This is a genomic window from Lentibacillus halophilus (genome assembly GCF_055395055.1).
On sequence record NZ_AP043750.1, the window covers coordinates 1,266,950 to 1,324,620 of the forward strand.

Sequence of the window (57,671 nt, forward strand, 5' to 3'; positions counted from 1 at the left end):
ATTGATATCGTTTGGTATCCGAATGAATCTGCATCAGATTTGAAATCTTCTCGTAAGGCAATTGGTAAAATGATTGAGGAGGAAACAGGTAAGAAAGTTGAGCATCATTTAACGACGGACTATGCCATAGCGATTGAGACAATAACGAATGGAAATGCAGACATCGCCTATATGGGTGCCCAAGGTTATATTGAAGCTAAAAATAAAAATGATACCATCCAGCCGCTAGCTGTATCTACTGGACCATCTGGCACACTGGAAGATGCTGTATATCATAGCTGGTTAGCAGTAAATACGGATGACCAGGAAAAATACAAGAAAGACGGTGCTTATTCACTCGATACAATTGAAGGTAAAAAATTCTCGTTTGTATCCAACAGTTCAACATCAGGATTTAAAGTGCCTTCTGCCAGAATTATTGGTCACTTTAGCGAAAAAGAAAAATATACGGACTTGACCGAGGAAGACTTAATGCAAGGCGGATCTCTGTTTTCACAAGTGTTATTTGGCAATTCCCACCAAGGCTCAGCGGTTAACTTATTAACAGGAAATGCTAATGTTGCTGCCTTTTGTGATGTATGTGTAGAAAACTATGTTGAAGTTACAGAAGGAAAAGAAAATACAGTAGGAGCTGTTTACAAAGTAAGCGACGATGCGGCCGAACCTTTTAATAAAGTTGCTGGTAGCACGTTTACCTTAATGGATGTTACACCGGTATTAAACGCTCCAATTGCAGCTAATATGGATGCGTTAGGAAAAGCAGATTTTGATACGTTACAAAAGCTGTTCACATCTGACAAAATGGCAAACAACGAAGACATCTTCGTTCCTGAAGATTCCGGAAAATCTGGTTTATTCTTTAAGACAGACAAAGAAAGATTTGCAGAAGTAGACGACTCATGGTTTGATCCCATTCGCGAGCTTTCGAAGTAATCGTTTATTTAGAAAAGTAATGTAGTGTATGCATGTTTGTCCATGCATGCACTTATTCTTACAAATCCCAACAAAAAGGAGAATGTTTATGACATTGTTAGCTCTTGAAGGGTTGGCAAAAACATATGACTCGGAAACAAACGTACTAGAAGATATTAATTTTCAAGTAGAAGCGGGAGAATTTGTTTCGATTATTGGACCATCTGGTGCAGGAAAATCAACACTTTTACGCTGTATCAATCGAATGGTTGACATAAACGAGGGAATCGTACACTTCGAAAATACCAATATAGGCTTGCTGAAGAAAAAGGAATTGCGCAAACTGCGTACAAACATTGGCATGATTTTTCAGCATTACAATCTCGTGCCTCGGCTGCCGGTTATTGAAAATGTCCTTCATGGACGTTTTGGATATAAAACGATGATGCAAGGACTTCTTTCCCAATTTACCGAGAAGGAGAAAAGGCAGGCCTTCTTTCTATTAGAAAAGCTAGGCATTGCAGAACATGCGTATAAACGTTGTGATCAGTTGAGTGGCGGACAGCAGCAGCGAGTGGGGATTGCGCGTGCACTTATTCAAGATCCAAAACTCGTCCTTTGTGATGAACCGATAGCTTCACTTGATCCGAACGCTTCTCAAGTGATAATGGACCATCTTAAATCGATCACCTCTGAGTTGAATATTACGTGTTTAGTAAACTTGCATCAGGTAGAAGTTGCACAAAAATATTCAGATAGAATTATCGGTTTAAATGAAGGAAAAATCATCTTTGATGGACCAAACCACTTGGTTACAAAGGATCGTATAAACCATATATATGGTACAGAATCAAAAAAATTAATCACGGTGTAAGGAGTTATATAACGTGAATGAAAAATTAATGAATAGGCGTAAATGGAATAAAACCATTTTTCTTTTTATCATCATCGTCATTACGTATTTATCAGCAGACATCACGAATTTTAGCTTTATTCACGGAATTACTGCTTTTCCAGAAGCTATGGGATGGATTTTTTCCAACTTATTTATAACACAGGAATCACTTGAAAAGCTTCCAACCATTTTAGAAAAATTAAATGAGACGATTTTTATGTCGATTGCAGCTACGACAACGGCGGCTGTTTTTTCCTTGTTTTTAGGAATTATGGGATCGAAGGCAACGAAGGTTAATAGCTTTTTAAGTGTGTTATCCCGTTTTATTGCCTCTACTGCAAGAAATATTCCAGTGGTTGCCTGGGCATTGATTCTCCTGCTTTCATTTGGACAAAATTCCATCACAGGCTATTTAGCATTATTCGTGGGAACGGTCGGATTTTTAACAAGAGCATTTATTGAGGCTATTGATGAATCAAGCCAAAGTGCTGTTGAGGCATTAACGGCCACAGGTGCTACCTATGCCCATATAGTAAATAAAGCTGTTATTCCAGAGAGCTTGCCGCAAATAATCAGCTGGATTTTATTCATGATCGAAACGAATATCAGAAGCGCCACATTAGTGGGCATATTAACTGGGACAGGGATCGGCTATATCTTTGATTTATATTACAAAACGTTGGATTATAATGCAGTGGCACTTGTGACATTCAGTATTGTTATTTCCGTTATTATCATTGAGCTGATTTCAAACTATATACGGAAGGTGATCCTATAATGCAAGCCCTGTCAACAACAAGTCATATAAAAAGAACAAAACGCGGACGCATTACGATAAAATCCGGTAGTAAAGCGAAACGTGTAATCCAATGGACCATTTTGCTATTTATCGTTTCAACCGTTATGGCGTTTATGTTCTTTGATTATACTGGACTCGATATCATAAGCGCTATAACAGAAACGGCTTATAATCTAAAAGTTATGTTTCTTGAGCCTGCTTTAAGTCATTTCACATGGGCAGAAGCATTTTATCAGGTTGGCATTACCCTTGGATTAGCTGTTTTATCGACTGTTCTTGGAGCTGTTATTGCTTTTGTCTTGGCGTTAATGGCCGCAACGAACTTATCGAAGGAATGGGTATCAAAATCAGTACGAATAATAGTTGCCTTTATTCGTGCGGTTCCAACTGTTTTATGGGTGTTAATCTTTGCAATAGCAGCCGGCTTAGGAAGTGAGGCTGCAGTACTTGGGATGCTTTTTCATTCGGTTGCCTATTTAGTTAAAGCATTCTCAGAAGCTATCGAGGAAATAGATGCAGGCGTTTTAGAAGCACTGCGGGCAACTGGTTCCAGCTGGTGGCATATTGTCACGCATGCCGTTTTACCATCAACGTTTACATACTTATTATCATGGACATTTCTGCGATTCGAAATCAACTTTTCCGTAGCCGTAGCAATGGGAGCAGCAGCTGGTGCAGGCGGGATCGGTTTTGAATTGTTTATGGCGTCCGAATTCTATTTTGATCTGAGCGAAGTAGGTTTTATAACGTACGCTATTTTAATCATAGCGATCATGTTAGAGATATTATCGACTCGATTAAAAAATCGTTATTTGTAAGACCGACGGGTTACTTACTTGTAAATCGGCGTAAGCGAACACAATGTTGAAAAAAGTGTTTATATATCAGTAGGAACCAGGCGTTATGGCGCTGTGGACGGTACATAGGTGCGTGCAAATGCGTGCATTCATAGTGTTAGGAAATACAATAAAGAGAAAGAAGATAACAGGATTCATTTAGTCTAGACACGGATAAATGCATGCTTGAGCTGTATGTTTCTTAGGGGTAAGGAGATAACAAGCAATATCCTTACCTATCCGACAAAATCTATAAATAATTTCAAAGGCCTACCTAATGCTAAGCCTAATTTTTTACTTATAACATCAATAAATTAGGCTTTTTTTATTTGTTTTCTTAATGTTGTAAAAATGTATTTTTCTGGCGCTACCCCAAAAGAATTCCATGATTATGATCATAAAAAGTATAAGAGAACGAAACATGTTTTTGATAAAGAAAAAAATTGGTATAGCACAACTAGGGAAAGTGAAACAAGGTTTATATTGTTTTTATCATCAAATGGAAAGGTCTGGTATTAAAGAAATTATTAAAGCAATTAAAATCATTTAAAACCTAGTAATTTGAGACATTGAATAACTTTGTATTTGTCTATAACAATGGACTTACAGAATTAGAATTATTAAATAATCAAACCAAGCATAGTGCTTTTACTTCGCCATAAAATTTACAGTTTCTTTATATTGATTTTACAGGAAGTTAATAAATGATTGCTATAATGAAACCAAGAAAAAATCAAAAACACAAGGAGGGGTTTAAGTGAATATTTTGAGCAAAAAAAAATTCGCTTCTGTTATTATTTTAGGCACAAGTATTATCGGATTGTCTGCTTGTGGGGCCGAAGACACAACAAATGGTTCATCCATCGAGGACCCCAATTCTTTATCCTTAGAAGAAATTGAAGAAAAAGCAAAAGAAGAAGGGGCAGTTAATAGTGTTGGTATGCCAGATACGTGGGCTAACTGGGAAGAGACGTGGAAGGAGCTGTCAGAGGAATACGGATTAGAACATACAAATACCGATATGTCCAGTGCGGAGGAAATTTCTAAAATGGAAACAGAAGGAGAAAACGCGACAGCTGATATTGGGGACGTGGGCATTTCTTTTGGGCCGATTGCTGAAGAAAAAGCTATCACAGTGCCTTATAAAACCTCTTATTGGGATGAGATTCCAGATTGGGCCAAAGATGATGACGGCGATTGGATGGTTGGTTATCAAGGAACGATTGCTTTTGCCACAGATAAAGAACAGGTAGAAAACGTGCCGTCCTCATGGGAAGATTTACTTGAAGGAGATTATACCGTGAATATCGGAGATGTGCAGACGGGGACTCAGGATCAGATGGCGGTACTTGCCGCAGCACTCGCGTTCGGTGGAGATGAAACGAACTTGCAGCCAGGACTTGATTTCTTTGCGGAATTGGCGAAGCAAGGCAGGTTAAATACAGCTAATAATAACAATGTTTCCGGAATGGAAAAAGGTGAGATGGAAGTTGGGATTATGTGGGATTTTAATGCTTTAGGCTATGCGAATGAGATAAATGCGGAGCGATTTGAGGTTACGATTCCAGAGGAGGCTTCTGTGGTCAGTGGATATGCGACGATTATTAATAAATATGCCAACAATCCGCATGCAGCAATGTTAGCAAGAGAATACATTTTAAGTGATGAAGGGCAAATCAATCTTGCAAAAGGATATGCCCGTCCAATTCGTGATTCTGTTGAACTGCCAAAAGAAGTAGCAGAGAAAATGGTTCCAGAAGAGCAGTATGAAAATGCTGTGCCGGTAAGTGATAACGATGCCTGGGAAGAAACAGCAAAAGATTTACCAAGATTATGGAAAAGTGAGGTTCTTGTTCATGTCGAATAAACTAATTGTCGTGATGGTAGATGGTATGAGGAATGATTTGGCAAGTGAAAATCTTGGTTATATCGAGCATTTAGTGGATACAGGAAAAGCGACACGAAGTCAGATTAAATCAGAGTTGCCAAGTTTATCCCGTCCATTGTATGAAGTGTTATTGAGTGGAACGCCGAGTTCAGTCAATGGAATTAGTTCCAACGGTCCGGTGAGGTTGTCTGAACAGGAAAACCTCTTTCATTTGACGAAGAAACATGGACTAGTCAATGCAACGGCCTCTTATTACTGGGTCAGTGAACTATATAATCAGGCCCCATTTGATTTCTTTCATGATAGAGAACAAGTAAAGTCGGAAAACACGATACAATATGGGAAATTTTATTGGGAAGATGATTATCCGGACAGCCATCTATTCATGGATGGCGAAATATTAAGACAGCAAGTGCATCCTGACTTTTTATACATCCATTCTATGAATGTAGATGATACTGGGCATAAATTTGGAGGTGATTCAAAAGAGTACCGTGAAAAAATCTTGCGAGTGGATAATCATCTTTCTGAACTGATACCAGTTTGGCAAAACGATGGTTATCAGGTTGTCATTACAGCTGATCATGGGATGTCCAAATGGGGGCTGCATGGTGGAACAACTGATGAAGAACGAATGGTGCCGCTTTATATTATTAGTGACCAGGTAGAAAAAAATAGGTTCGAACCGGTTATACCGCAACTTCTTTTTGCGCCATTCATGTGCCGGTTATTGGGCATACCAACGTCAGAAGGAATGGAAAAGTTGCCAGAATCGGTAACAGCCATGCTAAAAGAGAAATAGAATGTCAGTTTCTTCGCTAGAAATGATAGGGAGGTATGATCATTGGCTCGCTTTAAACTATACCCATTACTCGGGCTACTACCGTTAGCCTTATTGGTGATTGGTTTTTTACTGACACCACTAGTGAATATGGTTTATCAAAGTTTCCAATCCAATGATGGCACCTTTGGCTTACAACAATATATCAGTATTTTTAGTGATCCCTTTTACCTTCAATCTATCAAAAACAGTTTGATGATTTCCTTTATTTCCGCATCGATAGCGATTGTTATTGCAGCTGTAGGTGGATATTCGATTTCAAGATTGGCCAGTCGGAAGAACAAGATTATGGTGATGATTACCAATATGACTTCATATTTTGAAGGGATTCCGTTAGCTTTCTCGTTTATTATTCTGTTGGGGAATAATGGATTATTCACGCTGCTTTTTTCACAGCTGGGATTGAATGTGTTCCAGGCATTTGATTTATATTCGTGGATTGGTTTGATTGTTGTTTATATATACTTTCAAATTCCATTTGCGATGATGCTTTTATTGCCGACTTATCAAGGACTGAAAGAGGATTGGCGATATGCTTCAAATTTGCTGGGAGGCAGTAACTTATCTTATTGGCTTCATATTGGTCTTCCAATTTTAATGCCGGGCATCATTGGGACGTATACAATTCTTTTTGCCAATTCGTTGGGAGCCTATGCGACGGCCTATGCTATGGTTGGTTCCACGTATAATCTATTGCCGCTGCAGATTGGTTCATTAATTGCGGGAGATGTATTTTTACAGCCGAATTTAGCCAGTGCACTCGGTGTAACATTGGCATTGATTATGCTCCTTGCCCTGTGGGTGAATGGACGCATTATGCGGAAAGTCAGGAGGGATTTAAAGTGACAGGAAGGTTGAAACACATCGCCATTGTTTCAGTATTAGCGGCCTACCTTTTACTTCCACTGATTGGGACATTACTTTACTCGCTGGCAGGTAAATGGAGCACTACCATTCTTCCGGAATCTTGGACGTTATCATGGTATGCGACTCTTTTTCAGGACACGCACTATTGGGAAGCATTATCTCGATCAGTTTTTGTCATTACATTCTCGGTTGTTTTAACTATAGTTGTGATGCTCCTTGCGATGTTCGTTGTCGTCATTTACTTCCCAAATAAGGAAAAGTATCTTAAACTGATCTCCATGATTCCATACGGTGTACCAGGAGTGGTGTCGGCCATCGGGTTACTGAACATTTATTCTTCTAGCAATATTTCCATTATAGGGACCCCGTGGATATTGATTGGGTCCTATGCAATTCTCATTATGCCGTTTGTTTATCAAGGCATTCGCAACAGTCTGTATACAGTCAATACCACAGAGCTGATCCAGGCAGCAGAGATACTGGGGGCAACCAAGACAAGGGCCGTGTTCTCTGTCGTGCTGCCTAACATCATGAAAGGGGTGCTTTCTGCGGTACTTCTTTCGATCGCGATGTTATTTGGGGAGTTTGCTTTGGCTAATTTATTGGTTGGAGGCCAGTATGAAACGCTGCAAATTTATTTGTACCAACAATTGAGTAAAAATGGCCATTTAACGAGTGCAATTGTTATTTCGTATTATGTCATAATTATGATTGTGACTGGGTTGCTTATCCAATTCCAACAGCCCGGGAGAAGGAAGAAAAAGCGCTCTCTTAAATAACATGTTTCTGCACGTCATAAATATATCGTTCAAAAACAGCAAATAGAAGGTGACATATGAGTTATGTAAATTTATCATCTGTAAAGAAACAGTATGGAGATAAGTCCGTTTTAAATAATATTTCATTCGCAATTAAAAAAGGTGAGTTTATTACGTTGCTAGGACAAAGCGGGTGCGGAAAAAGTACATTGCTACGTTCCATTGCTGGAATTGTTAACATCGATGACGGTGCAATTTCTGTGAGTGATAAAGATATTACAAATTTGCCATCGAGAAAAAGGGAAATTGGCATGGTGTTTCAATCATATGCATTATTTCCAAATATGACCGTTACTCAAAATATCGGCTTTGGAATGAAAATGAAACGGTTGAGAAATAGGAAACAGGAAATAGAGAAGATGATTAAATTAATAGGATTAGACGGGGTGGAAAATCATTATCCGCATGAGTTGTCAGGTGGACAGCAGCAGCGCGTGGCACTTGCCCGGGCATTAATTTTAAAGCCGAAAATCCTGTTGCTCGATGAACCATTAAGTGCCCTGGATGCAAAAATCCGAAAATCTCTGCAGACCGAAATCAAGCGGATCCAGCGAGAGATGAACATCACGACAATTTTTGTAACTCATGATCAAAAAGAAGCAATGGTATTAAGTGATCGAATTTATGTGATGAACAAAGGTGTTATCGAACAAGCTGGTACACCAGAAACAATTTATACACGACCCGAAAACAAATTTGTTGCCGGGTTTATTGGTTCCTATAATATTTTAACAAATTCGGAATTGAAACACTGTGTAAAAGAAGAATTTGATATCAATTCACCAGACATCGCCATTCGTCCGGAAAGTATAACGATGTACACGAAAAATTCAAAACCTGGCAGTCATAATGGGAGTTATACTTCAGAAGGGAAAATTCGCATGAAAACGATTAGCGGAAGTGTTGTTAGTTATCAAATACAAGTAAAAACAAAGCATATTCAAGTAGATCAATTGTTTCAGGGTGAGAATCATTTAAATGAAGGAGATGCAGTTGATTTGGTGATCCCGAAGCAGGATTGTATACCGCTTGAATAAAAGGTAAGAGACCATATTCTTTCTTGCTTCCCTTGGCGTACCATAGTCCTTTAAATCGACCTTTTTCGTATTTGAGGCTGTGCAAGGTTAGGCAAATATTTAATGATCCGCTCGAAGTTTATGGAGAGATTAAAAATCCGCCCAGTAATAAAGATGGTTATGTTCACAAGTATTATTTAACAGACGAAGCAAAGGGATTGATTGAAGTATTGACAGGATGAAAATAATGCTTTGTAAACACAATACGTGAGTAGTTGCAAATAAATAGAAAAAGGTTAATTACCTGTAAGAATTTACTCATATGCTCCAATAAGTCGGGAATATTTGATAGAATAGGGGTAGTGTAATAAGGCTTTTTCATGGGTGGTGGCTCACTTTCCCTTAAAAGGGGGTGATGCCTATGACATTATTTGAGACCATGATTCTAATGATCTCGTTCGGAACATTGATCGTTGGGATAATGTCAAACAAAAAATAACCACCCTTAGCCTGCGCAAACGTTTAGGGTAGTTATTTCATAACTCCTTACGTGAGCCGCCCCTTTGAAGGGCTATTACACGTTGGGCTGAATGGTGTTGGCGCACCGTTCAGTCTTTATTATTGTATGACTTTCTACTTACATTATACCTCATTTTTGTTATTTGTTAAACATTTTACTCAACATTAAGCGGTGAACCCGCACAACTACAGTTGCCGATACGAAATTATAAGTAACCAGTAACATTTAATCCCGATATTATGGCAGTTCGTATCTGGTCGTTTAATTTAATGAGAATGAGTTCTTTCTTGTTATTTATGAAAGAAGAAAAATCAAAGGTTATGCGTTAACCTCTCCACAAGGGGATCACGATATAATTGATTATAAAGAGACTTAATTAAAGACCCAAGTAAACAATGATTTTTCCGATTTGAGATGTTAATGGCATTACAATTGTGCCAATTCCCATCAAAACAAAAAATAACTACTGCAATGTAAGTGAAGAATAATCAAGAATTTGATGAACTCATTAAGAGGGCTCTTCCATCTTATATCCAAGTCCATGGATCGTTTTGATATAAACAGGGTGTTTCAGATCAGGTTCAATCTTATCTCTTAAATGACTGACATGAACATCGACAACTCTCGTATCTCCTACAAAGTCATCATCCCATACAGCAATCAACAATTGATCTCTCGACAAAACCTTGCCTTTATGTTTAGCTAAATAGAAAATTAATTCAAATTCTTTCCTTGTAAATTGTAAAGTTTTTCCATTAATCGTTACTTCATACTGTTCCGGAAAAATAGTTAAGTCAGCAATACGTATAGTCGTTTCGTTGACAACCTCTTTTTTATTAGTTCTCCGTAGGATTGCCTTTATTCGGGCAACCACTTCCTTTGGACTAAATGGCTTGGTCAAGTAATCATCTGCACCTAATTCCAGTCCCAGCACTTTGTCAAGCTCATCACCTTTAACTGTAAGCATAAGAATGGGTGTATCAATTTTTGTTTGTCTTAATTGTTTGCATACTTCTGTTCCATCTAATCCGGGAAGCATTATATCCAGAATGATTAAATCAAAAGAAATACTGGTTGCTTTTTCTAATCCACTTGTTCCTGTATACGCAACTTCGGTCTCAAACCCCGCTTGTTCAACATTGTACTTTAATAAAGTTACTATTGACTCTTCATCGTCCACTATCAGTACTTTTTGACGCATATTACACACCCTTTACAGTATGTATGTTCCACCGTATAATGAAAAAGTGACTTTGTGCATAATTAGTTTATAAACAATTGGCAAACGGTATAAATTAGCCTGTATTGATAAAGTACAATACAGGTTTTTTCATTTGTCAGGATTCAATAATTTAGTTTAGTTTATACGTTTTACCTTTCACGAGATATAAAATGTTTTCACCGATATTTGTGATATGGTCAGCGAATCGTTCAATGTAACGGGCACTGAAAGCCATTTGCATCACATATTGGATTTTCTCTTGGTTTGTGGCCGTTTCATTTAAAATGTCCTTAATAATTAACTCATATAATCGATCCACGTTATCATCCATTTTCGACAGCTTACCGGCTATCGAGATATCTTCATATTCGAATGCTTTCATTGCAATGGTGTTCATTTCAACTGCCATATCCCGAATTTCTTTTATTTTTGGATGAACCGTCAGGCGATGATCTTCCCCTAAATGAAGTGTTGATTTGGCTATATTTTTCGCATTATCAGCCATCCGTTCAACATCGGTTGTTATTTGCAATGCTATCACTAACCGCCGTAAATCCGTTGCAACCGGCTGCTGTTTTGCAATCAATAAAATCGTTTGATCATTTATGGCAAGTTGCTGTTTGTCGATCGCTTTATCGTCATCAATAAGATTTCTTGCTAATTCCAGATCCTGGTTATACAATGTATCAACTGCTTTATTCAAAGCTCTCACTGAGGTATTTGACAATGATATGATGTCTTCCTTTAATTTTTTTAAATCCGTCTCAAACTGCTCTCGGGTAACCATTAAAACTCCCCCTTTAAAATTTATCCGAAGCGGCCGGTAATATAGTCTTCAGTACGCTTGTCATCAGGATTTGAGAAAAGTGCATCTGTGTTGTTGTATTCGATGACCTCCCCATTCAAGAAAAACGCCGTTTTATCTGAAATTCTCGCAGCCTGTTGCATGTTATGCGTGACAATAGTGATACTGTAGTCCTTTTTAAGATTTTGCACCAGTTCTTCAATTTTGGTGGTAGATATAGGGTCTAATGCTGAGGTCGGTTCATCCATCAAAATGACATCAGGTTCAATGGCAAGACATCTGGCAATGCAAAGACGCTGTTGTTGACCGCCTGACAATCCGAACGCATTCTCATGCAGCCGATCCTTCACTTCATCCCATAAAGCTGCTTCTTTGAGGCTTTTTTCAGCAATCTCATCAAGGACCTTTTTTTTCTTAATACCATGCGTTTTTGGCCCGTAGACAACATTTTCGTAAATCGATTTTGGAAAAGGGTTTGGATTTTGAAATACCATACCGACACTTGTTCTTAAATCTTCCACTTTATATTTTGAACTAAAAATATCTTTATCATTATATTTAATGGTTCCGTTCATTTTAACAGACGGTACCAACTCAACCATTCGGTTTAAAGCTTTGATAAATGTCGACTTCCCACAACCGGATGGTCCAATAATCGCTGTCACTTTATTCATGGGGATAGCCATGTTCACTTCATAAAGCGCCTGATTGTCGCCATACCACAAATTAAAGTTGTCCACCTCGTAAATTGTTTTCGTTTCTTCCTTAATCGGTTCGTTCGTATTGATGATTGATACTTGTTTACGATTTGTTGCTGTATTCATGATAAAAACCTCCCAGTTAGTAGCGTTTTGAAAATTTACTTCGTATTAAAACAGCAATGGAATTCATAAGAAGCAATATAATTAGCAAAACAATGATGCCAGCTGATGCCACCAAATGGAATTCTTCCTGTGGTCTTCCGGTCCAGTTGAATATCTGTATTGGCAACACCGTAAAACCGGACCAAATGTTTTCAGGCAAGTAAGCAATGAACGATAACGCTCCTATCATCAATAATGGAGCCGTTTCTCCAATTGCCCGGGATAATGCCAAAATACCACCTGTTAATATACCGGGGATGGCCGCCGGCAGTACAATTCGGCGGATGGTTTGCCATTTTGTAGCTCCCATCGCATACGAAGCTTCATACTGATTTTTTGGGATGGCCCTTATTGCTTCCTGAGAAGAAACCACTATAATCGGAAGTATTAATAGACTCATTGTCAGGCCGCCAGCTATAATACTTCTGCCCATCTCCATTAATCGAACAAAGACAGTCAACCCCAGCAGACCAAACACAACCGATGGTACACCTGCAAGGTTTGAAATATTCATTCGAATAAACTGTGTAAATTTATTTTCTTTGGCATATTCTTCAAGATAGATAGCTGTTCCGACTCCAAGCACCAGCGATATTGGAGCAGTTACTGCCATCAACCAGACAGAGCCTGCAATTGCTGCTTTTATACCAGCTTCCTCAGGGAAACGCGAGGCAAAATTCGTAAGAAAACGCCAATCCAAATATGGCAGACCTTCCGAAAATATACGATATAACAATATGGCAAGGACAACGATGCCGAATGCTGAAGCCAAAAAGAACATCTGGCGCATAATCCGGTTGCTGATGATCCGTTTATTCATTTTATTTTGAACAACTTTTTTATCGACCAGATTCATGTTAGTAATCCTCCTTGAAACGACTGGAGATGTATTGTGACAGGAGATTCATAATCAGAGTGAAAACAAACAATGTCATACCCACCGCATATATGCTGTAATAGGTGGTGGACCCATATGAGGCATCACCCAGTGTTACCTGAACAATATAACCGGTCATTGTCTGTATCGATTCCGTGACATCGGTCGTAAGTTTTGGTGTTGAGCCGGCAGCTACAGAAACAATCATTGTCTCACCAATGGCGCGGGATGTCCCCAGCAAAAATGAGGCTATGATACCAGACAATGCTGCTGGAACAACTACTTTTAGAGCCACTTCCAATCGTGTGGATCCCAACGCCAAAGCGCCTTCCCTCATGTGATTAGGTACGGAACTCATCGCATCTTCCGAGAGAGATGCAATCATCGGGATAATCATAATACCTACAACAATCCCAGGGCTGAGTGCGTTGAAAATAGGCAAGTCATCGATGGCGAGCTGTAGCATTGGTGTCACAAAGGTCAAGGCAAAGAAACCATAGACAATTGTCGGGATCCCGGCCAGGATTTCCAGAATAGGCTTAACAACTTTTCGCACTTTAGGTGGTGCAAATTCACTTAAGTAAATTGCTGAAGCCATACCAATCGGTAGCGCCACAATCATTGCAATAACTGTTATCAACAATGTGCCGGAGATTAACGGAAGAATCCCGTAGCTGGCATTTTCACCAAACGGCCACCATTCAGTTCCTGTAATAAATTCTGTAAATGATACACGGTTGAAAAACGTGATGGTTTCGACTAATAACGTAAGAATTATACCAATCGTTGTCAGAACAGATATAATCGCACACAGCAAAAAAAACGCTGGTACAAGCTTCTCCAAAATACGGAGAAAATGCTGGTTTGACTTCTTCTCATTCATTATTTCTTTAACATTGACCGCCATGACAATACTCCTCTTTTATATACTGGACAGCACCGTATGATAACCAGCGGGCTTATCAATGAGTATCTGCCCTCTATGTTTGCAGCTTGGATTCTCATTACATGTTACGAAAGAGTAAGCTGAGGAAAGTGAGGAAAGTCTGTCAGTTCTTCCCTCACCATGCATTAGTCAATTGGGACCCGGTAACATGCAGCTTATTTCCCTGCGATTTCATCAAGTTTATTTAGCGCTTCTTCATAAGCACTCTCAGGTTTTGCAACATACCCAACTGATTTCGCCATTGCCCCTGCATTTTCCAATGCATATTTTGCAAAGTTGTAAACTGACTCATTTTCCAGCGTTGAATGCTTGACATAAATGAATAATGGTCTTGCGAAAGGATTATATTCACCTGATTGAACAGTTTCCTGATTTGGTGTAACCGCTTTGCCACTATCATTTACAATTGGTACAGCTTTCAATTGGTCTTTGTTCTCAGCATAATAGGCATACCCGAAGTAGCTGATCCCATTTTTAGATCCTGTGACACCTTGTACAAGAACGTTATCATCTTCAGATAATGAAGCATCCTGACGAATACCGCCTTCTTCTCCAAAGACGACTTCACTGAAATAATCGAATGTACCTGAATCTGCTCCCGGGCTGTAAAATTGGATTTCTTCTTCCGGCCATCCTTCTCTGACATCAGCCCATGTCGTCACATCACTGTCTGCTGACCATAGTTTATTCAATTCCTCGACTGTCAGCTGATCAACCCAGTCGTTTTCTTTGTTGACGACGATGGTCAACCCATCAAGGGCTACTTCAAATTCAGTGTAGTCAATACCTGCTTCTTCAAGTGCCGCTTTTTCTTCATCTTTAATGGGACGAGACGCATTTGAAATGTGCGTTTCACCAGCAGCAAATTTTTCAAAGCCGCCCCCGCTGCCGGAAGTACCAATGTTAACGCGGGCATCCGGGTTTTCTTTTTGATATTCTTCAGCAATAGCTTCCATTATAGGAAATACAGTGGATGATCCATCGACTACAACTTCTGTAGTCTCACTTTCTGAAGCACTATTACCTTCTTCACTCGTGTTTTGTTCAGTGTTGCTACTTGCCTCTTCATCTCCACCTTCTTCACTGTTCTCTGTGTTATTGCATGCCGCTAAAACAACCAACAGCAGAGACATTGCAGCTAATAGCAATAATAATTTTGATTTCATGCTTTTTGCCCCCTAATGATTAGCGTTTGTCAGAAAAGATGCTATGTTACCTTCCCTGCAAATCCTATAATAACGAACGAATGTTAACCGCCTATTAATTCAATGTAAATATTATGTAAAGATTGATGTGGGAAAAGTATAGTGGCATATTCGTGGTGGTGATCGATCAGATCAGGAGAAAGGCTCTGATAAAGTAAAAGAACAATTCGTTATAGCCAAAGCGTATGAACTTCAATTTAGGGAAATGTCTTATACCTTTGAAACATGGTTGAATTTTGTCTTGAGGCAAACTGGTCCCTATTCTTAATCGTTTCCTAGGATAAACGTTTTTCAAGGAGGCTTCATTATGGTTATTGATGTCGCTTCCAAAAAAGTGACCAATACAATCGATGGTGTTGAAGGAGTACCGCATAATTTAAACATTACCCCTGATGGGAATACATTACTCGTTACCTTAACACAAAACAATGAGCTCGGAGTCGTTGACCTAGATAAAGGTAAGATGACCACAACCATTACTGTTGGTACTGGCCATCATGTAGTGGACATTACGCCGGATGGGAAATATGCATACGTAGGAAATATTGGCGCAGATTTTGTATCTGTTGTGGATATTGCCAAACGAAAGGAAATGAAACAAATTAACGTTGGAATGGGACCACATGGTACAACCATTTCTAAAGATGGGGAAACCGTTTATACAGCAGTTACTAGTAAAGATCAGGTTGCTGTTATCGATCGTAAAAAAAATGAAGTCGTTAAACGAGTCGATGTTGATTCATTTCCGTTTTTCATTAGTACCTTGGAAATCGCAAGTGAAACGAAAAAGAAAAAGGAATGAGATGAAAAGCCATTATTTGTTGGTGTCATTGCAAACCAATAGATAATGGTTTTTTCTGTTGTGGTTATCGTTGCAGTAGGAAATCTCCTGCTACAATTTAGTGCGTACATGCCAGCATAAAATGAAGATGTTAATAATATTTTTTATTTTTTATCAAACCGTTCCTGGATTCTCGTCGTTACCTTATATAAAAGCAAGTAAGTAGGAGGGAGTAACATGAAAAAATGGATATTTTCCATAACAATTGTTGCATGCATACTTATACTGAGTGCATGTGGAAGTGATTCAGACTCACCATCTAAAGATGAAAACAACAGCAAAGACGAATCAGATACTACCGAAGAAACAAATGATGAAGGAGAAAGCAGTGCAAAAAGCCTACAATTACTGGAGGATCCTGATGCAGGCAAATACCTGGCAGATGAGGAAGGTATGACCCTTTATCTCTTCACAAAAGATGAAAAAGGCACAAGCAACTGCACCGGTGGTTGTCTGGAAAACTGGCCGGCGTTCACAGCAGAGGATGTCGACGTCCCTGAAGGTTATAACAAGGACGATTTTGATACGATAACACGTGAAGACACTGGTAAAGAACAAGTGACATACAAGGGTTATCCACTTTATTACTTTAAGAAAGACAAAGAAGAAGGCGATGTGAATGGTCAAGGCAAGAAAGATGTATGGTATGTTGCCAATGAAACGTCCATTAAGAATCATTTCCAAGACCGATCAACGTCACTTGAAAAAGGTGTTGACGACGTGCTGACCTCGCTTGAAGCGTTAAGCAGCACAGCTGAAGCCTCAGCTAATGATGTAGAAAAAGTAAACAGCAAAGGGAAAAACCTCTCAGAAAGTTGGGAGCCTATCGAGAAAAAGGTTGAAAAACGTGATGCAGAAGCTTATGAAAACATTGAAGAGAGCTTGTACCCACTCATAGACGAAGCACAAAAAGATAAGCCCGACATTGGGAAAATAAAAAAGTTGACAGAGGAGACCACAAACAAACTCACGGAATTTCAGAAGAAACTTGGTTCACCATCCTGAATCGACATTAAAAAGCACACCTTGATGGCTTTAAAGGAACGATCACACTGTGATGGTTCCTTTTCTTTTCATCGGATTGTATAATGTAATTAACATAAATGTAGTAGCAACGATGCGATGGAGAGGAGTGTCTGATAGTTGTGGAGGATCGAACGGATCTGGAACTAATCAACTTAGTAAAGCAAAAACACCGTCCTGCCTTAGAAGAAATTTACACGCGATATATTAAATTAATTTATAGTTTTGCATATAAATTCAGTCATGGAAACGAAGAAGATGCCAAAGAAATGGTTCAATTGACCTTTTTGAAGCTTTGGACGACCAAAAGTAGCTATGACCCCTCCCAAGGCAAGTTCGTTAATTGGTTGCTGACGATTGCAAGAAATGTATGTATCGACTATATCAGGAGGAAAAAAAAGGATGAACATACGAGTCATCACTATGATACCGACCGGACCCTGTATTTAGCAGATCCGAAAGACCATATAGAAGAATCCTTCCAACAAACAGAGATTGCCAAGGCGAAAAGCAGGTTATCCACGGAGCAAAGAAAATTGATTGATTTACTGTATTGGCGAGGATTCACGCTTATGGAGATAGCTGAGATGGAAAATACACCGGTAGGAACCATAAAAAGCAGACTTCACCAATCACTTAAACAACTAAAGAGACACTTGGAAAATGGAGGGTTCATAGATGGAAAGGAAATGTGAACACCTACTTTCTTACATGGCAAATACGCTTAGCGAGGCAGATAAAAATAAATTCGAGGCACATATGAAGAATTGTGACGCTTGCAGAAAAGAGTATGAGGAACTTAGTAAACCATGGGAAGCGTTGCAATTTGACTTTAAAGATCAGCACGTTCCGGAATCACTAAAGGAAGACGTGTTCAATTTTATCTTTGAAGATCAGGAAAAAGAACAAAAGCACACAATAAAAGACAGATTAAAAGCACGGGGAATCCAGCTTAAAAAGCAGTTTACACCATTGACATCGGGTCTTGTCATTCTTTTGTTTGCGGTTGCGGCTATTTTGACGTATGTAAATATACAGTCTGGGAGCCAACAACAAATCGCAAGCAGTCAACCAGCTAAAATTATGACGTCGCTCCATTTAACATCCGCTAACAGCCAAATGCATGACGCAGACGGTTATGCATACGTTGTACAACAGAACAACACTAAAAAGCTGATAGTTCAAGTCAATGGATTGCCTAAGTTGGAAGGTACAGAAACCTATCAAGTATGGCTGTTAAAAGATGGCAAACGTTTGAATGCAGGTATATTTAATACAAATGAATCTGGGTCGGGAGTGTTGACTCATACACTTTCCCAAGAAGAAGATTTTGACAAAATTGGTATTACAAAGGAGCCAAAACTGGATAATACCCAGCCGGAAGGAAAAAAAGTGGTGGGATCGTAAGACTGACATACAAAACTAAAGAATAGGTCTTAGACCGGGTGAAGGAATAACAAAAAGTGATTAATGAAGAAGCACCAGCTGAATTTATTCTTGGTTTTCGCGGCACAGCTGAAGAAACGCGTGGAAATGAAATTGGCTACAGTATAAAAGACAAGAGAATTGTATAAATAATGCCGGACTGCTCAAAAAACCAATCCGTTTAAGTGTTCTTAAAACGAGGATTGGTTTTTTATAAAGGTTAATACTGGCCACCCTTAGTAAATCGGGCTACCCTCCTAGTTTGATCCGCTTGGTCATGTGATCCAATGTCCCTAATACGCTCATTGCTGCCAGATGACTCGTTTTCGGATTTTCCGCGAGTGGGTTATTTGTCACCGATAAGGACGCAGATCCAAAACTACCCTCAATGTCAATGGTATGTATGTTGTTTTCGACGGTCGGATCGGCGATAATGGTCACATTCGTTTGCTCGATACCGACACCAGCAAGTGATAAAATAATTGACACGTTTATATTTTTTGGAAATTGCTTGATCGCTTCTGATGCATGTCCATCAAATACAACAACTTCTTTCGATACATATTCATCAATTAGTGTTTGGGCAGGCTTTCTGGTCGTTAACGATACAGAAGTGACCCCGCCGCATGTATGTGCATTTTGCAGAAGATCAAGTCCGCCTACCGCGCCCGTAGGTAAATGGATTGTCCGCTTGTAGGTTTCTGCCAGATCGTTCATTTTGTGGAGAAAGTCTTCATCGGCTAATGCTCCGATGCTGATTAAAACAACATCCTTCTCAGATAGAATTTTGGGAAACAAATCGTGAACAGCTGCAATATTTGCTGCTTCTACAACAATATCAATACCTGAGTCCAGAAATGCATCAAGACGATCAAATACCTTTATATTGAATTGATGTTCCAGATTTTGATATTTTATTTGATCCCGAACAAACACACTTTGGATCCGCATTTCGCCGACTCCATTGTGATTAATTTCTTTCATCAAAAAATTTCCTATTGCGCCTGCTCCAACTATTCCAATATTCATGGTAATCCTCCCTCGAAATTAATATTTCCTTAGGTCTTATTCGTCAGGTGGAGCCATTATGTCACTGATCTGCAGCCCCTTCCTCTTCTTTTTCATCCTCTTCACCCTTATTGTACTCAAAAACAGAAGCGTTGGCATCATATTTTTGATTGATTTTTCCTAAGTATTGAGTAGTTATATGTGTATCCCCTAAATCCTTCATGTTCTTCATTGACTGATAAGAAATGGCGTTATTTTATCATAGGATCTTCCCATCAGTTTTTAGAAAAAATAGTCTTGCCTTTATGTGATTTTTGTGTAAATATAGGCGTCAAGACATATGTAAATAATGTGTATATTACCTAGTGTTTATATCGTCGCGGACTTAAATGTATCGTCTGAATCTAGGATTTATCGGTCAAACCCACGATATTAGCCCAAACATTTAGAAATGAGTACTAGAGTTAACGGGCGTGGTCACTTAATATATCATAACATGTGAATTAATTCACAATTAATATAAGGAGCGATAAGCATGAACAAACTAAAATTACGTACATTACTGCAAAGCTTTTTACTTGAGGATATTGGCGATGCCGATTTAACAAGCCAGTCTATTTTCCCTTCAGATCAAATAGGAAAAGGGGTGTTTATCGCCAAGGAAGACGGTGTTGTTTCCGGGGTTTCCGTTATACAGGAAACTTATTGGCTTTTAGATTCCTCCATATCTGTACAATTATTTTTTCAGGATGGGGATAAGGTAAACACGGGAGACATACTTGCAGAGGTAAGGGGACCAGTCGCTCAGCTGCTTACAGGAGAGCGGGTAATTCTGAATGTTATGCAGCGTATGAGCGGAATTGCAACCTTAACTGCAAGGTGTGTACGGGAGTTAAATAATTCTTTCATTCAGATTTGTGATACACGAAAAACGATGCCAGGCTTGCGGATGTTTGATAAATATGCCGTGACATGCGGTGGAGGCAAGAATCACCGATTCGGTCTGGATCAAGGTGTCATGATCAAAGATAATCATATTTCATTTGCTGGTTCGATCCAAAAAGCTATTGAGCAGGCCCGGGAAAAGGTTGGTCATATGGTAAAAATCGAAGTGGAAACAGAGACAAAGGAAGAAGTATTGGCCGCAGTTGAGGCGGGGGCTGACATCATTATGTTTGATAATCGTTCTCCAGAGGAGGTAGAGGAATTCGGCCGACATGTACCAGAATCGATTATCACAGAAGCATCCGGCGGTATTACCTTGGATAATCTGGCAACCTACCGTGATTCAGGGGTTGATTATATTTCCTTAGGTTTTCTAACACATTCAGTAAAGGTTTTGGACATCGTTTTACACGTGCAACCCGGAGAAAACAAACAGACTTCACAAGGGGATGAAGCATATGTTTATTAAAAGGCTATTACTCGTGTTGCTCACACTTGTAACCCTCGCCGCATGTGAAACAAAAGATACAACTACATCCACGAATGATACTGGTGGTGAAAACAAGTCAATGCAAACCGGGATCATTGGTGGACGTACCGGGGGTGCCTGGTCTGTTTTCACAGAAGGAATAGCGGAATCCATTCGCCGGAATCACCCCACTTCTGTGATTACGGTAGAGCCAGGCGGAATAGTAGAAAACCCACCAACGGTTGGTACGAACACCATTCCGTATGGGATATCCTATACGATGACGGCTTATTCAGCTTACAGAGGTGAAAAACCATACGATCAAGCATATAAGGATATTCGGGCGGTAAGTGTCGTGATCCCTGCTAATTATTATCAATTAGTAGCCAGGGAAGAGCTGAAGTACGATTCACTGGAAGAAATCATCGAACATAAGGCACCTATCCATCTTGCTGTAGATCAGAAAGGCTCTGCAGGAGAGATCATCACGCGAAACTTTCTCAAGGAACATGGTGTAAGCTACGATGACATAATTGCCTGGGGTGGTTCCGTTGACCATTTTAGCGGAGCAAAAGCATTCGAATTAATGGCAGATAACCGTATTGATATGACAGGGGATGCCGTATCGGTTCCTTCCAGTGACATTATCCAAGCTAAAACTATGATAGATTTAAAAATGCTTACCTTAAAGAAAGATACCAGCAAGGCTGTCGCAGACCAACTCGGAATGTTATCAGGTACTATCGAAGCGAGCAGCTATGATTTTCAAAATAAAAATATAAATACCGTAAACACACCTGCCATTTTACTTGTCCATAAAGATGTACCTGAGGAAGAAGTGTACAAGGTAACAAAGGCAATCTATGAAAATCTGGATTATTTACGAACGGTACATGAGGAATTTAAAAATCTATCTGACGAAAATATGATGAATGTCGGTAAGGTTCCCTTGCACCCAGGTGCCAAGAAATTTTTCAAGGAAAAGCGTATCACGGAGTAGAAACAGACGATACAAACATAATGTTGTTTCAAATTAAGAGAGGGATACAGCATGAAGTTAAAAAACAAATGTACCAGCCTATTCCAAGGAGGGGGTAGACGTACACTCTTAGGTAAACAGTTCATACTATTTAATGTTATGGCAATTATTTTAGCTGTTTTCCAAATCTGGTCAGTTATCTGGGGAAAATTAAATCCGATAAATCAAATGGCTATTCACCTTGCACTTATTCTGGCTCTGACCTTTATAAGTCCGGTGAAAAAGTCAAATTGTACTAGGAATTTCATTGCTTTATGTCGAATATAGTCTATAGAACACTTATAAAAGGGTGATTCATTTATGCATTCGCCAAAGCAAAATCACATTCAACCTAACATGTTTCAATATATTGATATGGAGGATCTCGTTCCCGGACACCATATCCTGAGAAGGGTGAAAGATGCTATTGACTTTTCAGCTGTCCACGATCGGGTGAAACCTCTCTACTCCGAAAAGACAGGCCGGCCATCTACGAATGCTGAATTGGTCGTGCGGCTGGTTGTACTTGAGTATCTATTTAATCATTCGGAACGGGAACTGTTTGAAACGCTCCCCATGCATGCAGGCTACCTGTGGTTTTGCGGCCTTGATTTTGAGTCTTCACTTCCTGATCGAACAACACTTGTTAAAACAAGAGCACTTTGGCGTCGCCACGGTATTTTTGATGATATCATGATGCATGTCGTTAATCAGTGCATTGCTTCCGGCCTTGTTCGTCCTAACGTTCATGCCGGTGTGGATGGCACACAAGTGCGTGCAAACGCGTCCATTCATAGTCTGGAAGACATAGAGCTGGCCCCGGTTCAAACCATTGAAGATTATCTGGAAGATAAAAAGCAACGTGATGAAGCATCTTTGAGCCAACCAGGCAATCCGGACAGCAATGATGATCAAACGCCTCAGTCGCCGAAACCAAAGAAACATCACCAATCGGATCACCTTCAGGAAAGTGCCAGCCATGAGGACTTTCATGGTAAAACATTTTCCAATCAAACCCACCGTAGTACAACAGACCCTGATGCCCGTCTGTACAAAAAGAGCAAAGGACAGGAGGCCTGTCCGCGTTACCTTGTGCACAACCTGGCAGATGTTGAGTCAGGCGTTATTTTAAAGACCAATGCAAGCATTGCTTCCGGTAAAGCGGAAAGAGAAATAAGCCAACAACAGCTGGCAGCTGTTCGTTTTCAGCACCCGCAGATCCATATTCGGACGTTATCGGGTGACAAGGCCTATGGCACACCAGCATATTTGGCCTATCTATTTTCTCAAGGCATCATTCCTTTGATTTCTTTGCGAGACCATGAATTGGAAGAGACCCCGACTTGGCAGAGGAAAACCCATAACCCTGAGCACCAAAGAAAACGGCAGGAAAAGGTCAATAACGTCAAGGCCAAAAATCAAGCAAAGCAAATCCAGATTGACGGCAAATACCAGAACATCCAAAACAAGCGTGTCCAGTGTGAACATGGCTTCGCTGAAGCCAAGACAGTGCATGGGCTGGATCGTGCCAGAAGCAGAGAACTCGACTGCATGCAGGAGCAGGCACTCTGTACCGCCATCGTTCAGAATCTAAAGAAGTTAAGCCGGTTCAAAGGAAAAAGACCCGGGACCGGTGTTTCAGCATGCGCTGAAACGAAAAAACGGAATGAAAAAAACCACAACAATCACTTTATTTCCCTTATATTTAAGGGAATCCGAGAAAAATTCGTGTCTTTGATTACATCTTCGATGGATAGAAAATATAGTTTTTCACCGGTCTTTTATGACATATCGCTTTTCCAAACAGGCAGGAAAATGGGCTTCCATTGGTGATTTTGCTGCTATAATACTTGCACTTGCTGCTGGGAGCCATTTCACATTTCATGCCGAACGAATCGCCATTCGCATACCGATTATGGATCCACTAACGAATCTGGACATCGTTTTCGGATTGGTATTTGTGCTTTTAAGTTTGGAAGCGGCCCGGAGAACGATTGGCTTTTCTATTGTCTTAATCGCACTTATCGGTATAAGCTATGCGTTATGGGGGCATTATTTTCTGCCCTTAATTGTTCTTATCACATTTTTGTTACTTGGCTATAGTGCATCGAGAGCCGGCTTCTATGGTATCCTTTGGATTGTCCTTATCAGCTGGCTTCGAAAAAACACACGGATGGGTCTGAAAGAAATCGCAGGAGCAATGATCAATGGTTCCAATTCCTCCATCTCGGTAACCACGGCCTGTGCCGCATCGGGGTTGGTCATAGCAGGAATCATGTCAACGGGGCTTGGGGGGAAGTTAACGAGTATTGTGCTCGGATTTACAGAAGGTATGATCTTTCCAACATTGTTGTTGATCATGCTGCTCTGTATCATTCTTGGAACGGGAATGCCTGTAGCTGCTGCGTATATTTTAACCGCTATGCTGGCAGCACCTTCCTTAATTGAATTAGGGGTTCCTGTTATGGCAGCCCATTTATTTATCGTGTATTTTTCGGTTTTCTCAGCGATCACACCGCCAGTCGCTGTCGCTGCGTTTGCTGCAGCTAATATTGCGGAAACCAATCCAATTCGTGTCGGACTTGAAGCTGTCAGACTTGGCTCAATTGGGTTTATCATACCATTTATGTTTGTGCTTAAGCCTTCGTTATTAATGGATGGCCCGATCGAGCAGATCATTGTTTCAATTACTACTGCACTCATAGGAGTCATTCTGCTAGCATCCGGTTGGATTGGTTGGTTTGCCGTCAAATCCAATCTATTTGAGCGCATGCTATTGATTACTGTCGGTTTTCTGATGATGTATCCAGAAGTTATTTCTGATTGGATGGGGGTAGGTTTAGTTATTGTGGTCGTACTTATGCAGCGGAAGCGAGTCGGAAGCAAGTGGGAAACAAGGACGGAGGAACTGTCCCAAACTATACAACATTAAAAATGGGACAAGAAGTCTATCATAGCCCAACCTCATATTTAAAAATAACATAGGGATATAGTTTAAGGTTTATTCATACCTTTTTTCAGGAAAAACAACAGTGTCAAATACTATTATTTATAAAAGGATGTGTCTCATGATTGAATTCAAAAATGTATCCAAGACATTTTCTGATGGCACAGAAGCCGTCCGCAACATATCCTTTAAAGTAAATAAAGGAGAGATGCTGACGTTGATCGGCCCTAGTGGCTGCGGAAAAACAACAACAATGAAAATGATTAACCGTCTAATTGAACCGACAGATGGGGATATATACATAGAAGAAAAAAAGGTCAAAACATTTAATGTGCATGAATTGCGTTGGAACATCGGCTATGTCCTTCAGGAAATTGCACTTTTCCCCCACCTCAACGTGATGGAAAATATCGCGGTGGTACCGGAAATGAAAAAATGGAAAGCTTCAGACATTACCAAACGATCAAAAGAACTTCTAGACATGGTTGGATTGGACCCTGATACTTATGCCAAGAAAATGCCTGATGAACTTTCCGGCGGAGAGCAACAGCGTATAGGTGTTATCAGGGCTTTGGCTGCTGACCCCGACATCATTTTAATGGATGAACCTTTCAGTGCACTTGATCCGATCAGTCGGGAACAATTGCAGAAAGACATTTTGCAGCTGCAGACAAAAATCAATAAAACGATTGTATTTGTCACACACGATATCGACGAGGCACTGGCCCTTGGTGATCGCGTATGTCTGATGAAAGAAGGCGGTATTGTTCAAATTGATCAACCTCAAAACCTCGTCACACATCCGATCAATGATTTTGCCGATCATTTCATCGGCTCACGAAAATCACCTTGGCAAAGTGCAGTGGATGTCATTGCCGATACTTCCTTTGAATATGTTGTACGAGCCAGTGACCTGAATACAAAAAATAGATACAAAAATGGCATATGGGTTGTTGTGGATGATTCAAATTATTTTCAATATCTGCTCAAAGACGGACAGATTGTTGAGAGCGATGTCCTGCCCAACGACATGACGCTTAATCAGGCATCTTATATCGTTGAAACAAGTCCCTATGATCTTGTTCCCATTGTCAGAGATAATCAGCTTATCGGTACCCTGTCCAATCGAAATATTGTCAGATTTTTGCAGAAGCATGCCGACAAAGGGGATGGGGTGAAACACCTTGAATAATATTATTACAACTTTCCAAAATCGCAAAGATGTGTTTTGGGAGGCGATTTGGGAACATCTGCAGATCTCTCTCATCTCGTTGGCCATCGCAATCCTCATCGCTGTGCCCATTGCTTTGTGGCTGACCCGTCATAACAGAATTGCTGAACCGATTATCGGAACGTCAGCGGTGTTGCAGACCATACCAAGTTTGGCCGTTCTCGCGTTTCTCATTCCTTTTTTTGGGATTGGCAAAATTCCCGCCGTTATAGCTCTTACGTTATATGGCCTCCTGCCCATAATGCGTAACACCTATACAGGTGTCATAGAGGTTCCTGGACCTTTAAAAGAAGCAGCGACAGGAATGGGGATGTCTTCATTTAAGCAATTAACCAAAATAGAACTTCCCATCGCTATGCCAACCATTATGGCCGGCATCCGCACGTCTATGGTCCTCATAGTGGGGACTACAACGATTGCTGCTTTAATCGGAGCGGGCGGACTTGGTAAACTTATTCTGCTTGGAATTGATAGGGGTGCAGAGATCAACTTAATTTTACTCGGAGCAATTCCGGCTGCTCTTTTGGCCATCGCTCTGGATTATATTTTAAGATTATTTGAGTATTTTTCCAGACGATCGGGTTTAAAATCTCTCATTGTTATGATTGTGGCAGTGGTACTTGTTTTGGTGGCGCCCTTTGTGATTCAAGATGGTAAACAGGAAGAACTGATCATCGGGGCCAAACAGGGTGCAGAACCCGAGATACTGATCAATATGTATCAATTATTAATTGAGGATGAAACAGATATCAATGTCAAGCTTGAACCAGGACTCGGAAAAACAGCATTTGTGTTCGATGCACTGGAAAGTGGAAGCATTGATATTTACCCTGAATTCACAGGAACTGCCATCGTTACGTTTATGGAGGAAGAAGCCGACAGTAATGATGAGTCAGAAGTGTACGAGCAGGCTCGTGAAGGTATGAAAAAACAATTTCAGATGGAATATTTAAAACCCATGGCATTTAACAACACGTATACGGTATCTGTCAAAAATGATTATGCCGAAGAAAATGGGCTTGAAACCATTGGGGATCTAAAAAAAGTGGAAGACGAGGTAACAGCTGGTTTCACTCTGGAATTTAAAGATCGGCAAGATGGTTACCAGGGCATGAAAGAATTGTATAACCTCGATCTCGATATTCAAACCATGGATCCGGGCCTGAGACAGAAGGCTATCGATCGCGATGAAGTACAGATAATCGATGCTTATGCAACTGACAGTTATATGGTTAAACTTGGACTGGTATCACTGGATGATCCAGAGAACCTGTTCCCACCTTATCAGGGCGCACCATTAATGCGAGAAGAAACTTTGGAAAAATATCCTGAATTAGAAGATATTCTAAACCAGCTCAGCGGTAAAATTACCGATGAACAAATGAGAGAGATGAACTATGAGGTTGATTATGAAGACCGCGATCCCAACGATGTTGCTGAAGAATTTCTACTGGGTGAAGGATTACTGGAATAAAATAACTGAATTGACTGAACTGGTCCAAATGCAGCCGGCATCTGGACCAGATTTTATATCGCAGCATCAATTTCTTCCGATACGTTAATTGTTTTGCCGGAACCAAAAAAGTACCACCTTTTTACCAGCCACCAGGTTCACCCAACCAAAAGAGATAGTATTCTACCTTTTTATTTTGTTAGCGGGCGCATTCGCGGAATAAATTTGGTTTGGAATGGAAGTGATCATCCAAAGTCCGGGTCATGTTTTGTTGCCATAATTCACTCTTCATATTTCTTTACATGGATTGCAGCTTCAAGGGAATACTTAGATTGTACCAAAACTTGTCGGGAGGTATATGCGCAATGAACGTGGTAATTATGGGCGCTGGACTGTCTGGTTTAGTCTGTGCAATAACCCTTGAAAAGAACGGCATCACACCAACTATTTTTGAGAAAAGAGACCAAACCGGGGACAGATTTGTTAATGGAGAGATTATGCTTGATATCCTAAATCGTCCGGTTGAGGATGGTATTGCGCATTTGGCAGTTGAATATGGCATTTATCTTAAACCTACATCAGCTATACAGAAATTGAAACTTTATTCAAAAAATGAAAAAGCAGTTATTGAAGGGCATCTTGGTTTTTCCAACATTCGCGGCAGAGTACAGAATTTGTTTGAGTCCCAACTGGAACAACAAACAAAGTCACCTATTTATTTCAACTCAAATAAAACATATGCACAATTGCTTAGTGAATATACACATGTAATCATGGCCACCGGGGATGGGGATGATGTAGCAGAAACTAAATTTCCAAAATGACTTAACTGTATCAATTAAAGGGGCGAGTGTTAAAGGGAGAGTTGAACGTCAAGCAGCCATGGCTTGGTATTGATTATGGAACCCCTTACTGTTGGTTTGGTTGGCTACTTTAACTATAACAGAAACCGGGTTCTTTTTTCATTTTTTTGGTGCATACTCAATATTGCTGGAAACCTTGGCATTCAAGAGGTTAGACCATTAATCAAAGCTTTTCTGTGAATAATTCAGGTGTATATTTTTATTTTAGCTGTTATCACATTCCTAGCTTTATATAAAATAATCAGAGCGATAAATATGAATTATTTACTCGTCCTTGAAAAGACACATGAGATTAATCCCAATATAATTACGGATGAGCATAGGGGAAGCCGTTTTTCATTTTGGAATACAAAATAAAAAAGCCTTATGCTGTATTGATTTTAATTAGGAGGGGCTTCTAATGGCTCATTACCGGAAATGATACTTGATTTACAGTTATGGGGGAAAAATGTTTCGTTTATCATAGCTCTTTAACGATCGCATTTATTATCCTAAAAAAATTTGCCACTAAGATCACCCTCCTAGAAATCACTGTATGTCATCTGCAGGTTGACACATGAAAGGCAATACTATATAATTAAAATATCTCGATTTCGAGATAAAGGAGAAAATCATGAATAACAAAAATCAAGAAGAATACGAAGAAAATTTGTCGTTGAAGACATTTGTGGTTTTAACTCGTACATTACAATCCATTAAAGAACGTGTGGAAGAAGATATAAAATATTTAGGACTAAACCCAACAGAGTTTGCTGTTTTAGAATTAGTCTACAGTAAAGGCGATCAACCGATACAAAAAATTGGTGAAAAAATATTAATTGCAAGTAGTAGTATTACTTATGTTGTAGATAAATTAGAGAAAAAAGACTTAATAAAGAGAAAGCCTTGTCCGAAAGATCGACGTGTAACATATGCTTCAATAACAACTGATGGAACAGAATTGATGAATCAAGTCTTTCCTGATCATAAAAAAGCTTTAAAAGAAATTTTAAGTGGATTAGATATGAAAGAAAAAGAAGAACTAATTGAACAGTTGAAAAAATTAGGTTTTCATGCACAAAGCATGTAGTTTTTTTAATTAAATATCTCGAATTAATAGTATATGAATTAGTATTAAATGAGGAGTTATAGAAGGCAAATACAAAGGAGTTTATTAATGACAGATGGACTACTAGGAATTCACCATGTTACGGCCATGACGGATGATGCAGTGAGAAACTATGAGTTTTTCACAGAGGTACTCGGAATGAGGTTAGTTAAGAAAACGGTAAACCAGGATGATATTCACACATATCATACATTTTTTGCGGATGATGTCGGTTCACCGGGGACGGACATGACATTCTTCGACTTCCCGAACATTCCGAAAGGAGCACCGGGAACGAACTCGATTTCCAGAACAGGACTAAGAGTACCTGACGACGCAGCGCTTGACTATTACTTGGAACGATTCAAGGAGTTTGGTGTGAAGAATGAGGGCATTCAGGAGATTTTTGGTAAAAGCGTGCTGCCATTTGAAGAATCAGACGGTCAGAAATATCAACTGTTCTCTGATGAAAACAATGAAGGCGTGGCGCCAGGAAAACCCTGGAAAAATGGACCGGTACCTGTAGAAAAAGCCATTTATGGGTTGGGACCGGTTGAAATTACGGTAAGTTATTTCGAAGATTTCAAAAAAGTGCTCTCTGATGTTTATGGTATGAAACCAATTCTTGAAGAAGAGAACATGACACTATTGGATGTAGGCGAAGGTGGCAACGGCGGACAGGTCATTCTGAGAAATGATGACACAACGCCAAGCCGTCAGGGCTACGGACAGGTTCACCATGTATCGTTTAGAGTGAAAGATCACGAGACTATTAAACAATGGGAAGCGAAATACAATGAAATTGGTATGGGACATTCCGGTAATGTAGATCGCTTCTACTTCGAAGCACTCTATACACGTGTCGGTGATATTCTCATTGAGCTCTCAACAGACGGTCCAGGTTTTATGGATGATGAACCATATGAAACATTGGGTGAAAGTCTTGCACTGCCACCATTACTCGAGCCGAAACGTGAATATATTGAGGCGCAGATCCGTCCATTCGATACCAAACGTTCTTAATAGAGGAAAAGGGGAAGATTAAATGGAAGAAATTAAAATAATCCATCATATCTCAGCTATTGTAGGTGATCCTAATGAAAACCTGAGATTTTATAGAGATGTTTTAGGACTTCGTTTGATTAAACAGACGGTGAACTTTGATGACCCGGGTGTCTATCACCTGTACCTTGTTAAATCATAATGTCACACTGGGGACAGTCATCACCTTCTTCCCGTGGTCAAACAATAATTATGGAAGGAAAGGCAGCGGTCAGGTCGGAAGGATTGCCTTCAGAGTACCAAAAGGCAGTCTGGACTACTGGAAAAAACGTCTAACGGCTCAAAACCTCCAAGTTGAAATGACTCAGCTTTTTGGTGAAAACACACTTGAATTCGATGATGTTCATGGACTCGAGATCGCAATTGTCGAGGGCGAAACATTTGCAGATAATAATGACATACTTGGTTTCCATGGGTCTGTATTCAAGATATTTACAGTAGAACGACCTGAATCATAAGAATTGGAGTGAACATTAATGGAACACATTTACAAGGAAAAGAAAAAGGGAGCCCCGTTATTTATACTTCTCCACGGCACAGGTGGTACAGAAACAGACTTGGTCTCTCTTGCTGAATTGCTTAATCCGGAGTATAACGTTTTAGGCATCAGAGGAAATGTACAGGAAAATGGTATGAATAGATACTTCAAACGTCACGGAGAAGGTCAGTACGACTGGAAGGATTTTGAATTCCGTGGTAATGAACTTTATGAATTTATCGTGGAAAAATCAAAAGAATATGATTTTCGGCTTGAAGATGCAGTTCTTGTCGGATTTTCAAACGGCTCTAACATCGCCATACAAATGATTCTCCAAAACCCTGATACGTTCAAAAAAGCAGCTTTATTCGCGCCACTGTATCCGGCAGATGTGTCAGAAAAACAGGACTTCAGCGATGTGGACGTATTCTTGTCACTTGGCAAAGGTGATCCGATCGTACCAGAATCTGAAAGCACGCGGGTCATCAATCTTTTTAAAGAACGAGGTGCAGACGTTGCAACGGCCTGGGTTAACGGACACAACTTGACACAGGAAGTCGCCCTGGAAGCAAAAAACTGGTTGAATTAAATGGTAGCTAGGGAGACTATTTACGTGAAAAACCTTACTTCTCATTATGTTGATCTATTTAATTGAAAAAAATGCGTACATGTCGCAGAGTGTCTGGTGGAAAATTGATCGTTTTTAACGAATAGTAAAAAGAATTGGATAAAGAATAGAAATTAAATATTATTGGAGGAGATTGACATGACACAAGCAATATGGAACGTTGACAAGGTACACAGTACAATAGGATTTGCGGTAAGACATATGATGATTTCGAACGTAAAAGGAACATTTAACGATTTTGAAGGTACTGTCGAAGCAGATCCACAAGACTTAACAGATGCATCCATTGATCTTAAAATTGATGTAAGTAGTGTTGACACACGCATGTCGGATAGGGATGATCATTTACGCTCAGCTGACTTTTTCGATGCGGAGAATTATCCAACCATAACATTTAAAGCAACAAACATTGAGAAGAAGTCTGAAGATCACTATGATGTAACTGGTGATTTTACAATTAGAGGCACAACAAAACCAGTCACATTTGATATTACATTTGAAGGTGTGGCCAAAGATCCCATGACTGGAGATGAAGCTGCTGGATTTTCAGGCAGTACAAAGATAAACCGTGAAGATTTTGGTTTAACATGGAACGCGGCACTTGAAGCAGGCGGTGTTGTAGTAGGTGACGAGGTAAAAATCAATATCGAAATACAATTACGTAAGTAAGCTTTATAAATACGTTTGATACCTAGTAAAAGTAAATATAATTTGCGAAGAGAACCCCTTTTGGATATGATAATTAAAAGGGGTTTTCTACATAAAAATGAAATCAACTTTATATTATGAGCGGCCATTTTAAATTAATTATTTATAACGAGATAAATCGGTTGATTTAAAGGGGGAATATGCCCAATAAAAGGAACACACACCACTCAACGAAAGATTTTTGGGTGTGTTTTTCTTTTTATTTATTATTTTGTTCCTCATTATCGGATGCGATTAAGTAATGGTACTTAATAAGTAATTATTTTTTGAAAGAAGGCAGATACGTCATGGCAAATACAGAAACGTTTGATTGGAAACAATATGTTCCGCTTTTTGTTGTATTACTATCCGGTGCTTTCATTACCATTTTGAACCAGACACTTCTTGGGACGGCGCTCCCGCCCATTTATTCAGAACCAGCGTGTCCAATGTGAGCATGGATTCGCCGAAGCCAAGACAGTGCACGGGCTGGATCGTGCCAAAAGCAGAGGGCTGGACTGCATGCAGGAACAAGCACTCTGTACCGCCATCGTTCAAAATCTTAAGAAGTTAAGCCGGTTCAAAGGTAGAAGGCCCAGGACCGGCGTTTCAGCATGCGCTGAAACGAAAAAACGAGATGAAAGACACCATAGCAATCACTTTATTTCCCTTATTTTTAAGGGGGTCCAAGAAACATTCGCATCTTTGATGGATGAAAACAGTAGTTTTTCACCAGTCTTCTAGAGAGTTTCTCATTAGTTCAAGAAATTTTGAGGAACTTTTTTTATAATTCCGCTGTTAGACAAATGAAAATTTCTAAATGCATCGTTGACATATTACATTATATGTAATAGTATAATATTTAATGAAAATGATTATCATTATCGAAAAAGGAGAGTATATATGCTAAATAACCAACTACATAAAAAATGGGGACTACTTTTATTTGTTTTAATTATGGTTGCAGTGCTTGCAGCTTGTGGATCGGAAGGAGATTCTTCAGAAAATGCTTCATCTAAGGAAGGTGAGAAGTCTTCAAGCGATAATTCAAAAGAGCGGGAAATTGAGCACGCTATGGGGACCACAACTATCGAGGGAACCCCTGAAAATGTTGTAACGCTTTATCAAGGAGCAACGGATACAGCTACTGCATTTGGTGTGGAGCCAGTAGGAATTGTTGAGTCCTGGGTAGAGAAACCTATTTATAAGTATCTTAGAGATGATTTAGAGGGAACGAAATTAGTGGGGGAAGAGACCCAACCGAATTTAGAGGAGATTTCCAAGTTAGAACCGGATGTTATTTTTGCATCGAAACTTCGTCATGAGGAAATCTATGAAAAACTAAATAAAATTGCTCCTACTGTAGCCATTGATCAAGTCTATGCATATAAGGAAACAGTTAAATTAATGGGAAAAACGTTGAATAAGCAAGATAAATCAGATGAAATCCTGACCAATTGGGATGAGCGGATTAAAGATTTTAATAAAAAAGCTGCTGAAAAGTTAGGAGATGACTGGCCGGTAAATGTTTCTATCTTGAATTTCCGAAGTGATCATGCCCGTATTTATTTTGATAGTTTTGCAGGAACGGTTCTTAGAGAAGCTGGATTCACTAGACCAGAGAATCAACAATCAGATAAATGGGGTATGAAGCTAACCGATAAAGAAAGTATTAATGAAATGAACGCTGATGTTTTCTATGTTTTCATGAGTGACGACCCAGCGATTAAAGATAATTATAAAGAATGGACAAACCACCCTCTTTGGCAGAACCTGGACGCTGTGAAAAATGATGAAGTTCATATGGTCGATGAAGTTACATGGAACATGGCCGGTGGAATTCGAGCCGCTAACTTAATGCTTGATGATTTGTATGACAGGTTTGATTTAGAAAAATAAATGACGAAAGATAGGAGGATTTCTCCTATCTTTGTTTCTTTGGGGAGAAAAGTAATGATTAAATCTATAACCAATCGACATATAAGGTGGATGACGCTTTTTGTCCTATTGCTTTTATTTGTAACGGCATCTTTTTTAAGCATATCATTAGGAAAAACCTCCATACCTCTCTCTACAGTTTGGGACGCCTTCTTCCATTATGACCCCTCTGACACAAATCAGGTCATTATTCGTACGTCGCGCTTAACCCGAACATTAATTGCTATTACCATAGGAACAAGTCTATCGATTGCCGGAGCTCTGATGCAAGCATTGACGCGTAACCCTTTAGCAGCACCTGATATCTTTGGGGTGAATGCAGGAGCACTATTCTTTATCGTTGCGTCAGCTACCTTCTTTTCAGTAGAATCCTTAAGCGGGTATATGTGGATTGGTTTCATAGGAGCTGGAGTTGCGGGGGTGATCGTATATTTACTAGGTTCAATGGGGGAAGATGGCTTGTCTCCAATTCGCATTGTCTTAGCGGGTGCCGCGATCAGCGCGCTTTTTATCTCATTCACGCAAGGGATGCTCGTTTTGGATGAACAACGTATACAAAGTGTTTTGTTTTGGCTGGCTGGTTCTGTGGCGGGCAGGGAATTAAACCTTCTTCTACCGGTTCTTCCTTTTATCTTAGGAGCAATTATTCTTTCGTTATTGGTTGGAAAGCCACTGAACATTCTTATGTTTGGTGACGATGTGGCTAAAAATCTTGGTCTAAACACCGGTTTGGTTAAATTGGTAATCGGAATCATTATTGTGTTTTTAGCTGGAGGATCGGTAGCTGTAGCAGGATCTATCGGATTTATTGGCCTGGTTGTCCCTCACATTGTTAAAGGAATCATAGGACCAAATTATCAATGGATTTTACCGATCAGTGGTATATTCGGGGCTACTTTGTTGTTATGTGCTGATATCGCAGCACGACTCATCATTGCTCCTCAAGAAATGCCCATAGGAGTTATGACGGCTCTTTTCGGAACGCCATTTTTCATTTATATAGCTAGAAAAGGGGTGAAGAAAAGTGGGTGATTTCTACACAATCAGAAGCAAAAATGACAAATTTTCGATGAAATTTCATAAAAAGTCGTTGTTTATTTTGATTTGCTTATTGTTGCTTACAGTAGTTGTCTTTATCATAAGCCTTTCAGCAGGAAGCAGTTATATTCCTGTGGGAGCGGTTTTTCAAGAACTCATTAGTGAAAGTGATCATACTTTTATACTTAATGAACTCCGAATGCCTCGTGTCATAATGGGCTTCCTTGTGGGTGCAGGACTTGGGGTTTCCGGGTTAATCTTGCAGGGGGTAATTCGTAATCCCTTAGGTTCTCCGGACATTATAGGGGTAACAGGAGGGGCTTCTGTAGGTGCGGTTTTGTTTATGGTTTTTTTACTGGGTGAAATGAGTGTCAATTGGCTTCCCCTAGCTTCGATTATTGGAGCAGCAGTTACATCAGCCATTATCTATTTATTATCATGGTCAAATGGGGTGACCCCCATGCGATTAATTCTCATTGGCATTGGTATTTCTGCATTGACCAATGCCATAGTAACCATGTTTATGGTATCGAGTGAGTCTGCCGTTGCTTCTAAAGTATATCTATGGTTAACCGGAAGCTTATATGGTTCCAATTGGCAGGAAGTAACTATTCTCCTTCCAATCATCCTTACCTTGATCTTTTTCTCATTCTTTTTTACAGAAATTGTGAATGTCAAGCAATTAGGAGACGATATAGCGATCGGTATGGGCGTTCGAGTTCAATTCTTCCGCTTTCTATTACTTGCCTTGAGTGTTACATTAGCTGGCGCTGCTGTTTCTTTTGCTGGCGGCATCGCTTTTGTTGGATTAATCGCGCCTCATATCGCTCGTATTATATTGCATAAATCGTTTGCTAATTTAGTAGTTGGTTCTGCGCTTATCGGATCGTCGATAGTGATGGGAGCTGATATCATAGCTCGTACGGCCTTTTTGCCATCGGATGTCCCTGCTGGAGTCTTTACAGCTGGGATTGGAGCACCATTTTTCATTTATTTATTATACCGTAACAGAAAGGGGTTTCGTTAATGACTCCTGTTCTTGCATTAATGGAAGAGGTAAAAGCTTTTAATTAAAAAGGAGATAATCAAAATGAATAAATCTTTAATAGTAATTGTTGTGGCATTCATGTCGGTACTGTTACCATAGGCGGCGCAGTGAAATCAGGAACATTTTTTGACCCAGATTGGATTGCTGAAGCATACTGGGAACTTTTTACGAAGCACGATAAAAAAGAAATCCTATATCAGCAATAATCTGTGAATCCCCATTGATTCTGGGGACAGTCCCCAGAATCACTATTCCTTTCTACGTTCTAACATTTCTTTCAGCTCTTTTTGTTCTTTTCGGACGAAACCTATCTCCTGTTCCAATACATCTAATTTTTTAGTTACCGAGGTTAAGGCTTCTTCCAGCATTCCCTGCAATCGCTGTGCTTTTTCATTTTCGCCTGTTTCCATGAGTTTACCCTCCATTGTTATCCGTATCTATTCATAATATAACGCAAATAGGGTCAGAAGACATTATGTTCACACACACATTTAAAAAGTTGTCACTACTATCCGGGTACTGTCCCCAATATATAATTTATTTTAAAATAAGAAAACTAATCATCGTTCCATTACGACTATAATAGTAGAAAAACAGGATGGAGCGAGTGAATGGATGTGAACGACAGGAATGGCACAAGAAACAAAGTGGATAAAGGCAATAAAGAAAAAAGCAGATGAGCAAGCTGCAAATAAACTTATTCAGACATATTACAATGAAATATTTGGGTTTGTGTATAAACAAACGTTAGACCAGGAGCTCACCAAAGACATTACGCAAGAAATTTTCATCAGTATGCTAAGAACGATTCAAGGCTTTGATGGCAGGGCATCATTTCGCACGTGGTTGTATAAAATTGCTAATTCAAGGCTGATTGATCATTATCGATCAAAATACTATAAACAAAACAAAAACACGGAATCCATTGACGAAAAAGCTGTTCCCGGAACGGCTGAATTCACGCTGGATGTAGAAACAAAGGATGACGTTGAAAGAGTTCTAGAAGTGCTCTCGCAGTTCGACCGGGAACTCCAACAGATTGTACGATTGAAAGCATATGCAGAGTACACATTTCCTGAGATAGCGGTCAGTCTGGCTCTTCCTGAATCAACGGTCAAGACGAAATGTTATGCAACAATACGTAAACTGAAAAAGTTATTAAAGGAGAATGAGGATGAAGCATAATGCGCGAGATATACCATTTTTGAACGAAAGCTCAAAGCAACGAGAAATTTCAACGATTATCACGAATGGCTTAGATCCTAAAGCATCGTTTTGGTCCTATCTTGCTAATATGTATAAACAGGTTGGGTTTAGATTCATGTTTAAAGACTTTGCGGAAATACTTTTCACATTACTTATATCAATTGTGATTGTTTTGGCATTCATATTAAGCAGTATGGATTACATGGATACGCAAAATGTCAACTTATATACCATTATATTCATTTGGTCTCCGGTCACGTATCTGCTGATGGCGTATTTGTTCTTTCTGAATCAGAAAAAAAAGACAACGTATGAAGTGGAAATGACGTGTAAGTATAACCTTCACCAGTTAGCAGCCTTTCGTATGCTCGCCTTTAGTGTGGTTAGTATGATAATAAATGGTCTGTTTATATATGCACTAAATTTTCAACACGATTTAAATTTTCTTTATGCGTTCTTGTTATCAAGTTCATCGCTATTTTTGTTCGCGTTGATTTTTCTGTATGTGCAGCTGCATACAAAAACTCGGGCTTCTAAAATCATTCTATTAACGATTTGGTTGTCGAGTAATTTGCTGGCTTCCTATTATAACACAAACCTATATATGAACGTCTTACAACAAATTCCGTTTTATGTGTATGGTGTTATGGCTATTGTTTCGATCATTCTTTATGTCAAAAATTTAAAGGAAATGTTACTTGTCAAAAAAATGAAGGGATTGATTTAAGTGTTGGTTTTGAATGATGTAACCAAAAAGTTTGGAAATTTTACGGCTCTGGAGAATATAAACCTGGAATTCAATCATGGTGTCTATGGTTTATTAGCACCCAATGGGGCTGGGAAAACCACGTTAATTAAAATGCTTGTCACACTTTTATTTCCGACGAAGGGTGAGATTTTATACAACGGAGCCGAGATTACGTCACTTGACGAAGAATATAGAGATATACTCGGCTACCTTCCTCAAGAGTTCGGCTACTATAAAAACTATACACCGGAAAAATACCTGATGTATTTAGCGGCATTAAAAGGGCTGAACAAGAAAGAGGCCGATAAAAGAATTCAAGAACTATTAAGGACGGTTGGTTTGGAAGAAGTGACACGAAAAAAAATGAAAAAGTTTTCCGGTGGAATGATTCAGCGTGTCGGAATTGCGCAGGCGATGTTAAACGATCCGAAAATACTGATTCTCGATGAACCAACGGCAGGATTAGACCCGAAAGAACGGGCACGTTTCCGTAAATTATTAACACACTTGTCACACGACCGGATTATTATTCTTTCCACCCATATTGTTTCGGATGTTGAGTCGATTGCCAACGAAATCGTCATGATGAAGAACAATACGATTTTATATAACGATACGGTGTCCAATATTAACAATACGTTAGCTGGATCTATATTTGAGACAGAGGTGCCTTTTTCAGATGTTGAGCGATTCCGTGACAACTACCAGATTATATCGGAGAGACAAGACCAGGAACACATGACGATTCGTTTTATTACAAATGATCAGGCAGATGAAAAATGGACAAGCGTGACACCGACCTTAGAGGATGTATTCCTGTATGTTTATGAAGATGATCAGACGCTGGCGGGTCGTGTGTCATGATACGGAAACAAGAGTTATTAAAGCTGACAAAAACACCAACTATTCCGTTGCTTATCATATTTTTTGCAGCACTAAATGTTGTTATTGTGATGAGCAATACCCACCTGAAGAAGGACTTATCTGTACTGACCAATCTCGTTGAAACGTATGGTTATGAGATAAATGAAGATATGATGAAACAATTTGGTAACGATTATCAAGAAAAAGTTAAATGGGTTAACAAAATCGCTCCGGGTGATGATAAGACTTATAAACACCCCTCCGAATTACTGTCGGATGATACGGTTCGTCGTGAGAATACGCTAAGCGATAGTGAAAAACAAAAACTACTTAAATATGGTGTTATTGAGCAGTATCACCGAACGGCTCAAAATATTGATGATTTTTATAAAAACATAGATCTGGACAGCAGTGCGGAGTCAATAATAAAAATGCACGGATTTACTGGCAGTGCTGCTGATGAGGTTCGGGATCAATATCAAACATTAGACGGACGCCTGGATGAGCTCATTGATAATGGGGAGCATAAAAATCTATTTTTTAAAGGAAGTTTATATGAGATGCATTCTTTTCTTTTTAGATATATTGGAATGGCATTAATATTTGAACTCATGATTTTGGTCGTACTTATAACCGCCGCTGTAACAAATTACGAGTTTGAACATCGAACGGCTCTTGTCACCTATACAGCCAGAAGAGGCCGGAAGCTAATTATAGATAAACTGATAGCGGCAACGATAGCAAATGGTGTTGTCATGTTCGCATTAATAGGTGTGACACTTAGCGCTTTTTTTCTTACCTATGATTACTCAGGTCTCTGGAATGTGCCCATAAGCAGTTACTTTAACGCGGAAATGCCACTGCCATATATATCATGGTGGAACTTATCCTTTATAGAATACGTGGCTATTTTTGTTCTCTTAATGATGGTTAGCCAGCTTCTATTCATGGGCATCTCTTTTATGTTATCTGTGTTTTTGAAGAACACGTATTTGGTATTTTTTGCTTTTGTGATTTTGCTGGGATTAGGGATATTACTTCCCAGTTTTGCACCGATGAGCAGTCAGTTGGTTTTTTGGTTATATTACAACCCGTTTGCATTTATTCTAAATCCGCACTTGTGGTTGATGGGAAATGGCCCGTTCACGATCTACGCTAATTATGAAATAGTAACAATAAGTGTATGGGTATTTTTATTAGGGCTTGGCGTTAGTTATAGCATTTATCGATTTCACCGACAACAACTGCAGTAAGGGGAGAGACTATGAGAATCATTTGGTATGAAATAAGAAAACTACTAGATTGGAAAATAATTAGCTTAGTATTACTGATTAGTGTACTATTTTTTGAGCTTTTTTTGAGTTTTGATTTTGATCATTTTCCTAATGGTCGGCCAAAAGGGGATACGTTTAAGGTTACGAAACAAATGATCGATCAATATGGCACGGAAATGAATGAGAAAGAGTTTCAGGACTTTAAAGAAACTTATCAAAAAGAGGTGGACAAGGCCGGCGATTATTTGCAGTCCAGGGATGACTTTGTGGAGGCAGGCGTAACGACTTATGAACAATTCAAAAGTATGGCTGACGGGAAAGAAAAGTTGAATGAATTACACAATGATATCATGTTCGATAAAGGCATTGATGTCTTTTGGGAATTACAATCCAGAGAAAGTATTATGGAATCTTATGAGAGAAAAAAAGAGGATTTTTTCAAAGACACGGCTCATATTCATAATTCGGCATGGAAGCAGGACATTGTGAAGGGATCATCGCTGAATGCTATACTGCCCCATTTCGTCTATGAAAATTATAACAACTTAATCACGATGTTTGCCATCCTTATTATTCTTACTGTGATGATTGTTGTCGGAAGGGTTTTTATTACCGATCAGCAAAATTATGCGCTTCACTTGCAGTATACTACCCATATTGGTCGCAAGCTGTTTAAGAAAAAAGTTATCGCATCGATGTTAACGGCTTTCGTGATTACCAGCGTATATATCGGTGTGTTTTTGCTTCTATACGCCGGCAATGACCCACAAGCCTTTTTGCAATCAAGTCTGCGCTCCTTTGATGCTCATACCATTCATTGGCTGGATATGTCGTTTTTGCAGTATATTTATTTGACAATCATGGCTGTATACTTGCTAGCATTCGTCGCAGCGGCCATAGCGATGTTTTTATCAAGAGCTGTCAATCAATATATCTCACTAATTGGTGCACAGGTCCCGATCGCAGTCGTTTTAATTTTACTGATATCCGAGTACCTGGTTTCAAATCTGTTTGGCATTGCTTATCCCATGTATATGACAATCGGAACTTACGCAGGCTTGTTAGTTCTTGGAGTGGCCATTTTAATAACAAGATGGCGAAAAGAACGGAAAATGGATATTAAATAAGTGCCAGGCACGTACACAATTCAGAATTGTGTATGTGCCTGGCACTTCGTCTTTACTTCATACATGTTAGCGTCCGCTTTGGAGATCAAACTCTCAAATTCATCGGCTCCTGAGGAAGAGATAGCCTTTCCTATTGAAACAGACAGGCTTTGATATTCCCAATCCTGGTTTTTCAATGCGTTTTCAAAATGAGCGATCTTTTGATTTAAGTCATTTTGATCAGCAAATGAAGAAATGATCAGGAACTCATCACCTCCCCATCTTGAAACAATATCTTTGGAGGTAAAGCTATTTGCCAAAAGTTTAGATATACTTTTTAAAATCAGATCTCCAGTTTCATGCCCAAAGCTGTCATTAATTTGCTTAAAATTATTAATATCCAAAAGAATGATTGCTAACGTATTGTTTCTTTTTTTAGTCTTTAAAATGGTCTTATGTATTTTTTCAAATACGTAACGCCGGTTAAATAAGCCCGTTAAAGAATCTCTGTTTGCTCTATACACTGATTTATCGTATTCTTTTCCAAGATACCATCCAATGATGATCGGAATGATCGCAGGCAACGGAATTGGATGGGGTGCTGCACCAAAATGCGATTTTACTACTGTTCTTATAGTAAAAAGTATGATTGCTACAAATGCTATACCCGTAATTCTTCCTTTATACCCCATTTCATCCCCCATTTAACCAATCTGTTTGATTCTCTCACCCAAAACCCCTGAATTTCCACCATCGGTCTATTATATTGAACAACACTAGTGAAAATTGTATAAAATTTTTTCCAATAAATCAAAAAAAAGTGCCAGGCACGCACACAATTCTGAATTGTGTTCGTGCCTGGCACTTAATTAAAAAGCATTCAATTCTACATTTTCCTCCATGATCAAATCCGGTTCTGTCGTCGCTTGAATATCCTCTAATGTATAGCCTTGGGCCACTTGGATCAGCTTGAGTCCTTCGGGAGTAATATCAATCACAGCGCGATCTGTTATGATTCGGTTAACGACACCTGCGCCTGTCAACGGTAATTTACACGCTTTCAAAATCTTGGGCTCCTCATTTTTGTTTACATGGTCCATTATGACAATGACACGTTTTGCGCCATGAACGATATCCATCGCGCCACCCATGCCTTTGACAACTTTACCTGGAATCATCCAGTTTGCCAAATCCCCGTTTTCAGAGATCTCCATTCCGCCAAGGATCGCAACATCAATATGTTGCCCACGAATCATTGCAAAGGATTCCGCATTGTCAAAATAGGAAGCACCTTTTACTGTTGTCACGGTTTCCTTGCCGGCATTGATTAAATCAGGATCCACTTCTTCCTCTGTGGGAAAAGGCCCCGTGCCAAGCAACCCATTCTCTGATTGAAGGACAACCGTTTTGTTCTCCGGTATAAAATTCGCCACCAACGTTGGCATACCAATGCCAAGATTGACATATGAGTCGTCGGAGATCTCTTTTTCGGCCCTTTTGGCGATTTTCTCTCTTTGCATCGCTTTGTCTGATGTCATCATTAGGCCTCCTTTCTTGTCGTTAATTTCTCGATCCGTTTTTCTTGTTTGCCTTGAATCAGGCGCTGAACATAAATGCCTGGCGTGTGAATCTGATCGGGATCTAGATCTCCGGACTCAAAGATGCCCTCCACCTCAGCAATCGTGACACGTCCTGCCGCTGCCATGATTGGGTTAAAGTTACGTGCCGTTTTGTTATAAATTAAATTCCCCATCTTGTCGCCTTTGGCAGCACGTACAAGGCTAAAGTCAGCCGTCATACTTTTTTCAAGTAAATAGTCCTTGCCATCAAACGTACGGACCTCGCGTTCTTCAGCAATGGGCGTACCCACACCGGCTGGCGTATAAAAGGCGGGGATACCTGCACCACCGGCACGGATGCGTTCTGCAAGGGTGCCCTGGGGAATGAGTTCCGCTTCCAGTTCTCCCGACAACACTTGCCGTTCAAATTCTTTATTTTCTCCCACATAAGAACCGACCATTTTTTTAATTTGCATGTTTTCAAGCAGCAACCCCAGTCCCCAATCATCAATACCACAATTATTAGAGACAATCGTTAAGTCTTTAACGTTGGCACGTTTTAAAGCAAGAATCAAATTCTCCGGAATGCCAACTAGTCCGAATCCGCCGACAAAAATCGTTGCTCCATCGCCAATATCTTGGATGGCTTCATCAAAAGATGATATAACAGGTTTCAACTCATCACATCCTTACCAAATAATAATGACTATTGTTGACGTTCAATAATGGTCGCAACACCTTGTCCGCCACCAACGCAAAGTGTCGCTAAACCATACTGCTCGTTTCGCTTTTCCATTTCATGTAACAGCGTAACAAGAATACGAGCCCCGCTTGCGCCAACCGGATGTCCCAGTGCAATGGCACCACCGTTAACATTTAAAATGTCATCATCGAACATTAAATCTTGTTGTACTGCCAGAGACTGGGCTGCAAAAGCTTCGTTAGCTTCAATCAAACCGATATCCTCTACCGTTAGCCCGGCTTTTTTAAGCGCTTTTTGGGTCGCTGGAATGGGACCCAGACCCATCACACTTGGATCAACACCAGCAACGACATTACTGCGAATGGTTGCCAATGGTTGGATATCCAGCTCATTCGCTTTTTCACGACTCATTAAGACAAGGGCGGCCGCCCCATCGTTAATCCCTGATGCATTACCGGCGGTTACTTTTCCATCTTTTTTAAAAGCCGGCCGTAGCTTTGCCAATCCCTCTTTAGACGTGTCTGGCCGTATCCCTTCATCTTGTTCAATAACTTTCGGCTCGCCTTTGCGTTGGGGGACGGAAACCGGAACAATTTCGTCCTTAAAACGACCTTGTTCTGCAGCTGCAGCCGCTCTTTTCTGGCTTCTTTCCGCAAAATCATCGAGAGATTCTCTTGTCAATTGATAACGTTCATTAATATTTTCGGCTGTTACGCCCATGTGATAATCATTGAACACATCCCACAGGCCATCGTGAACCATACTATCAATAACGGTTTTATCTCCCATGCGGTAACCGCTACGAGCTCCTTTTAATAAATAAGGAGCTTGGCTCATATTTTCCATACCACCGGCAATAACGACGTCATTTTCTCCAAGCATGATTGACTGGGCGGCAATCTGGACTGCCTTAAGACCGGAACCACAAACTTGATTGATCGTCATGGATGGTACAGTTACCGGTAGGTCAGCTTTCATGGATGCCTGGCGTGCTGGATTTTGTCCTAAGCCTGCCTGCAAGACATTTCCTAAGATGACTTCATCCACCTCATGAGGATCTAAATTTTTTTGGATCAGTGCTTCGCGAGTCACAATAGCTCCCAGCTCGGGTGCGGAAATATTCGACAGGCTGCCCATCATTGTTCCGGTTGGTGTTCGAATGGCACTTGCGATGACTGTTTCATGCAAAGACACGATTCATACCTCCTTATTAAAAATGTGTTAGCGTATGTGTGTCAGATCAATTGGTTTTGGTTCATGTTTTGCTGAAAGAGTGTTTGAGAAAGGCATACGCAAAGACTTATACAACATTAATGGAACAATATTATTACTAAACCGCTTACTTCTTTACTATCTTCAAACTGACGTGATACTATGCAAAAAATCAGTGCCTGGCACATACACATTTCAGAATTGTGTATGTGCCAGGCACTTGGTTTTAGAAAAACACGTGGTAAAGTAACCCCACCTCGGGGTATAGTATATATTCTTACTGTCTTAGTTTTGCTATTACTTCTTCTATAAAAATAAAAAATACAGTTCTTGTTTTCTCAAATGAACGTAAGTCATCACTTTGTTTAAATTTGGATAAATGAAATATATAATCAGCTAGGAAATGACGTTTATTATCGTACTCTTCCAAGATCAACATTGAATCTGCGCCAGTAGCTTTGGTTCTTTGAAATAAAGTATCAAAAGAAACAAATTTACCGGTTACGGAAAAAACCAGCAGGAGAGTTCCTTCATTTGCCAAGCGTTCTGCATAGTCCTCGTGTTGTGTAACCGTGATATTTTTATCAGTTACCGTGGCAAGCTTATAACCAAAATATTCAGCACTGATAAAGGAAGGTCCCAATCCATAAATAATTATTTTGTTATACCGCTTGATAATCGATAAAAAACCGTCTACTACTTCCGGATCGAAATTTTTTAGGAATTCCATTAAACGCTCCAGCTCAGTCGATGTTTTTTTCTCTTGAACATCAACTTTCTGCCCGCTAAAATAAAGTTTATACTGCTTAAACGTTTGGAACCCCAGTTTTCGCACAAACTTCGAGACTTTAGATGGGGACGTGTTACACATATTAGCAGCTTCAGTTATTCTCAATTTAGCACTTGAGGCACTGGCCTTTGATAATTTCATATGCATTTCTTGTTCCAACTTTGTTAGATGATCCGTATTTAGTTTTAACATTAGCTCCCGCCACCTTTCTTATCATTTCCCACATCTTAACCAATTTTAATTAAAGGACAATAACGAATGTCTTTAAACTAACATTTCTTTTGTATAACTATAATTTTTCACAAAAAATAACCAATACTTTTTGTATAGCATTTGCCAAAAAGTATTGGTCATCCCCATCGTCTGGAATAAATGCGTTACCAGTGGGGATATCGGTATCTTCTATAATCATTTTCATATTAACCAAAAACAGGGTGAGTTAGTTTTAGAACCTCGTCTGTATACTGACGAATACGTTTTACGACTGTATCATTTATTTCATTATAAAAGACATTGTTTTCTGAATTGGGGTAAAATGTATAATCTGTTTTTACAGTGTTACTGATTGCTTCCGGATAACTCTGATAAACATTTAAATATTTATATACACTGATAGCTGCTCCCAAGGAAGCGCTACTGCTTGCTGAACGCCTATGCACAGGCAACCCGAACAGGTCCGATAAAATTTGCATCATCAAATCGCTTTTAGAGCCACCACCTATAGCAACGACTTCATTTATATCTGTATTCATCTCTTTCAGCATTAAATCAATATTGTTTTTTATGTTAAATGCAATTGCTTCCAAAATGGATCGATAGATATGATATCTTGAATGTCTTTGATCGAAACCAATCATTAAACCTTTTCGGTATGGTTTATCAGATTCAGGAAGCCAATCCAGTATAGTGATTAATCCTTCACTACCCGCCGGTATTTGCTCGGCTTTAGCGTTCAAGGATGCTTCTTTCGATAAACCTACATCAAGCCCTTCTGATACCGACTCTTCTCCAATCAGTTTTTTAAACCAGCTAACTGTCCACATTCCTCGTCTGATCCCATTTGATTCATATACATATTTAAACGGTACCGCTGCCAATGTCGGAAAAAAATTTTTAGCGTTTTCGTAATAATTATCTCTAAGCAGCATGGCCGAAATAAAAGTTCCGAGCGAAATCATAATGGTATTATCTTTTTTTATTCCAGAACCAAGCACTTCAACAGCTTTGTCATTGGACGTAGCAATAATGGGTGTTTGCTTATCTAACCCGAAATCTTGTGCTAGTTGATTACGAATAACACCGAGCTTTTCCCCTGGTTTTACCAGATGAAATAGCATGTCTCTTGTTAAGCCATGGTCGGCTATTATCTGATCATCATCCGACCAATCCAATGATTCTAAATCCAGTGGCCAGTTCACTTCATAATTTCCCGCTGTATCAATCATCTGACCAGTTAATTTAAATGCTAAATAACCAGATGTGGTAGTTACATATTTTACACGATCATCTTCATGCTTATAAGGTTCGGATAGTCTATCATCCGCCCAGTTTATTGCTGGGTAAGCGAGCGATCCATCTTTATTTAACAAAATCCGACAGCTTCGAATTGTACATAAACCAATACCTTCAATTAATTTGGGATCTTCTTGAAAATTTTCCAAACATCTTTTTATACTATTATATACACTGTCCCATAGATCGTCATCCGGATGGAGGACAACACCGGGTTCAGGAGACACAGTTTCCTTCAAAGGGCAGGAACCATAGGCAATTTCATTTCCTTTTAAATCAAATATGACGACTTTTGTACTTTGGGTTCCATTATCGATACCCATTACATATCGTTTGCTCATCTATACACCTTCTTAGTCCCCAATGTATCTTTTAATTTCAGCTTCTTGGGGGAAAATTGTTCCGTGGTTCATGATGCCGTTTGGATCATAAGCTTCTTTTAATTTCTGCAGCATATAATAGGCTGACCCGTGCTCCTCCTTAGTCCATTCAGAACGGTATTTTCCTATTCCATGGTGGTGACACATGGATCCGCCCATTTTCAGTGTTTCTTCAATAATAATTGCATGGATAGGATGATGATATGTAATCAGTTCATCTTCCGGTGCGCAATTAATCGTATAGTTGTATACAAAATACATATTGGTTCCGTTAAGATAACTGTGAGATGAATGTCCTCCGAGCATCGTTAAATCATCGGCTTTGTTAAATTCATTTTTGATTCGTTCTATAACATTATTGTAAATGGTGATGATGTTCTCCCAATTAGCAGAGATTTCCGTTGTAAATCCATCATGTTTATCATTAACCATCATGTCATTGATTTCTTCGTCAATTTGGCTTTGTTCCCAGTTTAAATTATAGAACCAAGATTCTATTAGAGAAGGATCAACTTTTTCCACACCGGTTTCGCTAAACTTGTCCACGGCCCGATGAATCGCTTCATTGGTGGCTTTGACAATTCCCGCTGGTCCTTCCGCCATAAAAATCAGCACACATTTACCTTTATAAAAGTGACTGAAATGTTTTCTGGCATCTTCTTCGGAATATAATCTGGCAACAGATGGATTAAACCCATTGACTATGACTTCCCGAAGCATTTTAATGCCTGATTCCATATTTTCCAATAAGTAGCCGTGAAAGGTGTTGTTTTCCGGGTAAAATTTAAATATTTTCAGAGTTACCTCTGTAATATAGCAAAGGGATCCCTCGTTACCAATGGCAATGTGGCGAATATCGGGACCGCCTGCTCGTCTTGGAACATTCTTGATTTTAGAAATATCTCCTTCTGGAAATACACACTCAAGGCCAACCACCATATCTTCTATTCCGCCATATAGTGTAGAAAACTGACCAATGCTTCTTGTGGCAACTAAGCCTCCTACTTGTGCTACCGGTTTGGATTGTGGGGAGTGTCCTGTTGTATACCCCAAGTTGCGAAGTTCATCTTCCAGCGTTTGTAATTTCACACCAGATTGTACGGTAACTTCCATATTGTAAGTATCAATGTTTATAATATTTTTCATTCTGGAACTATCAACAACAATCGTTTTCTGCTTCCAGTTTTCCAATCCACCTTCCGTTGCTGTCTTTCCGCTTCTTGGAATGACATTGATTTCATTGTCATTACAGAAAATCAGGATGGATCTTACCTCTTCCGTTGTAGTAGGATAAACAATGGCTAAAGGACTTGGAACATCCAAAACAGATTTTGTTTTTGCATATTTTTTATATCGGTCAGCGGATGCATCATATAATTCCTTTTTATCTGTTGTTATTTGTTTTTCTGAAATGATTGATTTCAGTCCTTCTATGGTCTGTTCAAACAAGATTCGCGCACCTCTTTCTTTAATTTTTATCGTACCAAGTAACCGCCATCTACATTGACTATTGTCCCGTTCACATAATTGGAAGCATCCGATGCTAAAAATACAAGTGTCCCCATTAGATCAAGGATATTGCCCCATCGGTTGGCAGGAATGTGATCCAACACTTTTTGGTTGGTTTCAGGGTTTTCTCTAGTTTGTCTTGTAACATTTGTTGCAAAATAGCCGGGCGCAATTCCATTCACTTGAATATTATATTGCCCAAGCTCATCACAATAAGTTTTTGTAAAACCCGCAAGTCCGTGTTTTGTCACAGCATATGCCGGAGACCACTGTCCGCCGAGGAAAGAAAATAGCGAGCATACATTAATGATTTTTCCGCTTTTTTGTGGAATCATATATTTAATAATTTCACTACCCATTTCAAAAGCAGCTGTTAAATTAACCGAAATCATCTTATCCCATTGAGTGCGGGTGAATTTCGTAACATCTGGTTCATTGATGCCGATACCAGCATTATTAATTAAAATATCAACTTTACCAAATGTATCAACACAATTATCAATGAGTTGTTTACATACGCCATCTTTTGTAATGTCGGCTAGTTCTAAATGATAGCTCACTCCTTCCGCTTCAATAAGATGCTTCGTTTCATTGTCGTCTTCTTCCATGCTTACCGCAAAAATGTCTGCACCTGCTTTGGCTAAAGCAAGTGCAAACCCCTGTCCCAGACCAGAGTTTCCACCCGTAACCATAGCTACCTTTCCTTTTAGGCTAAAGAAATCCATGGTAAAGTCTGTGATTTTAGTCATGCTAGATTCCATAGTCTCACACCCATCTAAAACGTTTAAAAATTAGTCTAATATACTTCGACAAATTAAACAAGGATTTTAAGGAAAATTTCTCTTTAATAAATTAAATACCTTAGTAAAAGGAAAATTTTCTTCATAAAAAGCAAATTTTTTTGTTATATATTGTCGACCGTTGAAACACTGCAATGATGCGGGTTAGAAAAGTCTGTACACTATAAATTAAACAATTTGTTTGTACTGTTTATAAAAATACTTCTTGACTGTCAAGTTTGTATGCTATTAGACTTAATTCATCTTCAGCGATTTTCCTGTTTGTATCAGTGTCTCTAACTTTTGATAATTTTCAGGGTATGATCTTGGAAAGAAAGACACTTACAAATGAAACGCTTATGATAGGGAGGTGTATATCGATTATGATTCAAAAAATTATGGATTTTGCTGTCGATTACAAGGAAACATTGCTGTCTTTAACAGTAGAACATATAGAACTCGTTGGTTTGGCAATTATTATTGCCATTGCAATTGGAATTCCACTCGCTATTTACTTAACGACCAATGATTCTCTTGCAGAGATGGTTTTACAATTGGCCTCTATTATGATAACGATTCCGAGTTTTGCTTTATTCGGAATTATGATCCCTGTCCTATCCATTATTAACCAGGGAATCGGCTTTGTTCCCGGTGTGGTCGCCTTAGTTCTTTATTCACAACTCCCGATTATCCGCAACACATATGTGGCTATTAAAAATGTGGATCCAGACCTTCGTGATGCAGCCAACGGCATTGGTATGACGACTTGGCAGCGTTTGCGAAAAATAGAAATCCCCAATGCTATGCCTTTGATTATGGGAGGGATTCGAACGGCTGTTGTATTAAATATCGGTATTGGAACGATTGCATCATTTATTGGATCTGGCGGACTCGGCGTCATGATTAACCAAGGTATTGGTCGCCATAGTGAACCTTTGATCATCGGGGGGTCTGTTGCGGTTGCTATTTTGGCGATTGTCGCGGATGCTTTGCTTGGTCTTTTACAATTGTGGCTAACACCTAAAGGGGCTAAATCATCATAAAGGAGTGTATTTGAGGTGAGAATATATGATTGAATTTGAAAATGTTACGAAAGCATACAATAGCAGTCGTACAAAAGCCGTCAATAATGTTAGTTTCCATGTACCCGAAGGAAATACCGTTGTCTTATTGGGGCCTTCAGGGTGCGGTAAAACGACGCTCCTCCGCATGGTTAATTGTCTGGTTCCCATTACGGAAGGAACTATTAGAGTTAATGGAAAAGACATTACATCGATGGATCCGATTGAATTGCGCCGCAGTATCGGTTATGTGATTCAGAGTAATGGTCTTTTTCCTAATATGACGATCAAAGAAAACATCGTCATTGTTCCTGACTTGTTAGGTTGGAGCAAAAAGAAAAAACATGACCGTTACCTTGAGATGATGGAGTTAATTGGTCTGGATGCTAAACACTACCAGAAGCGATATCCTTCTGAACTATCCGGAGGACAGCAACAGCGTATCGGTATTGCTCGAGCATTAGCCGCTGATCCACCCGTAATGTTGATGGATGAACCATTTGGCGCTTTGGACCCGATCAATCGTACGCATTTGCAAGAGGAACTTTTGTCTATCCTTAGAAAGGTTAAGAAGACCATTTTATTTGTCAGCCACGACATTGATGAAGCGATTAAAATGGGAGATAAAGTGGCAATTTTCAAGGAAGGAGAATTGATGCAATATGACCATCCTTCGGATATCCTCACTCATCCCAACAGTGAGTTCATTGCCCGGTTCCTTGGAAATGATCGAGCGCTAAAAAGTTTGAGTCTTTATTCAGTCAGAGATTTGATTGAATCCTTTGATTTAAAGCCAGTTGATGTAAATGCAGAAGGCAGTCGACAAATTTCCTTAAATAATAATTTAAGAGACACCATTTCTACGCTTTTAAATCAGGAGGCTAGCCAGCTTGTCGTAATAGATGAGTTCAATAAACCTTTAGGCGCTATCACCTCAGATCGAATTGAAGCCTATTTACATGAAATAATCAGGGGATCAGCGTCTCTGCAAGGGGTGGAACAATGAATATAAGCCGGTGGGTCACCACAATTATTCGATTTCTATTCATAGCCCTGGTTATTGTGTTTTTTGTGTGGGCCTTTCGAAATGGATACTTTGGTAAAATTTTTAATCAACCTGACAAATTTTTATTATTGCTAAAGCAACATTTAAAGATTGTTGGACTATCCTCGTTTATAGCGATAGTGATGGCATTGTTAGTTGGTATTTTGGTTACTAGAAAGACGTTCCGTCGAATTCAATGGCCGTTTATGTTTTTAGCAAATTTAGGACAAACATTACCAAGCCTTGCTGTGTTGGCCCTTGCTATGGGTTATTTAGGCCTTGGATTTAAGCCTGCCGTATTTGCTTTGTTTATCTATTCAGTCTTGCCAATTCTCCGCAATACGGTTGCCGGCATTGATTCCATTAGTAATGATTTGATTGATTCGGCAAAAGGAATGGGAATGAAACCCCATCAAATCTTGTTTCGAATTGAGTTGCCCAATGCCGCTTATTCCATTATGGCCGGCATCCGAACCTCGGTTGTCATTAATATCGGCACTGCTGCTCTTGCTTTTCTAATCGGGGCAGGGGGACTTGGAAACTGGATTAATACTGGCATCAGTTTAGTTGATAATTCCTATCTATTGTCAGGAGCTGTGCCGCTCACTTTGCTCGCACTCGCTGTGGATTTTCTATTTCGCTTGGCTGAAAGAATTGTGGTTCCCAAATCTTTGCGGAAATCAATTACCGATGCCAGTTAGGAAAACATCGTAAATCATAGCCTAATAGACAACCAGAAAAATTCAAGACATTGGTGACAAAATGGGAAAACTGCATGAATTAAACGATATTAGTCAAAACATTGTATCAAGGAGGATATAACTATAATGAAAAAACTTTTAATATTAATTTTATCATGTACCTTTATAACTGGAATGCTTGCGGCTTGTGGAAGTTCCTCAGCCAGCGGAGACGATGACAAGGAAGTAACGATTGGTTCAAAAAATTATACTGAACAATTTCTTTTATCTAAAATTACAGCTCTGTATTTAGAGGACAACGGATTCAAGGTCAAGGAAAAAAGCAATCTCGGAAGTTCTGCGCTTCGGAAGGCTTTACTCAACAAACAAGTAGACTTCACGTGGGATTATACAGGCACTGGCCTCGTGAACTATTTGAAAAAAGAGCCGATTTCCGATCCCCAGAAGTCCTTTGAAACGGTCAAAAAGATCGATAAAAAGAAAAACGACATTAATTGGATCAACATGTCAGGTGTGAATAATACGTATGCAATCGCCATGCAACAAAAGAAAGCAGATGAATTAGGAATTGAGTCACTTAGTGATTTGGCTGAGTATATCAACAAAAACCCCAATAAGATTCAGTTGGCTACCGATACGGAGACTGCCAACCGTTCTGATGGCATTAAAGGATTAGAAAAAAGCTACGAGTTCGAATTTGGCTCGGAAAATATGAAACTAATGAAGGACGGCTTGCAGTACGGTGCGATTGAAAAAGGGGAAGTTAATGCAGTTAAGGTTAACACTACCGATCCTCAAATTAAAGATCAAAATTTGGTCGTCTTGAAAGATGACAAAAGCTTCTTTCCATCTTATCGCGCGGCGGTATCCATTCATCAAGATGTATTGGATAAGTACCCAAAATTAAAGGATCTCACCGCGGACCTTGCCAACAAACTGGATGCCGAAATTATAGTTAAACTGAGCTACCAAGTGGATATCAAAGGAAAACAAGTGAAAAACGTGGCCAAAAAGTGGTTAAAAGACAATGACATGCTAGGGGATTAAAGTGACAAAACCATAATGTTCCATTTTTAACTAATAAGATGCGGAGGATTTAAAATGAAAATAGGATTTATTGGATTAGGAAGTGCGGGATTGGGAATGGTATGTAACCTTGCTCGTGAGGGTTATCAAGTCACGGTAAATGATCTTGATCGTTCAAAGGCAGAGCCAGCATTAGAGCTTGGAGCAACATGGGGGGAGACACCAGCTGAAACAGCTGCTGGTGTAGATGTTCTGATTACTAGCCTTCCATCTTCAGCAGCAGTCAATGAGGTGTTGACAGGTGACAAAGGTGCATTCTTAACACTCTCCCCTGGTACAATCTGGATGGAGATGGGAACGAACATTGAGTCTGAAATTATACGTCTTGCAGAAATTGCATCCAGCCAAGGTGTTGAAACGATAGAAGCCCCTGTTACAGGTGGTATACATCTTATTGATTCAGGAGATGTGACCATTCTATGTGGAGGCAAAGCAAATATCCTGGAGCATGTAAGACCGTTATTAGACGTTATGGGTGGAGAGGTATTGCACATAGATAGGGATCTAGGTAAAGCCACAACTATTAAGGTTATTACTAATATGCTTGCATTCATTAACTTAGCTGGTGTTAGAGAAGCGCTAATGCTTGCAAAAAAGTCAGAAATTGATCTTAAAACAGCCTATGAAGCAATTCGCTTGAGCTCTGGGAACAGTTTTGTGCATGAAACCGAGGGTCAAGTTATCCTTAATGGGAGCTATAACATATTATTCTCAATGGAACTTGTGCGTAAGGATATCGGTTTTGCATTAGAAATTGCTGAGCAAAATGGTGTTCCAGTTCGTCTTGCTGAGCTTGTTGCTGATATTTATGAAGAAGGTATAGAAAAGTATGGTGGACAGGCTGAATCACCACAAATTGCAAAACTCCTTGAAGACGAAGTAGGGGAAGAACTTCGTGCTGAAGGTTTCCCTGAAAAGTTAACTAAGGGAATTAATGTATAGTAGGGGATAGATATATTGCTGATTAAGGATGGAAAAAATACTAGCTTAACACAGAGATGTTTCTAGTATATTGATACGTAATTGAAGAAATTCCAAAATACTTGGAGGGATACCATTGGGAAAGATGTATATTAATGGAGAATGGGTTAAATCGAAGACTGGTGAAACACGAAAAGTTATTAACCCTTATAATCAAGAGGTGATTGATACAGTTGCTGAAGGAAATCGCGAGGATACGATATATGCCATTCAAGCAGCCAGAAAAGCATTTAATAATGAAGATTGGAGACAATTGACTGGAGAAGAGCGAGGAGATCTGCTCTATCAAATCGCTCAGTCGATAAGGAAGGAAAGAGACGAGTTGGCACGTCTCGAAACGTTAAATACAGGGAAGGTGCTTACGGAAAGCATCGGCGATATTGACGGTGTTGCTAATGTGTTTCAGTATTATGCAGGTTTAGCTGATAAAGATGGAGGAAGTGTCATTAATTCTCCTAACCCAAACTCAGTAAGTCGAGTTGTGAGAGAACCAGTTGGTGTCTGTGGTTTGATCAGCCCATGGAATTTTCCTTTACTGCAATTATCATATAAAGTCGCTCCTGCTATTGCCGCTGGTAATACAATGGTAATCAAACCAAGTGAGCTTACACCATTAACCACAATAAAGTTAATAGAGATTATGGAAGAAGTAGGTTTTCCTTCTGGTGTTATAAATTTGGTTTTGGGACAAGGCTCAACAGTTGGACAAGAAATAGCAGAAAGTTTAGATGTAGACTTAGTCTCTTTTACAGGGGGGACAGAAACAGGCAGAACAATTATGCAGGCAGCAACCAGTAATTTTAAGAAGACATCCCTTGAGTTGGGAGGGAACAGCCCGAATATAATTTTTGCTGACGCTCAATTTGAAACTGCCGTGGATTATGCATTAAATGCTATCTTCTTTACAACAGGTCAAGCTTGCAACGCAGGAACAAGACTATTAGTTGAAAAATCGATTCATAATGAGTTTGTGAATGAACTTGTCAAAAGAGCTAAGAATATTCGAATGGGTGACGGGTTAGATCCAGAAACGGAAATGGGACCTCTCGTCTCTGCTGCTCATCTGAATAATGTAGATAATTACATTCAGATTGCGATTGAAGAAGGTGCAGAGTTGGCTGTTGGTGGAAAAAGACCAGAAGGTGAAACGTTACAAAAGGGCTTTTTTATTGAACCGACTATATTTAATCATTGCCATTCAAAAATGAGTATTGTCCAAGAGGAAACGTTTGGCCCTATCCTGACTATTGAAACATTTGATACAGAAGAAGAAGCTATACAATTGGGGAACGATACTAGATATGGATTAGCTGCAGCCGTGTGGACAGAGGATACCAATCGAGCTGAACGTGTCGTTGGACAATTGCTTGCTGGAACTGTTTGGGTAAACGATTTTCATATCAATTTTCCTCAAGCTCCTTGGGGAGGATATAAACAGTCTGGTATAGGTCGAGAAATGGGTAAAGAGGGTCTTGAGGAATATACTGAGTTAAAGCATGTGTACAAAAATACTGCTCCACAACCCATGGGATGGTTCGGTAATCAATAGTAATACGTGCCAGGCAGAGCGACCGGGCTTAGGTCGTAACATATAGTGGGTGGGATGCCCGCCGAGTAAGAGTTAGCCACTCGCTCGTAGCAAGTTTTGGATGATGGAAGGTAACTTCCATCATTAAGCGTAAACTGTTAGCTAGTGGGCCGTAAACGACGGTTGAAGGGATTGAGCCCCGAAATACTCAATGAAAGGGCAGATGGTTTTGCCAGTCCAGAATGCAACATCTTGATAAGTGAAATAGGCGAGCTTATTAAGACCTTTCCGGGGTCGGTGACCACGGCACGCTAGACATGGATATGTTACGGCAACCCGGGAGGTCCTATCGGGTCTTCCTGCGGAAGCAGGGAGTATGGCGTACAAGCGATACAAAGTGAGGAAACCAAATGTCTGATAGGAAGTCGGAGGGCTACATAGTACCGTTGAAGCCGGGTAATTCCGGTGGAGGAAAGGTAAGCCCCCTATCATTTCTTATTAGGGACACATTATCTACACACAGAGGTGGAATTATAATGGAAACAAAACTATCGAGAATAGCGGAATTAGCTAGATCTCACCCCAGGATGCAATTCACATCACTGGCGCATTTGTTGGATGAGGAGTCTTTAAAGCAATGCCACTATGAATTACCCGGCAATAAAGCTGCAGGTATTATGGGGGTTACAAAGGAAGACTACGGTGAAGAATTGAATGATAATGTCGAGAACCTCGTTCATAGAATGAAGAAGAAAAGCTATCGCCCCCAACCGGTCAGACGAACCTATATTGATAAAGCTGGTTCAAGGAAGAAACGCCCATTGGGGATACCGGAGCACGAGGATAAAATCGTGCAGCGGGGGTTGGCTAAAATTCTTAACACAATCTATGAAAATGATTTCCTCGACTGCTCCTTTGGCTTTAGACCCAAAAGAAATTGTCATGATGCCTTGAAGATTCTTAATGTCTACATTGAACAGAGGTACACGAACTACATTGTAGATGTAGATATTAAAGGATTCTTTGACAATGTGGATCATGATTGGATGCTGGCATTTCTGGAACATCGAATTAAAGATCCCAGTATACTGAGGCTCGTAGCCAGATTCTTAAAGGCCGGATACATGG

Annotated in this window: 57 protein-coding genes and 3 pseudogenes (2 of these 60 running past the window's edge); 43 read left to right on the forward strand and 17 right to left on the reverse strand. The window is 39.7% G+C overall.

Translation table 11 applies throughout. The features are described 5' to 3' along the window. The 10 genes from ACZ5Q7_RS06205 to ACZ5Q7_RS06250 all read left to right on the forward strand — a co-directional run. Positions 1–933 carry the 3' portion of a PhnD/SsuA/transferrin family substrate-binding protein gene (locus tag ACZ5Q7_RS06205; RefSeq protein ID WP_343754269.1) on the forward strand. It extends 105 nt beyond the left edge of the window, so the window shows 933 of its 1,038 coding nt (coding positions 106–1,038); its start codon lies off the left edge, out of view; it ends in the stop codon at positions 931–933. 88 nt (positions 934–1,021) lie between these two features. Then, a complete protein-coding gene (phnC, locus tag ACZ5Q7_RS06210) occupies positions 1,022–1,786 on the forward strand; it encodes a phosphonate ABC transporter ATP-binding protein (protein WP_343754267.1) in 765 nt (254 codons plus the stop codon). A 13-nt stretch (positions 1,787–1,799) separates the two neighbouring features. Further along, entirely contained in the window at positions 1,800–2,585 is a 786-nt protein-coding gene (locus ACZ5Q7_RS06215) for a PhnE/PtxC family ABC transporter permease (RefSeq protein ID WP_343754265.1), read from the forward strand. Beyond that, a complete protein-coding gene (locus ACZ5Q7_RS06220) occupies positions 2,585–3,424 on the forward strand; it encodes an ABC transporter permease subunit (RefSeq protein WP_343754263.1) in 840 nt (279 codons plus the stop codon). The genes ACZ5Q7_RS06215 and ACZ5Q7_RS06220 overlap by 1 nt, the downstream gene beginning before the upstream one ends. A gap of 781 nt (positions 3,425–4,205) precedes the next feature. Further along, positions 4,206–5,309, forward strand: a complete 1,104-nt coding sequence (locus ACZ5Q7_RS06225) for an ABC transporter substrate-binding protein (protein ID WP_425542392.1) — start codon at positions 4,206–4,208, stop codon at positions 5,307–5,309. Beyond that, positions 5,299–6,132, forward strand: a complete 834-nt coding sequence (locus tag ACZ5Q7_RS06230) for an alkaline phosphatase family protein (RefSeq protein ID WP_343754261.1) — start codon at positions 5,299–5,301, stop codon at positions 6,130–6,132. Before ACZ5Q7_RS06225 ends, ACZ5Q7_RS06230 begins: the two co-directional genes overlap by 11 nt. 42 nt (positions 6,133–6,174) lie before the next feature. Next, positions 6,175–7,017 carry an ABC transporter permease gene (locus ACZ5Q7_RS06235; RefSeq protein ID WP_343754259.1) on the forward strand — a complete coding sequence of 281 codons (843 nt, stop codon included), beginning with the start codon at positions 6,175–6,177 and terminating at the stop codon, positions 7,015–7,017. Further along, positions 7,014–7,817 (forward strand): ABC transporter permease, encoded by an 804-nt coding sequence (locus tag ACZ5Q7_RS06240; RefSeq protein ID WP_343754257.1) that lies wholly within the window; start codon positions 7,014–7,016, stop codon positions 7,815–7,817. The genes ACZ5Q7_RS06235 and ACZ5Q7_RS06240 overlap by 4 nt, the downstream gene beginning before the upstream one ends. Positions 7,818–7,873: 56 nt before the next feature. Next, positions 7,874–8,893, forward strand: coding sequence for an ABC transporter ATP-binding protein (locus tag ACZ5Q7_RS06245; RefSeq protein ID WP_343754255.1), 1,020 nt, complete (start codon positions 7,874–7,876; stop codon positions 8,891–8,893). 427 nt (positions 8,894–9,320) lie between these two features. Beyond that, positions 9,321–9,371 carry a hypothetical protein gene (locus ACZ5Q7_RS06250; RefSeq protein ID WP_464433196.1) on the forward strand — a complete coding sequence of 17 codons (51 nt, stop codon included), beginning with the start codon at positions 9,321–9,323 and terminating at the stop codon, positions 9,369–9,371. A gap of 529 nt (positions 9,372–9,900) precedes the next feature. Here the strand turns inward: ACZ5Q7_RS06250 and ACZ5Q7_RS06255 are convergent. The 6 genes from ACZ5Q7_RS06255 to ACZ5Q7_RS06280 form a co-directional block, all read right to left on the reverse strand. Beyond that, positions 9,901–10,593, reverse strand: coding sequence for a response regulator transcription factor (locus tag ACZ5Q7_RS06255; RefSeq protein WP_343754253.1), 693 nt, complete (start codon positions 10,591–10,593; stop codon positions 9,901–9,903). A gap of 151 nt (positions 10,594–10,744) precedes the next feature. Next, on the reverse strand, positions 10,745–11,401 hold the full coding sequence (gene phoU, locus ACZ5Q7_RS06260; protein WP_343754251.1) for a phosphate signaling complex protein PhoU: 657 nt from the start codon (positions 11,399–11,401) through the stop codon (positions 10,745–10,747). Between the two features lie 20 nt (positions 11,402–11,421). Next, positions 11,422–12,243, reverse strand: a complete 822-nt coding sequence (gene pstB / locus ACZ5Q7_RS06265) for a phosphate ABC transporter ATP-binding protein PstB (protein ID WP_343754249.1) — start codon at positions 12,241–12,243, stop codon at positions 11,422–11,424. Positions 12,244–12,259: 16 nt separating this feature from the next. Then, complete coding sequence (gene pstA / locus ACZ5Q7_RS06270; protein ID WP_343754247.1) at positions 12,260–13,138, reverse strand: phosphate ABC transporter permease PstA; 879 nt, start codon at positions 13,136–13,138, stop codon at positions 12,260–12,262. A gap of 1 nt (position 13,139) precedes the next feature. Further along, entirely contained in the window at positions 13,140–14,066 is a 927-nt protein-coding gene (gene pstC / locus ACZ5Q7_RS06275; protein ID WP_343754245.1) for a phosphate ABC transporter permease subunit PstC, read from the reverse strand. 194 nt (positions 14,067–14,260) lie between these two features. Then, on the reverse strand, positions 14,261–15,271 hold the full coding sequence (locus tag ACZ5Q7_RS06280; RefSeq protein ID WP_343754243.1) for a PstS family phosphate ABC transporter substrate-binding protein: 1,011 nt from the start codon (positions 15,269–15,271) through the stop codon (positions 14,261–14,263). Positions 15,272–15,617: 346 nt separating this feature from the next. Between ACZ5Q7_RS06280 and ACZ5Q7_RS06285 the strand changes: the two genes are divergently transcribed. The 4 genes from ACZ5Q7_RS06285 (at position 15,618) to ACZ5Q7_RS06300 (ending at position 18,581) form a co-directional block, all read left to right on the forward strand. Continuing rightward, entirely contained in the window at positions 15,618–16,112 is a 495-nt protein-coding gene (locus ACZ5Q7_RS06285) for a YncE family protein (protein WP_343754241.1), read from the forward strand. A 216-nt stretch (positions 16,113–16,328) separates the two neighbouring features. Continuing rightward, on the forward strand, positions 16,329–17,156 hold the full coding sequence (locus tag ACZ5Q7_RS06290) for a COG4315 family predicted lipoprotein (RefSeq protein ID WP_343754239.1): 828 nt from the start codon (positions 16,329–16,331) through the stop codon (positions 17,154–17,156). Positions 17,157–17,296: 140 nt separating this feature from the next. Continuing rightward, positions 17,297–17,869: an RNA polymerase sigma factor gene (locus ACZ5Q7_RS06295; protein ID WP_343754236.1), complete on the forward strand. Its 573-nt coding sequence runs from the start codon at positions 17,297–17,299 to the stop codon at positions 17,867–17,869. Then, the gene (locus ACZ5Q7_RS06300; RefSeq protein ID WP_343754234.1) at positions 17,853–18,581 is read left to right on the forward strand and encodes an anti-sigma factor; all 729 of its coding nucleotides are present in this window, start codon (positions 17,853–17,855) and stop codon (positions 18,579–18,581) included. The genes ACZ5Q7_RS06295 and ACZ5Q7_RS06300 overlap by 17 nt, the downstream gene beginning before the upstream one ends. A 267-nt stretch (positions 18,582–18,848) precedes the next feature. Here the strand turns inward: ACZ5Q7_RS06300 and nadX are convergent, their stop codons facing one another. After that, entirely contained in the window at positions 18,849–19,628 is a 780-nt protein-coding gene (gene nadX, locus ACZ5Q7_RS06305; protein WP_343754232.1) for an aspartate dehydrogenase, read from the reverse strand. Positions 19,629–19,689: 61 nt separating this feature from the next. Then, complete coding sequence (locus tag ACZ5Q7_RS06310; RefSeq protein ID WP_343754230.1) at positions 19,690–19,830, reverse strand: hypothetical protein; 141 nt, start codon at positions 19,828–19,830, stop codon at positions 19,690–19,692. 312 nt (positions 19,831–20,142) lie between these two features. Here ACZ5Q7_RS06310 and nadC point away from each other — a divergent pair, with 312 nt between their 5' ends. The 17 genes and pseudogenes from nadC (at position 20,143) to ACZ5Q7_RS06395 (ending at position 36,478) form a co-directional block, all read left to right on the forward strand. Continuing rightward, the gene (nadC, locus tag ACZ5Q7_RS06315; protein ID WP_343754228.1) at positions 20,143–21,021 is read left to right on the forward strand and encodes a carboxylating nicotinate-nucleotide diphosphorylase; all 879 of its coding nucleotides are present in this window, start codon (positions 20,143–20,145) and stop codon (positions 21,019–21,021) included. Then, the gene (locus ACZ5Q7_RS06320; RefSeq protein WP_343754226.1) at positions 21,011–22,021 is read left to right on the forward strand and encodes a TAXI family TRAP transporter solute-binding subunit; all 1,011 of its coding nucleotides are present in this window, start codon (positions 21,011–21,013) and stop codon (positions 22,019–22,021) included. The genes nadC and ACZ5Q7_RS06320 overlap by 11 nt, the downstream gene beginning before the upstream one ends. Positions 22,022–22,360: 339 nt before the next feature. Continuing rightward, positions 22,361–23,692: pseudogene (locus ACZ5Q7_RS06325) on the forward strand (transposase); the annotation flags it as partial. 130 nt (positions 23,693–23,822) lie between these two features. Further along, on the forward strand, positions 23,823–24,971 hold the full coding sequence (locus ACZ5Q7_RS06330) for a DUF3394 domain-containing protein (protein ID WP_343751259.1): 1,149 nt from the start codon (positions 23,823–23,825) through the stop codon (positions 24,969–24,971). 136 nt (positions 24,972–25,107) lie between these two features. Next, positions 25,108–26,178, forward strand: a complete 1,071-nt coding sequence (locus ACZ5Q7_RS06335) for an ABC transporter ATP-binding protein (RefSeq protein WP_343751260.1) — start codon at positions 25,108–25,110, stop codon at positions 26,176–26,178. Beyond that, positions 26,171–27,691: an ABC transporter permease/substrate-binding protein gene (locus tag ACZ5Q7_RS06340; RefSeq protein WP_343751261.1), complete on the forward strand. Its 1,521-nt coding sequence runs from the start codon at positions 26,171–26,173 to the stop codon at positions 27,689–27,691. The genes ACZ5Q7_RS06335 and ACZ5Q7_RS06340 overlap by 8 nt, the downstream gene beginning before the upstream one ends. 344 nt (positions 27,692–28,035) lie before the next feature. After that, entirely contained in the window at positions 28,036–28,494 is a 459-nt protein-coding gene (locus tag ACZ5Q7_RS06345; RefSeq protein WP_343751262.1) for an NAD(P)-binding protein, read from the forward strand. Positions 28,495–29,146: 652 nt separating this feature from the next. Continuing rightward, positions 29,147–29,602 (forward strand): MarR family winged helix-turn-helix transcriptional regulator, encoded by a 456-nt coding sequence (locus tag ACZ5Q7_RS06350; protein ID WP_343751264.1) that lies wholly within the window; start codon positions 29,147–29,149, stop codon positions 29,600–29,602. 87 nt (positions 29,603–29,689) lie between these two features. Continuing rightward, positions 29,690–30,643, forward strand: coding sequence for a ring-cleaving dioxygenase MhqE (gene mhqE / locus ACZ5Q7_RS06355; RefSeq protein ID WP_343751266.1), 954 nt, complete (start codon positions 29,690–29,692; stop codon positions 30,641–30,643). A 22-nt stretch (positions 30,644–30,665) separates the two neighbouring features. Then, positions 30,666–31,104 (forward strand): annotated as a pseudogene (locus ACZ5Q7_RS06360) (VOC family protein); the annotation flags it as partial. 54 nt (positions 31,105–31,158) lie between these two features. Next, a complete protein-coding gene (locus tag ACZ5Q7_RS06365) occupies positions 31,159–31,749 on the forward strand; it encodes an alpha/beta hydrolase (protein ID WP_343751268.1) in 591 nt (196 codons plus the stop codon). A gap of 177 nt (positions 31,750–31,926) precedes the next feature. Beyond that, positions 31,927–32,457, forward strand: coding sequence for a YceI family protein (locus tag ACZ5Q7_RS06370; protein WP_343751269.1), 531 nt, complete (start codon positions 31,927–31,929; stop codon positions 32,455–32,457). 326 nt (positions 32,458–32,783) lie between these two features. Beyond that, positions 32,784–32,930, forward strand: coding sequence for a hypothetical protein (locus ACZ5Q7_RS06375; RefSeq protein WP_343751302.1), 147 nt, complete (start codon positions 32,784–32,786; stop codon positions 32,928–32,930). Next, positions 32,905–33,099: pseudogene (locus ACZ5Q7_RS06380) on the forward strand (transposase); the annotation flags it as partial. The gene ACZ5Q7_RS06375 and the pseudogene ACZ5Q7_RS06380, both read left to right, overlap by 26 nt. Positions 33,100–33,378: 279 nt before the next feature. Continuing rightward, positions 33,379–34,374: an ABC transporter substrate-binding protein gene (locus ACZ5Q7_RS06385; protein ID WP_343751270.1), complete on the forward strand. Its 996-nt coding sequence runs from the start codon at positions 33,379–33,381 to the stop codon at positions 34,372–34,374. 54 nt (positions 34,375–34,428) lie between these two features. Then, positions 34,429–35,445 carry a FecCD family ABC transporter permease gene (locus tag ACZ5Q7_RS06390; RefSeq protein ID WP_343751271.1) on the forward strand — a complete coding sequence of 339 codons (1,017 nt, stop codon included), beginning with the start codon at positions 34,429–34,431 and terminating at the stop codon, positions 35,443–35,445. After that, positions 35,438–36,478 (forward strand): FecCD family ABC transporter permease, encoded by a 1,041-nt coding sequence (locus tag ACZ5Q7_RS06395; protein ID WP_343751273.1) that lies wholly within the window; start codon positions 35,438–35,440, stop codon positions 36,476–36,478. The genes ACZ5Q7_RS06390 and ACZ5Q7_RS06395 overlap by 8 nt, the downstream gene beginning before the upstream one ends. Before the next feature lie 269 nt (positions 36,479–36,747). Here the strand turns inward: ACZ5Q7_RS06395 and ACZ5Q7_RS06400 are convergent, their stop codons facing one another. After that, entirely contained in the window at positions 36,748–36,909 is a 162-nt protein-coding gene (locus ACZ5Q7_RS06400; RefSeq protein ID WP_343751275.1) for a hypothetical protein, read from the reverse strand. A gap of 220 nt (positions 36,910–37,129) precedes the next feature. On the opposite strand from ACZ5Q7_RS06400, the gene ACZ5Q7_RS06405 reads away from it, so the two are divergent. Genes ACZ5Q7_RS06405 through ACZ5Q7_RS06425 form a run of 5 tightly spaced genes read left to right on the forward strand, consistent with a single transcriptional unit; the run spans position 37,130 to position 41,718 of the window. Further along, positions 37,130–37,684: an RNA polymerase sigma factor gene (locus tag ACZ5Q7_RS06405; RefSeq protein ID WP_343751276.1), complete on the forward strand. Its 555-nt coding sequence runs from the start codon at positions 37,130–37,132 to the stop codon at positions 37,682–37,684. Then, on the forward strand, positions 37,674–38,432 hold the full coding sequence (locus tag ACZ5Q7_RS06410) for a hypothetical protein (protein ID WP_343751277.1): 759 nt from the start codon (positions 37,674–37,676) through the stop codon (positions 38,430–38,432). Before ACZ5Q7_RS06405 ends, ACZ5Q7_RS06410 begins: the two co-directional genes overlap by 11 nt. Beyond that, positions 38,433–39,317 carry an ABC transporter ATP-binding protein gene (locus tag ACZ5Q7_RS06415; protein ID WP_343751278.1) on the forward strand — a complete coding sequence of 295 codons (885 nt, stop codon included), beginning with the start codon at positions 38,433–38,435 and terminating at the stop codon, positions 39,315–39,317. Continuing rightward, positions 39,314–40,570 (forward strand): hypothetical protein, encoded by a 1,257-nt coding sequence (locus ACZ5Q7_RS06420; RefSeq protein WP_343751279.1) that lies wholly within the window; start codon positions 39,314–39,316, stop codon positions 40,568–40,570. The genes ACZ5Q7_RS06415 and ACZ5Q7_RS06420 overlap by 4 nt, the downstream gene beginning before the upstream one ends. 11 nt (positions 40,571–40,581) lie before the next feature. After that, complete coding sequence (locus ACZ5Q7_RS06425) at positions 40,582–41,718, forward strand: hypothetical protein (RefSeq protein WP_343751280.1); 1,137 nt, start codon at positions 40,582–40,584, stop codon at positions 41,716–41,718. A 20-nt stretch (positions 41,719–41,738) separates the two neighbouring features. On the opposite strand, the gene ACZ5Q7_RS06430 is transcribed toward ACZ5Q7_RS06425, so the two are convergent. From ACZ5Q7_RS06430 to ACZ5Q7_RS06465, 8 genes are all read right to left on the reverse strand, one after another. Next, positions 41,739–42,389, reverse strand: a complete 651-nt coding sequence (locus ACZ5Q7_RS06430) for a GGDEF domain-containing protein (RefSeq protein WP_343751281.1) — start codon at positions 42,387–42,389, stop codon at positions 41,739–41,741. Positions 42,390–42,566: 177 nt separating this feature from the next. After that, positions 42,567–43,235 carry a 3-oxoacid CoA-transferase subunit B gene (locus ACZ5Q7_RS06435; protein WP_343751282.1) on the reverse strand — a complete coding sequence of 223 codons (669 nt, stop codon included), beginning with the start codon at positions 43,233–43,235 and terminating at the stop codon, positions 42,567–42,569. Between the two features lie 2 nt (positions 43,236–43,237). Continuing rightward, positions 43,238–43,933 carry a CoA transferase subunit A gene (locus ACZ5Q7_RS06440; RefSeq protein ID WP_343751284.1) on the reverse strand — a complete coding sequence of 232 codons (696 nt, stop codon included), beginning with the start codon at positions 43,931–43,933 and terminating at the stop codon, positions 43,238–43,240. A 29-nt stretch (positions 43,934–43,962) separates the two neighbouring features. After that, positions 43,963–45,099 carry an acetyl-CoA C-acetyltransferase gene (locus tag ACZ5Q7_RS06445; RefSeq protein ID WP_464433197.1) on the reverse strand — a complete coding sequence of 379 codons (1,137 nt, stop codon included), beginning with the start codon at positions 45,097–45,099 and terminating at the stop codon, positions 43,963–43,965. A 349-nt stretch (positions 45,100–45,448) separates the two neighbouring features. Further along, a complete protein-coding gene (locus ACZ5Q7_RS06450) occupies positions 45,449–46,153 on the reverse strand; it encodes a MurR/RpiR family transcriptional regulator (RefSeq protein WP_343751286.1) in 705 nt (234 codons plus the stop codon). 227 nt (positions 46,154–46,380) lie between these two features. Next, positions 46,381–47,814 (reverse strand): FGGY-family carbohydrate kinase, encoded by a 1,434-nt coding sequence (locus ACZ5Q7_RS06455; RefSeq protein WP_343751287.1) that lies wholly within the window; start codon positions 47,812–47,814, stop codon positions 46,381–46,383. Between the two features lie 12 nt (positions 47,815–47,826). After that, the gene (locus tag ACZ5Q7_RS06460) at positions 47,827–49,302 is read right to left on the reverse strand and encodes an FAD-binding oxidoreductase (RefSeq protein ID WP_343751288.1); all 1,476 of its coding nucleotides are present in this window, start codon (positions 49,300–49,302) and stop codon (positions 47,827–47,829) included. A 26-nt stretch (positions 49,303–49,328) separates the two neighbouring features. Then, positions 49,329–50,123: an SDR family oxidoreductase gene (locus tag ACZ5Q7_RS06465; RefSeq protein ID WP_343751289.1), complete on the reverse strand. Its 795-nt coding sequence runs from the start codon at positions 50,121–50,123 to the stop codon at positions 49,329–49,331. Positions 50,124–50,524: 401 nt separating this feature from the next. Here ACZ5Q7_RS06465 and ACZ5Q7_RS06470 point away from each other — a divergent pair, with 401 nt between their 5' ends. The 7 genes from ACZ5Q7_RS06470 to ltrA form a co-directional block, all read left to right on the forward strand. Next, complete coding sequence (locus tag ACZ5Q7_RS06470) at positions 50,525–51,184, forward strand: ABC transporter permease (RefSeq protein WP_343751290.1); 660 nt, start codon at positions 50,525–50,527, stop codon at positions 51,182–51,184. Positions 51,185–51,209: 25 nt separating this feature from the next. Next, positions 51,210–52,208 carry an ABC transporter ATP-binding protein gene (locus ACZ5Q7_RS06475; protein WP_343751292.1) on the forward strand — a complete coding sequence of 333 codons (999 nt, stop codon included), beginning with the start codon at positions 51,210–51,212 and terminating at the stop codon, positions 52,206–52,208. After that, positions 52,205–52,948, forward strand: a complete 744-nt coding sequence (locus ACZ5Q7_RS06480) for an ABC transporter permease (RefSeq protein ID WP_343751294.1) — start codon at positions 52,205–52,207, stop codon at positions 52,946–52,948. The genes ACZ5Q7_RS06475 and ACZ5Q7_RS06480 overlap by 4 nt, the downstream gene beginning before the upstream one ends. Before the next feature lie 126 nt (positions 52,949–53,074). Next, entirely contained in the window at positions 53,075–53,995 is a 921-nt protein-coding gene (locus tag ACZ5Q7_RS06485; RefSeq protein WP_343751296.1) for an ABC transporter substrate-binding protein, read from the forward strand. A 54-nt stretch (positions 53,996–54,049) separates the two neighbouring features. Further along, entirely contained in the window at positions 54,050–54,976 is a 927-nt protein-coding gene (locus ACZ5Q7_RS06490) for an NAD(P)-dependent oxidoreductase (RefSeq protein ID WP_343751298.1), read from the forward strand. Positions 54,977–55,100: 124 nt separating this feature from the next. Beyond that, positions 55,101–56,564: a betaine-aldehyde dehydrogenase gene (betB, locus tag ACZ5Q7_RS06495; RefSeq protein ID WP_343751300.1), complete on the forward strand. Its 1,464-nt coding sequence runs from the start codon at positions 55,101–55,103 to the stop codon at positions 56,562–56,564. 389 nt (positions 56,565–56,953) lie between these two features. Further along, positions 56,954–57,671, forward strand: partial view of a group II intron reverse transcriptase/maturase gene (ltrA, locus tag ACZ5Q7_RS06500; protein WP_464432767.1) — the start only. It continues 737 nt past the right edge of the window; only the first 718 of its 1,455 coding nucleotides appear in the window; it begins with the start codon at positions 56,954–56,956; the stop codon falls past the right edge of the window.

What these genes read in the sequence shown, in the direction of transcription:
- pstB (WP_343754249.1), bottom strand. Translation starts at nt 12,243, where the DNA reads ATGAATACAGCAACAAATCGTAAACAAGTATCAATCATCAATACGAAC.
- ACZ5Q7_RS06425 (WP_343751280.1), top strand. Translation starts at nt 40,582, where the DNA reads ATGAGAATCATTTGGTATGAAATAAGAAAACTACTAGATTGGAAAATA.
- ACZ5Q7_RS06220 (WP_343754263.1), top strand. Translation starts at nt 2,585, where the DNA reads ATGCAAGCCCTGTCAACAACAAGTCATATAAAAAGAACAAAACGCGGA.
- nadC (WP_343754228.1), top strand. Translation starts at nt 20,143, where the DNA reads ATGAACAAACTAAAATTACGTACATTACTGCAAAGCTTTTTACTTGAG.
- ACZ5Q7_RS06255 (WP_343754253.1), bottom strand. Translation starts at nt 10,593, where the DNA reads ATGCGTCAAAAAGTACTGATAGTGGACGATGAAGAGTCAATAGTAACT.
- ACZ5Q7_RS06335 (WP_343751260.1), top strand. Translation starts at nt 25,108, where the DNA reads ATGATTGAATTCAAAAATGTATCCAAGACATTTTCTGATGGCACAGAA.
- ACZ5Q7_RS06280 (WP_343754243.1), bottom strand. Translation starts at nt 15,271, where the DNA reads ATGAAATCAAAATTATTATTGCTATTAGCTGCAATGTCTCTGCTGTTG.
- ACZ5Q7_RS06370 (WP_343751269.1), top strand. Translation starts at nt 31,927, where the DNA reads ATGACACAAGCAATATGGAACGTTGACAAGGTACACAGTACAATAGGA.
- ACZ5Q7_RS06390 (WP_343751271.1), top strand. Translation starts at nt 34,429, where the DNA reads ATGATTAAATCTATAACCAATCGACATATAAGGTGGATGACGCTTTTT.
- ACZ5Q7_RS06300 (WP_343754234.1), top strand. Translation starts at nt 17,853, where the DNA reads ATGGAAAGGAAATGTGAACACCTACTTTCTTACATGGCAAATACGCTT.
- ACZ5Q7_RS06345 (WP_343751262.1), top strand. Translation starts at nt 28,036, where the DNA reads ATGAACGTGGTAATTATGGGCGCTGGACTGTCTGGTTTAGTCTGTGCA.
- ACZ5Q7_RS06290 (WP_343754239.1), top strand. Translation starts at nt 16,329, where the DNA reads ATGAAAAAATGGATATTTTCCATAACAATTGTTGCATGCATACTTATA.
- ACZ5Q7_RS06385 (WP_343751270.1), top strand. Translation starts at nt 33,379, where the DNA reads ATGCTAAATAACCAACTACATAAAAAATGGGGACTACTTTTATTTGTT.
- ACZ5Q7_RS06435 (WP_343751282.1), bottom strand. Translation starts at nt 43,235, where the DNA reads ATGACATCAGACAAAGCGATGCAAAGAGAGAAAATCGCCAAAAGGGCC.
- ACZ5Q7_RS06475 (WP_343751292.1), top strand. Translation starts at nt 51,210, where the DNA reads ATGATTGAATTTGAAAATGTTACGAAAGCATACAATAGCAGTCGTACA.
- ACZ5Q7_RS06410 (WP_343751277.1), top strand. Translation starts at nt 37,674, where the DNA reads ATGAAGCATAATGCGCGAGATATACCATTTTTGAACGAAAGCTCAAAG.
- ACZ5Q7_RS06365 (WP_343751268.1), top strand. Translation starts at nt 31,159, where the DNA reads ATGGAACACATTTACAAGGAAAAGAAAAAGGGAGCCCCGTTATTTATA.
- ACZ5Q7_RS06330 (WP_343751259.1), top strand. Translation starts at nt 23,823, where the DNA reads ATGACATATCGCTTTTCCAAACAGGCAGGAAAATGGGCTTCCATTGGT.
- ACZ5Q7_RS06430 (WP_343751281.1), bottom strand. Translation starts at nt 42,389, where the DNA reads ATGGGGTATAAAGGAAGAATTACGGGTATAGCATTTGTAGCAATCATA.
- ACZ5Q7_RS06490 (WP_343751298.1), top strand. Translation starts at nt 54,050, where the DNA reads ATGAAAATAGGATTTATTGGATTAGGAAGTGCGGGATTGGGAATGGTA.
- ACZ5Q7_RS06420 (WP_343751279.1), top strand. Translation starts at nt 39,314, where the DNA reads ATGATACGGAAACAAGAGTTATTAAAGCTGACAAAAACACCAACTATT.
- ACZ5Q7_RS06465 (WP_343751289.1), bottom strand. Translation starts at nt 50,123, where the DNA reads ATGGAATCTAGCATGACTAAAATCACAGACTTTACCATGGATTTCTTT.
- pstC (WP_343754245.1), bottom strand. Translation starts at nt 14,066, where the DNA reads ATGGCGGTCAATGTTAAAGAAATAATGAATGAGAAGAAGTCAAACCAG.
- nadX (WP_343754232.1), bottom strand. Translation starts at nt 19,628, where the DNA reads ATGAATATTGGAATAGTTGGAGCAGGCGCAATAGGAAATTTTTTGATG.
- phnC (WP_343754267.1), top strand. Translation starts at nt 1,022, where the DNA reads ATGACATTGTTAGCTCTTGAAGGGTTGGCAAAAACATATGACTCGGAA.
- ACZ5Q7_RS06450 (WP_343751286.1), bottom strand. Translation starts at nt 46,153, where the DNA reads ATGTTAAAACTAAATACGGATCATCTAACAAAGTTGGAACAAGAAATG.
- ACZ5Q7_RS06245 (WP_343754255.1), top strand. Translation starts at nt 7,874, where the DNA reads ATGAGTTATGTAAATTTATCATCTGTAAAGAAACAGTATGGAGATAAG.
- ACZ5Q7_RS06230 (WP_343754261.1), top strand. Translation starts at nt 5,299, where the DNA reads ATGTCGAATAAACTAATTGTCGTGATGGTAGATGGTATGAGGAATGAT.
- ACZ5Q7_RS06485 (WP_343751296.1), top strand. Translation starts at nt 53,075, where the DNA reads ATGAAAAAACTTTTAATATTAATTTTATCATGTACCTTTATAACTGGA.
- ACZ5Q7_RS06320 (WP_343754226.1), top strand. Translation starts at nt 21,011, where the DNA reads ATGTTTATTAAAAGGCTATTACTCGTGTTGCTCACACTTGTAACCCTC.
- ACZ5Q7_RS06455 (WP_343751287.1), bottom strand. Translation starts at nt 47,814, where the DNA reads ATGAGCAAACGATATGTAATGGGTATCGATAATGGAACCCAAAGTACA.
- ACZ5Q7_RS06445 (WP_464433197.1), bottom strand. Translation starts at nt 45,099, where the DNA reads ATGATGGGCAGCCTGTCGAATATTTCCGCACCCGAGCTGGGAGCTATT.
- ACZ5Q7_RS06400 (WP_343751275.1), bottom strand. Translation starts at nt 36,909, where the DNA reads ATGGAAACAGGCGAAAATGAAAAAGCACAGCGATTGCAGGGAATGCTG.
- ACZ5Q7_RS06285 (WP_343754241.1), top strand. Translation starts at nt 15,618, where the DNA reads ATGGTTATTGATGTCGCTTCCAAAAAAGTGACCAATACAATCGATGGT.
- ACZ5Q7_RS06480 (WP_343751294.1), top strand. Translation starts at nt 52,205, where the DNA reads ATGAATATAAGCCGGTGGGTCACCACAATTATTCGATTTCTATTCATA.
- ACZ5Q7_RS06310 (WP_343754230.1), bottom strand. Translation starts at nt 19,830, where the DNA reads ATGAAGGATTTAGGGGATACACATATAACTACTCAATACTTAGGAAAA.
- ACZ5Q7_RS06375 (WP_343751302.1), top strand. Translation starts at nt 32,784, where the DNA reads ATGGCAAATACAGAAACGTTTGATTGGAAACAATATGTTCCGCTTTTT.
- ACZ5Q7_RS06470 (WP_343751290.1), top strand. Translation starts at nt 50,525, where the DNA reads ATGATTCAAAAAATTATGGATTTTGCTGTCGATTACAAGGAAACATTG.
- phoU (WP_343754251.1), bottom strand. Translation starts at nt 11,401, where the DNA reads ATGGTTACCCGAGAGCAGTTTGAGACGGATTTAAAAAAATTAAAGGAA.
- ACZ5Q7_RS06405 (WP_343751276.1), top strand. Translation starts at nt 37,130, where the DNA reads ATGGCACAAGAAACAAAGTGGATAAAGGCAATAAAGAAAAAAGCAGAT.
- ACZ5Q7_RS06350 (WP_343751264.1), top strand. Translation starts at nt 29,147, where the DNA reads ATGAATAACAAAAATCAAGAAGAATACGAAGAAAATTTGTCGTTGAAG.
- mhqE (WP_343751266.1), top strand. Translation starts at nt 29,690, where the DNA reads ATGACAGATGGACTACTAGGAATTCACCATGTTACGGCCATGACGGAT.
- pstA (WP_343754247.1), bottom strand. Translation starts at nt 13,138, where the DNA reads ATGAATCTGGTCGATAAAAAAGTTGTTCAAAATAAAATGAATAAACGG.
- betB (WP_343751300.1), top strand. Translation starts at nt 55,101, where the DNA reads ATGTATATTAATGGAGAATGGGTTAAATCGAAGACTGGTGAAACACGA.